Below are 48,470 nucleotides of genomic sequence, written 5' to 3' on the forward strand. Positions count from 1 at the left end.
CGCGACCGCCCGCGATGCCGCCCCCTGGCGTCGAGGGCGGGACGCGCCGGCCACCGTCGGGCCCGCCGCCCGCGGGTCACGAGCCGGCTGGTTATCCGGCGGCAGGCCGACCGGCCGGGCGCCCTCAGCCACCAGGCGCCGGCCGGGTTCAGTCCGGCCAACGCGAGCCGTGGGACCAGTTCGACGCCGCACCGCCGCGCCGCCCCGGCCTGGCGCCGCCGGATGGCCGGGACGGCCGCGACGGCCGTCCGGTCCGGGATGCCCGCGACGCACGGGAAGGCCGGGAGACCAGGGACGACATCGGGGCGCTGTACACGCCGCCCCGACGGCGGAACACGCCGGACGGCTCCGATCAGGCGGGCGGTCTCGCCGATGCCGACCCGTCCGGCCGGACGAACGGCCGGCACGGGACCGGGCACCCGGGGGCGGCGCTCTACAGCGATGCCCTGCTGGGGCCCGCCCAGGAGACGGCGGCCCGAGGCTGGCGCAAGGTCGTCTACCAGATGTCCGGCGGCGCGGTGAACCCCGGGCCGTCGCCCGACGAGGCCCGGCACAACCGGCTGCTCGGACACATCCGGACGCAGCTGGTCGACTGTCACCGGATCGCCGTGATGTCCCTGAAGGGCGGCGTCGGCAAGACGACGACCACGATCGGGCTGGGCTCCACGCTCGCCGACCTGCGCGACGACCGGGTCGTGGCGATCGATGCCAACCCGGACCGCGGCACCCTGGGGACGAAGGTGCAGCGGCCCTCGCCGTACACCGTCCGCGACCTGTTGGAGCGCGCTCCCGGGTTGTTCCGCTACGTCGACGTCCGCCAGTACATGGCCCGGTCGGACTCTCGGCTCGACGTGCTGGCGTCGGCGGACGACCCGGAGATCTCGGAGGCGTTCGCGGACTCCGACTACCGGGCCGTCGACGAGCTGCTGCAGCGCTACTACTCGATCCTGCTGACCGACTGCGGCACCGGCATGCTTCACAGCGCCATGGGCGGCGTACTGGCGCTCGCCGACACGCTGGTGATCGTGACGAGCTCCAGCGCCGACGGCGGGACGTCCGCCAGCGCCACCCTGGACTGGCTGGACGCTCATGGCTACGCGGACCGGGTCCGCGACGCGGTGGCGGTGATCTCGATGTTCCCGCAGAACGGCGATGGTGTGGACGTCGACTCGCTGGAGCAGCACTTCGCCGCGCGCACCCGCCGGGTGGTGCGGGTGCCGTGGGACCCGCACCTGGCCACCGGTGGGCGGATCGACCTGCACGAGCTCAAGCGGGAGACGCGCCGCGCCTACCAGGAGCTCGCCGCCGCCGTCGCCGAGCGCTTCGCCCCGCCGGACCTCGACGACGCCGGCTACCCCATCTCCCAGTCCCGGTACGACGACCGCCTGTTCTCCTGACCCGTCAGCCGTCAGCCGTCAGCCGTCAGCCCATCGGCGCGTTCGGTCGGTCGACGGGGCCTGCCGGCCGCGTAGCGTGCGGACATGGGGAACGCGCGGCCGGCTGGCCAGCCGTATGTGCTGTTGAGCTGCGCCGCGTCGATCGACGGGTACATCGACGACGCGAGCGAGCACCGGCTGCGGCTGTCCAACGAGGCCGACTTCGACCGGGTGGACGAGGTGCGGGCCGGGTGTGACGCGATCCTGGTCGGCGCGGGCACCATCCGGGCGGACAACCCGAGGTTGCTCGTCCGCTCCCAGGCTCGCCGTGACACCCGGGTCCGGCGTGGCCAGCCCGCGAACCCACTCAAGGCGACCCTCACCGGCCGCGGCGACCTGGACGCCGAGGCCCTTTTCTTCACGACCGGCGACGCCCCCAAGGTCGTCTACGCGGCGACGTCCGCGCTGGAGAAGACGCGGGACCGCGTCGGCACCGTCGCCGAGACCGTCGACGTCGGCGAGCCGGCCGACCTGGGCAGGATGCTCGCCGATCTGGCGTCCAGGGGCGTCGGACGGCTGATGGTGGAGGGCGGCGGCGCCATCCACAGCCAGTTCCTGGCGGCCGGCCTCGCCGACGAGCTGCAGCTCGCGATCGCGCCGTTCTTCGTCGGCGACCCGCGTGCCCCGCGCTTCGTTCACGACGGCGCCTACCCCTGGAACTCGGCCAACCCGACCCGCCTCGCCGAGGTCGTCAGGATCGACGACGTCGTCCTGCTGCGGTACGCCCTGTCGGACCGCTACCCCGGCTAGCCGACTAGCCCATGGCGTCGGGGAGGGCGAAGGGATCGGGTACGTCGGCGACGGCGGTGACGCGATGCAGGACGAAGCGGCGAGGGGCGCCGTTGTTCTCGTCCCAGGCGGTCAGCCAGCCACCGTCGAGCGCCGTCGGCCGCACGATCCGGTCGCTCGCCGTGCCCTGCTGGTCGACGTAGCCGAGCACCACCCGGCGCCGGTCGCGGACCGCGGCCTGGAGCCTGACGAGGATCATCGGCGCGGTCCGGACCAGGCCGTCCACCTCGCCGCCCCCGGCCCCCCGCGCGCCGGCGCCGCCCGTGCCGACCTGCCGCAGCGCCCGCGCTGTCTCGTCGCCGCGGCGCACGAGCCGCACGGCGTCGCGCAGCTGGCCGCGGCGCACCGCGGCCGGATCGGCCGAGGCGGACCGGGCCCTGGCCGGCGTCCGGTGCGCCTCCGGCCGGCTGACCACGACCCGGCCGTCCGGACCCTCGGCCGCCGGGGCGAAGCCGGCGGCGCGCAACCCGTCCAGCAGGTCGGAGACCTGCATCCGGGAGATCACGACGGTGGGGGCGATCCGGCGCAGCCCGAGCGCCTGGGTGCGTCGGGACGCCAGCACCTCGGAGAGCAGCACCGGGTCGTCGCAACGCAGGTAGGACTCGGCCGGGCCGGAACGCAGCCGGCCGTGCCGGCGCGCGGTGTCGTCGACCAGGTAGGCGAGCGCCTGCGGCACGCCGCTGCGGCTGAGCCGGGTGAGCAGGTCGTGGATCTCGGCCGGTGAGCGGCCGGCGTCGAACGCGCGGCGCAGCGACGCCTCCGAGAACCGGTAGACGGTCGCCGCGCCGGCCGACTCGATGTCGGCCAGCTGGGCCAGCTCCGCCGCGACCTGGGGCACCAGCGGGCCGGGCGCGACGGCGGTCAGGTCGGCCTGGAGCAGCAGCTCCTCGATCGGTTCGGGCAGCAGCGGCGCCAGCGCGTCCGCGAGGGTGTCGACGAGCGACCCCGACGGGCCCGCGCCGCCCGACGCGACCGAGCCGGCCGCGCCGCCGCCCGGTGCCGGCGGTCCCGCGGGAGTGAGCAGCTCGGCCAGCAGGCGGCCGGTCGTGGCCGGCACGCCGCGGCCGGTCAGGCCGAGCAGCTCCGCCTCCCGGATCGTCGCGTCGACCATTCGGTCCAGCAGCTGGCCGCCGCGCCGCGGCGCGCGCCACGCCAGCAAGGCGCGCACCGGACTCGGGGGCCGGCGCCACGCCGGCCGGCGCGGCCGCCAGCGCCACCAGCACCTCCAGGCGGGTCGTGACGGCGGCGCCCCGGCGCACGTCGACCGACAGCGCCGAGATCTGCCGGCCGCGTTCGTCCCGTTCCCCCACCAGCGAGGCGACCGCCGCCGACCTGACCCAGCCGTCGACCAGCGCCGCCCACCGGTGCGCCGGCAGGTCGACGCTCCACCGGTCGAAGGCGGTCGTCGGCATGATCCGCACGTCGACGCCGGCGGTGGCGTCGACCAGCCCGGCGGCCGACGCGAGCTCGACGACGAAGGCGGCGTCCGGCTCGGACACATCCAGCAGCCTGGCGACGGCTCGCAGGTCGCGCACGCTGAGCCCGCCAGTGCGCAGCGGGACGACCGGCGCGGTTCCCCACGCGTCCAGCAGGGTCGCGATGTGGCGGACCAACGTGTCGGCGGCCAGCGCCGCCGCCGGGTCGACGGAGGCCGGGTCGACGGCGCGCCCGGTCAGGGTGGGCGGACGTGGGTGCAACGTCCCAGTGGGCGGGTCGCCGCGCAGGGCCAGCCCCACCTCGCGGGGCATCTCCACCTCTTCGGCGTCGACACCCACGAGCAGGCCACGGGCGAGCAGCTCCTCGACGGGGGTGCGCGCGGCGGAGACCGTGAGCAGGCGCCCCGCGTCGGCGGTGGCGCCGCGCGCCGGCCCGTCCGCCAGCCGGTCCAGGATCCGGACGGCGGCCGGCGAGCATTCGGCGGCGAGCTGGCGCACCAGGTCGGCATCGGCGAGCCGGGTGCTGATCGCGGCGACGAGCGGCTCACGGGACTCCGACGACCGGCCCGCGCCGCCGTCCCGGCCGTTGCCCGCGCGGGCCGACGCCGGGGACACGCCGAGGGCGGTGGCGAGCCGGGCGAGCTGCGGGGGGCGATAGGCGGCGAGGCAGTCGCGCGCGGATCGGCCGAGCCCCAGGGGCCGGTCACCAAGCACGTCGCCCGCCGTGGCGACCAGGCGCAGCGCGTCCGCGGGGCCCCAGAGCAGGGCGCGGGCACGAAGCGCCGCGACCGACGGCCCGACGTCGAGGCCGCCGCACTGCTCGGCCAGCCGCTGGACCGAGACCGGAGCGGGCAGCAGCGTGAGGACGGCACCGACCTCCAGGGTGAACGCGTCCAGGGCGTCGAGCGCGCGCAGCACGCTGACCCGGATCTCCAGCCGCGCGGCGAGGATGTCGAAGTCGGGTGGCGGCGGCGTGGCCAGGTCGGGCCGCAGCTCGAACAGCCTGGTCAGCTCGTCGTCGGAGCGAGCGCGCAGCCACGCCGCGAGCGTGGCCGGCTCCTCGTTGCCCTGGCTGTCGCCCTGGCTGACCCCCGATGACACCCTCCGACGGTAGCCCAGCATCTCCGTCGGCCCGTCGGCGCGCGGCGGCGTCGGGCTCATGGGCCGCGCTCGCCGGAACCCCTCGCCGGCCTTCCTCGGCCGTCGCGGGGGTCGCGGGTGCGGGTCAAAATCCCGCCTCGACGATGAAACCGAAGTGGTGGTCCCTGGCCCAGTCGGAGATCCGGTTCTGCAGGCTCGCGTCGCCCGGCAGCGCGAGCTCGCGGCCCAGGGACACGCCGACGGACGCGACGCCGACCATCACCAGCGTCTTCACGGTCCTGGCGATCGGCCGATGCTCGGGCGGTGGGCGTCGGGGCCGGCGGGTCGGCGTGTCCCCCGTGCCGGGCTGCCAACCGGTGGCCTCGTCCGCGCCGGACGACGACGGGTTCGACGCCGCGCGCCTGGGGCGGGCCGCGCCCTCGGGAGCGAGGTCGCCGCGGATCGACAGGTTGAGGTTGGTGGCGCTGACCTCGTCCAGCCCGGTGTCCGGGCTGGACCCGCCGCCGCCTCGGGCGGCTCGCCCACCGCGGTCGGCCCTGCCGTGGCGGCCCGAGCCTCTGGTTCCGCCCGCCGCTCCGGCCCGTCCCGCCCTGCCGGAATCGCCCGTCCCGCTGGCCCGCGCGGTCCCGTCCGACCCGGCTCGGCCGGTCCGTTCGGGACGACCAGCGCCGCCCGCGCGGCCGGCGCGGTCCGCCCCGCCGCCCCGGTCGGCGGGGGTGGCTCCGGTGCGGCTGGCCGCGCTGGTTCGTCCGGTCCCGCCGGTCCCGCCGGTCCGGCCGGACCCGCCGGTCCGGCCGGACCCGCCGGCCCGGCCGGAGTCATCCCGGGTGGACCCGTCCGTTGGGCCGGAGCGGCCGGACCGGTCGCGGCGAGCTTCCCGGTTGGACTGGCGCCGGTGGTCGGACCGGTCCGTGCCTTCGGCGGTGACCCGGATCTCATCGTGCTGGGGCTGGTAGACGCGCCCGCCGCCGGGAAGTGAGATCCGGTTGATGAGCTCGGTGTGGTCCTGCTGGTCCTGGTGGTCGACGGGCGTGGGCCGGGCGTGGCGGGCCGCCCGGCCGTTCCGGGACGGCGCGTAGAGCGGCCGGTCGAACCCGCCGGTGGCTCCGTCGCCGGGCGGGTTGCGGTCGGCGGTGCGACGCTGGCCGTCCGCGGCATCCGGCGCCGCGGGTGAGGACCGCGAACGCGGCGGCTCCTCCCACGGTTCCTCGGGTCGACCGTCGGCATGGTGGCCGACGTCCGGCGGCCCGTGGCCGTTCGGCGGCGCGTGACCATTCGGCTGCGCGTGACCGTTCGGCTGTGGGTGGCCGGCGGCCCAGCCGTCGTAGGCCCAGCCGCCGTCGGACCAGCTCTCGTCGGACCAGCCGTCGCCCGACCAGTCGTCCGAGCGGTCGCCCCGAGCTCCCTCGACCTTGATGACCACGGCGGGAACCTCCCCCGTCCACGCGCACCGCCTGCCCGGGTGACGGCGGCTACCTGAAGCGGCGACCTGGCAGCGGTGGCACGTACGCGCGCGCGGGCCTCGACGGCACGCGGCGAGCAGGGCCGTGTCAGTCACGGTCAGTGCTTAGCGTAAGAGGCCGAGTTCTGGCCCGGACGGGGGGGTGCGCGGTGACTAGCGGCGGACCCGGCAGACGCGTTCGAGGAGGAGGGCCGCGGCGATCAGGCTGACCGCGGAGCCAAGACCCAGGCCGGCGGTGACCAGGTCCGCGCCGGCGGTACCGAACTCGTCGGTCCTGGACGCGGTGTAGCCGAGGAGCGCCGCCCATCCGCCGGCCATGACCGCGGCGGTGAGGGAGCTGGCCTTGGCGAGGGCGGCGAGCCGGGCCACGGTGATCGGCATGATGGGCTTGGTCCCGGGCCGGCCGGCGAGCCTGCGGCGGGTGATGCTCGCGGTCTGCACCTCCAGCAGGGCGACGACGAACACCGACAGCGGTCCGGTGCGTGGCAGCTGCGGCAGCGACCGGTAGGTCCAGACCAGCAGCAGGTAGACCAGCACGCCGGCGACCACGGCGGCGCCGGCGAGGTCGCGTGCCCGCGTCGGCCTCATCCGCGCCGTCCCCGAAGGTGCGCCGCGCCGCCGCGGCGGCCGGCGCGGAAACCATGCGCGCGCCTCATCCGAGCGTGAGGCCCTCGCCGAGATCCACGGCCGTGCGGCGCAGGCCCGCGGTCTCTCCGGCCGCGACGAGACCCGTGACCAGGTCGGCGACCAGGCCGTGGCCGGGGATCGCCGCGTCGGGGGCGACGTCCAGCCAGGGCACGCAGACGAACGCGCGCAGGTGGGCCCGCGGATGCGGCACGAGGATCTCCGGGTCGTCGCTGACCATCGGACCGCAGGCGATCACGTCGACGTCCAGGGTGCGCGGCCCCCAGCGCACGGACCTGACTCGCTCGGCCGCCTGCTCGGCCTCCCGCGCCGCCTCGAGCAGTTCCCGCGCGGACGCCGGCCTGGTGAGCAGCACCGCGTTGAGGTAGTCGTCCTGCGGTGGCCCGCCGACCGGCACGGTCTCGTAGACCGGTGAGACGGCAAGTGCGCCGAGCCGTTTGTCCAGCAGGGCGACCGCGGCACGCAGCGTCGCCTCCCGGTCGCCCAGGTTCGAGCCGAGCGCCAGGACCGCCGGGACCGCGGGGCCGCTGGCCGCGGGTGCGTCGGGCTCTCCGTCCGTCCGGCCCGGCCCGGTGCCGGTCACGCGCGGTCCCGGACGATGGTGACGGCGACGTCGCCGAACGGGATGGGGATGGGCGCCGCCGGCTTGTGGACGGTCACCTCGGCGCGCGCGACCCGAGGGTCGGCGAGGCAGACGTCGGCGAGCCGGGCGGCGAGGGTCTCGAGCAGGTCGACGGGCTCACCGGCGACGACGCGGGCCAGCGCCTCGGCCAGCTCGCCGTAGTGCACGGTGAGCGTCACGTCGTCGGCGGCCGCGGCGGGCGCCGTGTCGAGCCAGAGCGTCACGTCGACGACGAACTCCTGCCCGAGCTCGCGCTCGGCCGCGAGGACGCCGTGCCGGCCCCGTACCCGCAACCCGGTCAGCGCGATCCGGTCGGCGGGCAGCGCCCGCGCGAGCCGTTGCCCGTCAGCCCGTTCCGGGCCCGCCTGATCCACCCGCGCCGTCACCACCGTCGCACCACCATCCCGCCTTCTTCCCCATGCCTACCACGCTTCCGTCCCCGCCGACCGGCTAGGCAGGCCCGGCAGCGGGCCCCGGTACGGCCGGCGCCCAGTGGTCATGCGCCGGGCGAACCGGCGCGCTCCGCCGCCCGCCAGGCGCCGACGACCCGGACCGCGTCCACCGCCGGCCGGACGCTGTGCACCCGCACGCCCCACACGCCCTGGTAGGCCAGCAGCGCGGTGGTCGCCTGGGTGGCGTCCTCGCGTTGCTCCACCGGGCGCGCCGCGCCGTCGGGCGTCGCGAGCACGGCACCGAGAAAGGACTTGCGCGACGTGCCGACCAGCAGCGGCCGGCCCAGCGCCGTGACCGCGTCGAGGTGGGCCAGCAACGCCCAGTTGTGCTCGAATCGCTTGGCGAACCCGATGCCCGGGTCGATGATCACCCGTTCCCGGCGTACGCCCGCGTCGAGCACGGTCGCGAGGCGTTCGGCCAGCTCGGCGGCCACGTCGGCGACCACGTCGCCGTAGTGCGCCCGCTTGGCCATGTCGACGCTCGCCCCTCGGGCGTGCATGAGCACGTAGTACGCCTCGCGTTCGGCGACGAGCGCGAGCAGGTCGGGCTCGGCGGCGGCGGACACGTCGTTGACGAGCACCGCGCCGGCGGCCAGCGCCGCCTCGGCGACGGCCGCCCTGGTGGTGTCGACGCTCACCGCGGCGCCGGCGGCGGCCAGCGCGGCGATCACCGGCAGCACCCGGCGGCACTCCTCGGCGGTGTCGACGCGGGCCGCGCCCGGGCGGGTCGACTCCCCGCCCACGTCGACCAGGTCGGCGCCGTCCGCGACCATCCGCAGCCCGGCGCGCACCGCCTCGGTCGGGTCGGCGTAGGTGCCGCCGTCGGAGAACGAGTCGGGCGTGACGTTCACGACGCCCATCACCCGGGTCGGCCCCGGTGCGAGCAGTCGTGCCATCGGGTCCTCGGTGGTGGTCGCGTCGCGCTTCGCGCCGGTCACGTGGACGTCGCCTGCGCGGGCGTCGCCGGCGCGGCCGGGCGCCGACGGTAGGTGTAGCGGTAGACCGGGAGGAAGCCGAGGGCGGCGTAGAGCCGGCGCGCCGCGACGCTGTGCTCCTCCACCTGCAGGTAGGCGCGCCGCGCGCCGAGCCCCGCCGACCACCGCGCGAGCGCCGCGAGCACCGCGGTGGCCGCGCCCCGGCCGCGCGCGGCCGGCAGCGTCGCCATGCTGTAGACGCCGAGCCACTCTCCGTCGAGGACGCCTCGGCCCACCCCGACCGGTCTGCCGTCGAGCGTCGCCGTGACGTAGACGACGGGCAGCGCGACCTTGGACAGGATCGCGACGCTGGCGGACCGGTAAGGGCCGAACATCGACATCCCGCCCGCGGCGCCGACGTCCAGCCAGGTCTGGTCTGGCGCGTCATCCTGCCGGGTCCGGACTGCCGTGCCCTGGGTGATGCCCGCGGCGCTCGTGACGAGGGCGGCCAGGTCCGCGACGCACACGTCGGTCGGGCCGCTGTCGCCGTCGTAGCCGGCCGCGTCCAGCGCGAGGCCGAGTCCGACGGGGCGCGACACGGGCGTGAGCTGGAAGGTCGACGGGCGGCCGGCGCGCGCGTAGAACCGCTCGGCCTCGCCGATGGCCATCGCGACGTCGGCGACCTCGCCGCACGTCCAGACCGAGTTGCCGCGGCGGGTGGCGCCGGCGGAGTCCCGCAGCACCCAGCCGTCGAGCGGCTGCGCACGCAGCGCCGGCCAGCCGCGGAAGGCCAGCGCCTCCAACTGGGCGGCCAGCGCCGCCCGGTCCGCGAACCCGGTGGCGCGGGCGAGCGCCGGCTCGGCCGCCGGCTCCGCGAGATCCGCGAACTGGCGGGGCGCGATCAGTGGGTCCGCGGCTCGAGGCTCCTGGCCGGAGCTCACCGCGCCCCCACGAGCAGACATGCTCCCGAGGCTACCGAGACCATTCGGTCAGACGGCGCTCGTCAGCCGCCAGGCGGCCGCCGCAGACGTGATGCCGGCCACCCAGCTCAGCTGGCGGCCGGGGCAGGCCGGCGGCGACCCGTTCGGCGATCAGTTCACTGAGGTAGCCGGCGCGGGCGACAGCGGCGGGAGTGGGCGGCCGAGATGCCCGCCGCCCGCTCGGCGCACCCAAACGGCTAGGGCCGCCCTACAACCACCGCTGAGAGACCGATCCAATGACTTTCGGTAATCAGGGATCGGTGAGGGACGTCAACGGGTCGCTAACGGGATCCCCTTGAGCACAAGGGGCGTTGTGTGGTCCCAAGTCGGGACCATACCGGACAAGTCTGGCGTCGACAGGTCGGAAGGCTGGCTGCGGGGCGCCCGTACGATCTCCGCGAAGAGGGTGCTGCGACGGCGACCCCCGAGAGTGTCCCTGACTGTCCGTAGGCAAGGGCGCGCGTCGGTAGGGCGATGAGGCCCGCGCCGCTCGACCCGGCCTGGATGCCACCGCGGGGCGGTCGGGCTGATCGGGCCACGCCGGGAGTGGTCCGACCGTGGGCCCTCTCGGGAACAAGGGTGCGCGACGGAAAGAGAGATCTAGTCTTTCCGCCAGGGTCGAAGGTCCCAAAATTAGCCCAATCTTAGTCCATGCGTCCGGTCTGACCGGCGATTCGGCCATTCACAGGAGGGACACCCGATGCCGCAAGCCACGGGTGGACTGCCCCAGGACCCGGGGAACGACGACGCCGACGCGGCCACGCCGCCGGCGCCGGGTGACACCGGTGCCGGCGGCGACGTACGCGACGGGCACGACGATCGCGCCGGGTACGACGGGTACGGCACGCGCGACCGGCACGACGGTGCCATCGTGCCCGCTGCGGCCGCCGGATCCGGCCTCGGCGGCGCGGACCGCCGTCCCGCGCCAGCGGGTCCCGTCGGGCAGAGCCTCATCCCGGTCGCCCGGCGGTCGCCCGACGACCATCCGCAGGACTACCCAGGCCTGATAGGTGGCCCGCGATCCCAGCCGGCCGAGAGCGCGCCGTGGCCGGCGCCGTCGGCCAGCACCGCGGCCGACGCCCACCCGGAGACGGTGCGGGAGGAGACCACACCTCGGACCACGCCGGGCGCCGTCGCGACGCCCCGTGACGAGGACGATGCGGACAAGGGAGCCTCCGACCGCCGTCAGTTCCATCGGTTGGCCGCCGGCGCGGTCATGGGCGCCTTGCTTCTCGAAGGCCAGATCCTGGAGGTGTCCGGCATGCTTGCCGCCAGCCCCGTCCAACTGGCGCTCGAACGGGCCGAGCACCTGCTAGGCCAGGCTCTTGGCGCGCATGAGGTGATCCCGCCGACCCACGTCCTCGCTCAGACCGCGCGGCTGCACCGCGGCCTGGAGCGGCTGGCCCGGCGCCGGATGGCCGACGGCCAGTGGAAGCGGCTGCGGGTGCTGGCGGGCCGGGTCGCGGTGCTGCGCGCGGACGCCGCCTTCAAGCAGGGCAACGTCACCGCTGCCCGAGTGCTCACCACCCAGGGATACGCCGCCGGGCTCGCCGCCGGAGACGGGCAGCTGTGCGGTTCGGCCCGCGAGGTCGGTGCGGTCGCCGAGTTCTACGACGGCCGGCCGGACGAGGCCCTGCGGCTGGCGAGGGATGGGCAGCGCCACGTCGCCGGCGGGCCCGTGCGAGCCCGGCTGGTCTGCCAGGAGGCGAGGGCGCTCGCGGGCCTCGGTGACGTCCAGGGCGCCGCCCGCGCGCTGGACCACGCCTACGACCTCGCCGACGAGATCCCGCCGGACCGGTGGGGACGGCCCGGCCCGAGCTTCGACGAGTTCAACCCGGTGGAGGTCGCGTACAACGCCACGACGGCGCTGTGCCTGCTCGGGCGGCCGCGAGCCGCCGAGGAGCACGCCGAGCTGGCGATGCCGAAGCTGGACGGGATGGACGCCCCGGGCTTCCGCTCGGTGATCCGCCTCGACCTGTCGCTCGCGCTGGCCAGGGCGGGGCGCCTCGAGCTCGAGCGGGCGTGCTCGCTGGCGAGCGAGGCGATCCAGATCTCCTGGGGCCGCACCGTCGCCTCGGTGTCCGGCCGCGCCGACCAGGTGCTGGCGGCGACCCGCGCGCACAGCGAGGTGCCGGAGGTGCGGGACCTGGCGGCCCTGGTCCGCGAGTGGCAGCGCTCGGCGTCCGAGCAGGGGCCGCGCGACGGCCTGCCAGGCGTGGCCACGGCGGCCGCCCTGGCCTCGGTGGCCGATGGGCCAGGCACACCAGGCCGGACACTCCCGGACGTGAACGGCTGACGGGCGGGTCACGGGGGGGAACGCGGGACGGTGGACCGGGACCGGGCGACGAGCGAGGCGACCAGCCCGCTCCCGATCGGGAACCGGACTTACCGGGGACAGGCTTACCGGCGCCAGAGTTACCAAGGACAGATTCACCAGGGACGGCGTCACCAGAGACAGAGCTACCAAGGACAGAGTCACCGGGCGCCGGCGGGCGGTTCACCGCCGAGGCCTCCCACCAGGCTCTTCTCGCGATCTGCGCCATGACCGGCCTGGACGCGACCGGCGCGGTCGCGCTCAAACTCACCGTCAACTCCGTCTACCGGTTGCCGCGGGCCGGCGCCGTGGTGCGCATCGCCACCTCGGCCGCGATGACCCATCGGATACCGAAGGTGATCCAGGTCGCCCGGTGGTTGGAGGACGAGGGCGTGCCCGCGGTCCGGCTGCTGCCGGGCGTGCCCGCGCCGGTGGCCGCGGCCGGTGCGCTGGCGACGGCCTGGGTCGACGCGGGACCGGGCACCCCGCCAGCGCCCACGGCCGGCGAACTCGGCGGCGCGCTTCGCCGCCTGCACGCCCTGGCGCCGCCGATGCCGGCGCTGCCGCGCTGGGACCCGTTCGACGACGTCCGGCGGCGGATGTCCGACGCGGAGGCGCTGCCGGCCGCCGACCGGGAGTTCCTCGACGAGCTGGCCGGCAGGGTCGCGGCCGGCCTGCGAACCGTGCGCTACCAGCTGCCGACCACGGTGATCCACGGTGACGCCCATCTCGGCAACCTCGTCAGGCGGCCGGATGGGCAGGTGGTGCTCTGTGACTTCGACTCGGTGAGCATCGGCCCGGCCGAGTGGGACCTCGTCCCGGTGGCCGTCGGTACGGCGCGGTTCGGCTACCCGTCCAGCTGGCACGCCCAGCTCGCCGCCGCCTACGGCGCCGACGTCACCCGGTGGGACGGCTGGCCGGTGCTGCGGGCCGTCCGCGAGCTGAAACTGGTCACCAGCGTGCTGCCGATCCTCGCCAGCAACCCGACCGCCGCGGCGCAGTTCCGCGTCCGCCTCAACAGCCTGCGTACCGGCGACGAGACCGTTCGCTGGCGTCCTTACAGCTGATCCGCTTACAGCTGATCCGAGTGCTCCACCTGATCCGACCGCCCCGCCGCCCGTCCCGCCGGTCTCGCCGATCCCGCCGGCCCGACGGCGGGGCTGGCGGGGCCGGCGGCCAAGCTCATGACCGGACCGGTGGGGGAGCCGGACGACCGGACGCGTCCGCGTCCGCGCTGGCCGGCTCCTCGGCGGGTGGTGGCCCCGGTTGGGCTGATCAGCCGGGTGAGACCGAGCAGCAGTCCGTCGACGGCGAGGGCGAGCACGGCGACGAGGACGGCGCCTCCAAGCACCTTCGGCTGGTCATGCTGGGCGAGGCCGTCGACGACGAACCGGCCCAGCCCGCCGCCGCCGATGAGCGCGGCGATCGTCGCCGTCGCCACCACCTGCACCGCCGCCAGCCGGACACCCAGCATGATCAGGGGCAGTGCGAGCGGCAGCTCGACGCGGGTGAGTACCTGCCAGCCGGACATGCCCATGCCGCGGGCGGCCTCCCGCGCGCCGGCGTCCACCTCGCGCACGCCGACGTAGCTGTTCGCCACCAGCGGGGCGATGGCGAACAGGACCAGTGCGACGATCGTCGTCCGGTCGCCGATGCCGAGCGGGCCGATGGCCAGCAGTACCAGCACGGCGAACGTCGGCACGGCGCGCAGCGCGCCCGAGATGTTGACCGCGAGCGCCCCGCCCCGCCCACGGTGGCCCAGCCAGATCCCGGCGGGCAACGCGAGGGCCGCGGCGATCCCGACGGACGCCCCGGTGAGTGTCAGGTGCTCGCCGAGGCGCGCCGGGATCCCGCCGCCGCCGGACCAGTTCGCGCCGTCGGTCAGCCAGCGGGTGGCGTCGGCGACCGTGCTCACGAAGCCACCTCGGCTGAGGCCGCGGCGGTCCTGGGGCTGGCGGCCGGACCGGCCGGCCGACGGGGCCTGCGCCTGCGCCACCGCCACGGGGTGACGAGTCGTTCCAGGCCGGCGAGCAGCAGGTCCGTGATCACGGCGAGTGCCAGGCACAGCACCGAGGCGGTGAACACCTCGGCCTTGAACGTGCTGCCCAGCCCGTCGTAGATCAGGTTGCCGAGGCCGCCGTGGCCGATCGTCGCGCCGACCGTCACCAGCGCGATGGTCGAGACGGTCGCGACCCGCAGCGCGGTGACGATCGCCGGCAGCGCCAACGGCAGCTCGACCGTGAGCAGCATCCGGATCGGGCCGTAGCCCATTCCGCGCGCGGATTCCAGGACGTCCGGTGGCACACCGTCAAGTCCCGCGATGAAGCCGCGAAAGAGGATGACGAGCGTGTAGACCACCAGGCCGGTGCGTACCGTCGTCGTGGACAGCCCGGACAGCGGCAGCAACAGCGCGAAGAAGGCCAGCGAGGGGATCGTGTACAGGATGCTGGTGGCACCGCCGATCAGGCCGACCGCGGGCCGCCAGCGGCGCGCGACGAGCACGAGCGGTATCGCCACCGCCACGCCGAGCGCGACCGAGGTGACCGTGAGGTCGATGTGCTCGCGCAGCGCCGCGAGGATCTCGTCGGACCGGGTGCTCAGATACCGGCCGCAGATCCACTCGTTGCGCGTGAGGCAGCTCCCACCCGCCGAGGCCATACCCGCACGCTATCCGACCGACGAGGTGCCAATACCCACTATCCTGCCCGGAATGAGCGGAACGTCGACGTCGCCCCCGCCGGTTCTCCCGACCCGCGTCGAGCCGGCGGCGCGGATTCCGTCGTCGATTCCGTCAATCCCGTCGATCTCGTGGACCTCGTCGATCTCGTCGGCCGAGGGCGGCCCTCATGCCGGCTAGCGAGTCGATGATCGTCCTGGAGGGGGTCGAGAAGACCTACCCGGACGGGACGGTCGCGGTCGCCGATCTGTCCTTCGAGATCGGCGACGGCGAGCTGGTCTGCCTGGTCGGGCCGTCCGGGTGCGGCAAGACCACGACCATGAAGATGATCAATCGGCTGGTGGAGCCGACCGCCGGGCGGATCCTGCTCGCCGGCGAGGATGTGCGTTCGCTCGACCCGGTGAAGCTGCGTCGCCGGCTCGGCTACGTGATCCAGCAGGTGGGCCTGTTCCCGCACCTGACGGTGCGGGCGAACGTGGGCTGCGTGCCCCGGCTGCTGCGCTGGAACCGGGCCAGGACCCGGGCGCGGGCCGACGAGCTGCTGGAACTGGTCGGGCTCGACCCGGCGGTCGTCGGCGACCGGTACCCGCACGAGCTGTCCGGCGGGCAGCAGCAGCGGGTGGGGGTCGCCAGGGCGCTCGCCGCCGACCCGCCGGTGCTGCTGATGGACGAGCCGTTCTCGGCCATCGACCCGATCGCCCGCGCGCGCCTCCAGGACGAGTTCGCCCGGCTGCGCCGGGAGATCAGCAAGACGATCGTCTTCGTCACGCACGACATCGACGAGGCGATCCGGCTCGCCGACCGGGTCGCGGTCTTCCGCGCGGGCCCCGACGGGGGTCGCCTGGAGCAGATCGACACCCCCGCTCGCATCCTGGCCCACCCGGCGACCCCGTTCGTCGCCGACTTCACCGGCGCCGAACGAACCCTGCGCCGACTGGACGTCCTCCCGCTGCGCCGCGACGCCCTCGAACCGGCCGCGGCCGCCGACGGCTCGCCTGACGGCAGCGCGACGCCCTCGATCGTCATCGGTTCCATGCTCTCGGAGGCGCTGACCGCGCTGCTCGCCCGGGACGACGCCCGGCTGCCCGTCTACGAGGCCGGCAACGGCAACGGTGACGGCCCCAGCGACTTCGCCGGCTATCTGACCCCGGCCTCGCTGCACGCCGCGCTGCGCTCGGCCGAGGATGGCTGACCGCCCCAACCCGGCCTGATGGCCCGGCGCGGCGCGCGTCGGGCGGCGCCTGACCTCCGGTCCACCGCGACAGGCCACTGGTCTAACGAGACAAGGCCGCGACGGTGGCCGTGACGGCGGGGCGGCGCAGCTGGCGGGCGATCGTCGAGCGGCCGTCGATGATCCGGGTGAACAGGCCGAACGCGCCGGGGCCGGCCGACATCATCGTGTGCATCAGCTCGGGACGGCGGCTGTACAGCCCGAGCAGCACCCGGCCCGCGGCGAGCTCGGAGCCGAACACGGCCTCGATCCGCGCCGGGTAGGCGTCCAGCGCGGCGGGGTCGCCGCCCGCGGCCGCGGCCGCGGCCTCGCCCGCGAGCCGGCCGGAGCGCAGCGCGAACGAGATGCCCTCCCGCGTCCATGGGTCGAGCAGGCCGGCGGCGTCCCCGGCGACCAGCACCCGGCCGCGGCGCACCGGTGAGTCGTCGGCGCGCACCCGGGTGAGGTGCCCGGAGTCATGCTGACGGGGCAGGTCGGCGATGCCCAGCCAGGCGACGAACTTCTCGTAGTAGGCGCGCAGCGCCGGGCCCTCGTCGCGCGACCCGATCACGCCGACCGTCAGGACGTCGCCTTTCGGGAACACCCAGCCATACGAGCCGCGCACGGGGCCCCAGTCCAGGAGCATCCGCCGCTCCCACTGGGCGGCGAGGTACGACGGCACCCGGAACTCGCCTTCCAGGCCGAGGTCCACCTGGTCACACCGCACCCCGACGTAGCCGGCCGCCCGCGAGGACGTCCCGTCCGCGCCGACGACGACCGAGGCGACCAGGTCGGGCCCGCCGCGCACCGCCACCGCCACCCCGTCCGCGCCGGCGTCGCGCACCTCGGTGACGGTCGTCGCGGTTCGAACCTCGGCACCGGCGGCCTTGGCCGCGTCCACCAGGGCGGCGTCGAGCTCGGGGCGCATCACCATCGCGAGGATCGACTGGCCGTCGCGCCGGCGCCGGGTGACCTTCAGCCGGCCGTCGAGCGTCATGGTGAGCGCGTCGACCTGGGCCCGGGCGAGCTCGGCCCAGTCGAGCCCGGCGGCGGCGATCTGGTCGCGCGACATCCCCACCAGCCCGCCGCCGCAGGTCTTGTATCGCGGCAGCACGGCCCGTTCGAGCAGGCAGACCCGGGCTCCCGCCGTGGCGGCGACCCGCGCGGCCGCGGCCCCGGCCGGCCCCGCCCCGATCACGACGACGTCGAAGTCCGCCATCAGGCACGGTCCGGCATCAGGAGTGGCCTCGTCTCGGTCGCGGCGGCGGGCTGCCTCGTCTCGCCTTCGTCTGCGGTCCCGCCGCCATCATGCCCGCGCCCACCCGACCAGGTTCTGGCCAGGCCCGGGTCTGGCCAGAACCTGAACCGGGCCAGATACCAGCCAGGTCAGGGCGTGTTAACGCAGCGTCAGGGTGCGGCCCACGACGCCGGCGCGGATGCGACGCTCCTCACTCGTCAGCGGGCGGCGGTCGGCCAGCACGTCGTCGAGCGCGGAGCGCAGGGCCGCCGCCGGCTCCTCGCAGCTGTCCGCGTCGGCGTCCGGCGCGAGGTCCCAGACCGGGACGACGAGCCCGTCGGCTCGGAACGAGCCGACGAAACGCGACCCCTCGCCGACGGTCAACGCGCCGGCGGCGGCGAGCCGGGCGAGCGCGTCGAGCAGCTGCTCCTCGGCTCCCGCTCCGGCGTGGCCGGCTGCGCCGTCCTCCTCGGCAGGGAACGGCAGCACCCAGCGCAGGTGGACCTTGTCACCGGGATGGGTCCAGTAGGCGGCTTCGACGGAGCTCAGCCGGGCGGTGGGCACGACCGTGGCGTTCGCCCGTTCGAGGCTGGACTGCACCTCGGCGGACAGGCCGGGAGAGTCGTCCTCGGCCGGCGGCAGCCACCAGCCGAAGCCGGGGTGCACGGTGATCTCCAGCCGGGCCGGGTCCAGCAGGTCGACGAGGCGGGGGAGGCCGGCGAGCCCCTGCGGCAGGCGCTCCACCGTGCCCAGCGCGGAGACCGGACCGTCGGCGACGACCGTGCCGGGCTCCGCGGCGAGCGCCGCCAGCAGCGCGCCAGCGATGTCCGCCGACGCGTCGAGCCCGGGTGTCAGGGTCTGGGTGGCCAGCAGGATCTCACCGGTGTCCCGGACCAGCGCGGGCGCCGCCTGCGGCAGCATCGTGCCGATGGTGATCTTGCGGTCGGCGTGCTCGGGGTGCTTGGCGAGATGGTCGGGGTGCAGCGCCAGCGGCGCGGTGGCGCTGGGTACCAGCTCCCGCAGCGCTACCAGGTCCGGCTCGTCGGCACGGCCGGCGAACGGCCGCAGCACCGGCGCGGGGCGCGTCCTGGCGCCGTGGCAGGCCTTGTAACGGCGGCCCGAGCCGCAGGGGCACGGCTGGCGCGGTCCCACCTCGGGCACGCTGCCGACGGCGCCGCTCGCCGCGGCGGAGGTATGAGGCGGTGGGGCGGTTCGGCGAGCGATGGCGGGCTCCCGATGTCAAGGACGCAGCCGTTCGGCTGGCGTCCACTGGTCTGGATTGGACTGGATCGGTCTGGATCTCGGCCTCCGGCCGCGGGTGGCTTCGCCACGATCGCGCGGTCTTCGGTCGAACGTCGTAAGGCTAGGGCATGACCGCCGCTCTACCGCGGACTCGGGCGCTCCTCGGTGCGTGGTCAACCTCTTGCCCGTCACCGCTACGGTTGGTGGCCGTGCGGTGTCCTTTTCGAGGGCAGGTACCGTCGAGTCATGCTCTTCAGGCCATCCCGGTACGAGGGGTCCCCGGGATCCCTGCTGGATCGGCGAACCCGTGGCTGACGGGCCGCTCATCGTCCAGTCGGACAAGACGCTGCTGCTGGAGGTCGACCACCCGCGCGCGAACGAGGCGCGGGCGGGAATCGCGCCGTTCGCCGAGCTGGAGCGCTCTCCCGAGCACGTCCACACCTACCGGATCACGCCGCTCGCGCTGTGGAACGCCCGCGCCGCCGGCCACGACGCCGAGCAGGTCGTCGACGCGCTGGTCACCTACTCCCGGTACGCCGTGCCGCACGCGCTGCTCGTCGACGTGGCCGACACGATGGACCGCTACGGCCGGCTGCGCCTGGAGAACGACCCGGTGCACGGACTGGTGCTGCGGGCCATCGACCGGGCGGTGCTGGTCGAGGTCACCCGGGCGAAGCGGATCGCGCCGATGCTCGGCGCGAAGGTCGACGACGACACGGTCATCGTCCATCCGTCCGAGCGGGGCCGGCTGAAGCAGGCGCTGCTCAAGCTCGGCTGGCCGGCCGACGACCTGGCTGGCTATGTCGACGGCGAGGCCCACGCGATCGAGCTGCACGAGGAAGGCTGGCAGCTGCGTGACTACCAGAAGGGCGCCGTCGCCGGCTTCTGGGAGGGCGGCTCGGGCGTGATCGTGCTGCCCAGCGGCGCAGGCAAGACGATCGTCGGCGCCGCGGCGATGGCCAGGGCGAGCAGCACCACCCTGATCCTCGTCACCAACACGGTCGCCGGCCGGCAATGGCGTAGCGAGCTGCTGAAGCGAACGTCGCTGACCGAGGACGAGATCGGTGAGTACTCCGGGGAGCGCAAGGAGGTCCGGCCGGTCACGATCGCCACCTACCAGGTCATGACCGCCCGCCGCGGCGGCGAGTACCTGCACCTCGACCTGTTCGGCGCCCGAGACTGGGGCCTCATCGTCTACGACGAGGTTCACCTGCTGCCCGCCCCGGTGTTTCGGATGACCGCCGACATCCAGTCGCGGCGCCGGCTCGGACTGACCGCGACGCTCGTGCGCGAGGACGGCCGCGAGGGTGACGTGTTCTCCCTGATCGGCCCGAAGCGGTACGACGCGCCCTGGCGTGAGATCGAGGCGCAGGGCTGGATCGCGCCGGCCGAATGCACCGAGGTCCGGGTGACTCTCACCGAGGACGAGCGGATGTCCTACGCCGTCGCCGAACCCGACGAGCGTTACAAGATGTGCGCGACCGCGCTGTCCAAGCACGGCGTCGTCGAACGGCTCGTCCGAAAGCACTCCGACGACCGGGTACTCGTCATCGGCGCCTACCTGGACCAGCTGGAGATGCTCGGGCGCAACCTCGACGCGCCTGTGATCCAGGGCAGCACCCGTAACAAGGAACGGGAACGACTGTTCGAGGCGTTCCGGACCGGGGAGATCACCACACTGGTCGTCTCCAAGGTCGCGAACGTCTCGATCGACCTGCCGGAGGCAGGTGTCGCCATTCAGGTCAGCGGCACGTTCGGCTCCCGCCAGGAGGAGGCGCAGCGCCTCGGCCGCGTGCTACGCCCCAAGGCCGACGGCCGTTCGGCGCATTTCTACACGGTCGTCTCCCGCGACACCCTCGACCAGGAGTACGCCGCCCACCGCCAGCGCTTCCTCGCCGAGCAGGGCTACGCCTACACCATCGTCGACGCGGCGGACATCGCCTGACCACCTCGTCGCGACCACCGGCCTGACCGGCAGTTGCGCTGCCCGCGTGGGCCCAGCCCGGCGTGCCGTTCCTGCCCGTTCTTGCTCGGCCGGTCCCGGACGGCGGCAAGACCATGAAATCCCGGTCGGCTGGCTAATTCGCCTCGTTGGCGTTGGCGCGACCCGCTGCTGGCCTACCGGGACGCCCCCACCAGCCAGTCGAGTTGGTGCGACGTTTGTCGCTGATAGCCGGCCAATCGCGTAGGCAGTGTTCCCTCAGTGTCGACTGACGACCTGGCCGAGGCTTGATCGATCTTTTGGGTACTCGCTCGGAGTCTGTCCGCAAGATGCTGGGTCGCACGAGTGACCAGATAAGTGACATCCGGTAGTGTTCGACCGCAATGGGCGTAGTAACGGGGGTGTCCATTGCGTTTGATGCCAATCGTGGCGGGGGGCAGCGCTGCCCTGATGCGCGTCGGGGCGGCGAGTTGCACGCTCATCCTCGCCTTGGGCTTGGCCGCCGGGACGGGCGCCGGTGACCCGGCAGCCGCGGCCACGAATCCGGGCGGCGACGGCGCGCGGCTGACAAATCGGCCGACTACATCGCCCGACAGGCCGGAGCAGATTCCAACAGTTGACACAAATGGTGGACCGAAGGCGCTCGGGCCGCAGCATGATCCCGATCAGCGACCCGTCGACCAGGTGGTTCTGGTGGACGAGTCCGGCTCGCTCGATGACCAGGCGATGGCCTTGGAGAAGCAGGCGATCGGCCTCATCGCCGCGACCGATCTCGGCGAGGATGACCGCCTCGCCGTCATCGGGTTCGGTAGTCCGCGAGGTCAGAACAGTGGGACCGACACGCACTGCGCGCTCGCGGCGATCGAGAACACGAAGAAACTCTCGAGCTGCCTGGGCAAGATCCATCGACGGACCACGGCCGAAGGCAACAACACCGACTACCGGGCCGCGCTCAAGGCGGCGACCTCGGCTCTCACGACCGCCGACCAGTCCGGCGAGCCGCGCCGGCGGATTGTGTACCTGCTGACGGACGGCTTCCTCGACCTCGACAACGATCAGTCGGACAAGTCGAGCCCGGACGACCTCAAGGCGGCCGGCGAAATCGTCGACACGATTTTGCCGGATATCTCCTGGCCAGCTGGCGTCGAGTTCTGGCCGATCGCGGTCGGGAAGCGTCCACATCGGTATTCCGACCCTGCCGGTTCACCCGTCTTCGCGCTTGACAAGCTGGTCGGCCACGGCGCTCCGGCTGGCGCGCGGGTCCCGGCCGCGCCCAACTGCGGGAGCACGCCCGCCGAGCGGCGGGTGATCCCCTGGCTCGCGGACAGCGGCCACCTGACCATGACCGGGCCGGACGGGCTGCTGACGATGCTCGCGGCGGCTCGTTGCACCAACTGGGGCGCCCGGGCGAGTGGACCAGCTGGCGCCCGCGTGACCGTCACCATTCCGGCAGGTACGGCGGAGGCGACGATCACGGTTCTGCCGCAGGCGGGCGGCACGAGCGCCTCGCAACCGCGGTTCCTGATGCCTGACGCCGACGGGAACGGTGGGACGCGGCCCGCGCCGGACGCCGGCGCCCAGAACGGTGGGCTGTCCGCTTACCTCCGTAGGAGCGTCACCGTGGCCGGGACGGGGACGGTGGTCAGCCTCCGGATCACCAATCCGCCGCCAGGGGCCTGGACGGTCACCTCCGAGCAGCCGATCACGGTCGTGCCCTCCTGGTCGGTCTCAGCCAGCCTGGACATCGACGGGCTGTCGCCCACCCCGGGTACCGAGGTGCCCGTCAAGGTGGTGCTGGCCGGCCAGCGGGACTCGTTTGGAAACCGTGGCCTGATGGACAAGGTGATGGTGCGGGTCCGCCTGGCCGGGCAGGGCGACGTCAGCCTTTCCGAGAAGGAATCGCCCTTCGTCCCGCTGGGCGACGACGGTCCCGGAGGAGTCGAGCGGTCCGGCGCTCCGGGGGACGGCGTGTACGGCGGCGCGGTGACGGTTCCTTCAGGAGCGCAGGAACCGTTGGTGTTCGTCGCCGAAGTGAGTGGGAGCAGCCTGGGCGTTCCCCTGTGTCCTGGCCGGAAGGACCCGGCCAGTTGTGCCCAGACCACGTTCGTGACCAGCATCGCGGGCGGCGTACTCGGAGCTGCCCTCTGGGCCACCTTCGATGACGCACTTCCCGCGACCGTCCAGCCTGGCGGAGACATCACGGGTACGGTCACCCTCTCGGGAGTCGACCAGGCGAACCCGCCCAAGATCTTCCTGCAACCGGCCAACGTCGACCCCCGGATGGTCACGGTTGGCAGCGACCCCCAGCCGGCTGGCCCCGGACTGATTCGGATCCAGTACACGCTGCACGTGGCCGAAGACGCCCCGCCAGGGCCGCTACGTGGTCTTCTCGAAGTCGACCAGCTCGCCGACGAACGATTCACCCGCCTCAAGTGGCGTGACCTGGGCGCCGTGACCGTCCAGCCCAGCCGGCAAGGCGAGCCCGCTCAACGAGCCGATGGACAACGACTCTCGACCCTGAGCAAGGCCCTCATTGGTGTCGTCGCCCTGCTGGTTCTGATCATGGTCTGTGTCTTTGCCTGGTTGAGCCGTCGGTCATGGCTGGCGCTCTGGCGAAAGCTGCTCCACCGTCCGACGCCACCAGCCGGCCCGGAGCCGGCGACACCCCCGTCGTGGGCGGATTCCGACCATGGGATCCCGGCGACTGGCCTGACCGTGTACCTGTGGGTCGACGGCGCCAGGGGCGATCGCTTCGTACCACGCGACCCGGCCGCGGTGGAGCTGGCCTTCAGCGTCTCCGACGAGGACGGTGGCCGGCTCATCGAAGTGGAGCCGGACAGGGCGGAGTACCGGATTCGTCGGGCGCCCGGAGGTATCGAGTTCCGGCGGCGATCGAACGTCCGATGGCAGGAATTCGACTGGGATTGGGGCGGGATGCTTCCGGTGTCCGGATCGCGCCGTCGGCTGGAACTCTCCGACGAACGTCGCGGTGACGAGGCGTATCAGCCAGGGCACGCCGACGTGGTGATCGACTGACATGACCGTGAACATCTTCATCAGCTTCCGCTCGGACGACGATGCTCTCCGGAACGTGCAACGGTTCAAGGAGGATCTCGAGCGTCGCATCGAACTCGCCGAGCTGGACGCGAAGGTCTTTCTCTCCGCGACCAGTCTGGGCAGCATCGACCGGTGGCAGGATGACCTTAAGTATCAGCTGGACCATTGCCAGGTATTTCTCCCGCTCGTCTCACCCAACTACTTCACCTCTGACGTCTGTTCCAAGGAGTGGCGACACTTCGAGCGACGGATGGGACGGACCGCGGATCGGCACGGCCTCCTACAGCCGATCCTCTGGTCACCCCAGGACTGCGTCAAACTACCTCCGGAAATTTCCTCGATCGACTACGGGATCGCGGGAAAAACGCCGAGGAGGACATACGCCGAACGCGGCCTCCAGTATTTGATGCAATCTAAGTCGGCAACTTACCAGGATATCCTTCGATCCATCGTCACTCTCATAGGGAACCGTCTCGACCGGGTTACTCTCGACTTGAACTCCCGCCTGGACGAGGAGTTCTCCGCGTGGGAGAGGAAATTCGACCCCCACAAGACTCCCGGCCCGCTGGAAATTCTCGTGCATCACTCGTCGAGGGCGGCGCTGGACCAGATCGAGGAATTTTCCGACGACCTCGCGAAGTACCTGGGGTTCGTCGGCCGCCCCGGCAGCAAGGTGACTTCGGTCGATGCCAGTGCTCTGGAGGCCGCGGGAGAATGGCGACGCGACCACCTCGACGAGCTGCGCCGCAGCCACGTGTTCGTCCCGCTCCTGGCGCGAAACTACAGCCAGTCTGAGGCGGCATCCAGGGCCTGGTGGCTGTTCGAAGAGAGAATAAAAAAAGTAAACCGGGCGAAGAACGGTCACGACGGCAGCCCCAAGTTCGTGTTGCCGGTGCTCTGGTCGGAGCGGAGCCTGGTATTCCCCATGCTGGAACAGGAAAAGGTACTCAAGGAGGTACGCGACACATATCAGATCGGCAACAGTGCGAGCGAGGGGGAGTACGCCAGAGCCGGCCTGCTCGCACTCCAGGAGGACCGGGAGAACTCCTCCTGGTACATCGAGATGATGTGGCTGTTCGCCGAGCGGATCTCGCGGAGCTTCCCGGGTGGTCAGGCGCCGGAGAGGATCATGCCGCCGGCGCCGTTTGATCCGGGCATGGCGTACTCCCGGTGCGGGAGGTTCTTCGAGCTGAGACGGGCCAGGAAGCGGAGCACGGCCCGCCCGGTGAGCCTGGTCCGTATGGTCGCGGCCGTCGACGAGCTAGATCCAAACGACTTCGGCGAGCGTGAGCCGACAGCACGCGCCCGCTACTATGGCGATGATCGGAACGGCTGGAAGCCCTACCGTGGAATCGACCAGAGCCGCACCCCTCTCATTGATCAGGCTCGTGAGGCGCTTCGAGAGGCCCAGAGGCATGAGGACGCCGACCGCGACGTGATGGAGATCGAAAGAGCCGCGGGCATCGAGGACGCGCTCCAAAGAGCCGGCTCCTCGACTCCGATCGTCATTGTGGACGCATTCCTTATCGGCTCTGAGGAGCGCAGGGATGCTCTCGGTGAATTTCTCGCCAAATGCGAGTGTGAAATGCTCGTCCCGAAAAACCCGGAGGATCATCAGGTTGCCGGGATCGTAACCGAAGGCTACGTGGACGAGACGAAAGGAGTGGCCTTCCCAGCGGTACGGGACTGGGTTGGCAACGGTCGGCACCAGCTCCACATGCCCGAGGACCACCGTGCCTTCTACGCCGCGGTCCTCGGCGCCGCGACTGCCGACGGCCCGCTGCCGGCGTTTGGCGGTGGCGTCAGTGCCTAGCGAGATCGGGCATGGGTCGGCGGCCGGCCAGGCGATGCCATTCAGGCTCAACGGAGAGAGACGATGGCTGGCGAGCTGATCACCTTCTACTCGTTCAAGGGAGGTGTCGGCAGGTCGACGGTGCTGGCGACCGTCGCCTGGATACTCGCCAGTTGCGGGAAGAAGGTGCTGGTGATCGACTGGGATCTCGAGGCGCCCGGGCTTCACTGGTTCTTCCCGAAGGCCCTCGAAGCAGAGGTCCTGCTCAGTCCCGGCCTCCTGGACCTGATGGTCGACTACGGTGGGCTCCGCAACGAGTCCGGGCCCGACGGTGACGTGGAAAACGACGTCGACCGGGCTCTGGCCGACTTACTCGAGACCTACGTCGTCCGGGACATCGGCGCCTCGTTCGGCAGGGGGCACGTCCACCTCATGCCGGCAGGCTACCGCGACGAGCGTTATTCGCGGAAATTGGTGGACTTTGACTGGCAACTGTTGTATGCCGAGCGGACCAGCAACAGGGAGGATCCTCCCTCGCTTTTTCTCGAGCGGTTCAAGGCGGCGCTTGTCGACCAGTACGAATATGTACTCGTCGACAGCAGGACCGGGGTCGGCGAGCTGGTCTCGATCAGTATGCTCACTCTCGCCGACCGGGTGGTCAACTGCTTCGGGATGAGCCGGCAGAGCATCGATGGAGCTGTGGCCGTCTCAGCGGAGCTCCGAAACCGAGGGAAGACCGTCTTCCCGGTTCCTGCCCGCCTCGACGTCACCGAGGGGGTGCGGCTGGATGCCGCGCGGCAGGAGTACCGGAGACTCCTCAACGAACTGCTGGTCGAGCAGTCCGCGGATAGTGACAGCGGGTTCCGGGTGACCGATCTCGGCAGGTACTGGCGGGATGTCGAGGTCCCGTACAAGCCATCCTGGGCGCTCGAGGAGATGCCTGCTCCCGTGGCGGGCCTGCGCGACGACGTGATTCGCGCCTGCGAGAACCTGGCTCACTACCTGACGGCTGGCGACCCGGACACCGACCGATCGTTGGCGCAGCTTCGGCTGCCGAGCAGAGCTCGAGTCGACGAGTTGCGCGAGCGAGCAATGCGTCGCCGCGAGTCCGCATTTTCTCACGTCATCGTCACCTATGGACCGGCGGAAGTGGGATGGGCCTTGTGGCTGGCGGAGGAGCTGCGGTTCCTCGGTTTCCAGGTGGCCCTGTACCCTCCGAAGGAGATGGACCACGGGCCTGCTTCCAGCAAGGCATTCCGGCGCGGCGGACGAACCAGGAGCAAGGTCACCGGATCTTTCGGCGCCGAAATTCTGGAGGAGGTTGAGCAAGAATCCGGGGGAGCCTTCTGCGTGGTTCCGATAATTCCCCGGAAATTTTCGGACAGAATAGCGACAGATCTCCTGATCACGGGCGCACAACAACGACTCACTCCAGGAAGAGACCTGATCCTGCATCCGGTCCTGGTGCACGACGAAGATGGCCTGGAACAGTCAGGCACGCTGCCGGGAGAGCCGCTGTATGGTCTGGCGCCTGATGTCGCGCATCTGGTCGTGAGGGAACTCCTTGGCGCGCCGCTGGACGGTGGGCAGGCGGCCGGGCCGCCGGCAGACAACCGGATCCGCTACCCGGGGCACTCGCCGGAAGATCCCGAGAAACTGGCGGAGCAGCGCCTCAAGTACGCCCGGCGGCGGCAGGACCGCGAGGAGATCATCGAGCAGCTTCTCCGCGGCGGTGTGCTCGCGCTGGAGAGCCGTCGATTCGCCGGCGCGTTGCGTGACTTCGAGGAGGCGCTGGAACGGGTCGCCCGAGAGGAACATCGCCTGGATGCCGCGCCGGTGGTGTCGGCCGGGGTGGCCGGGGCGGAGGTGCCCGGGGGGAGCACTGGCGAGGCGCTGAACGACCCGAAGCGGGGCCGGCTGCGGCTGTTCCGGATCCGTGCCCTGCTGGGTCTCGGCAGGATCAAGATGCTCGACGGCGAGGAGTCGCGGGCCCGCAGTCTTCTGACGGAGATTCTCGAACTGGCCGATCCGGCGTCGGCCGCCGGCGCGAACGTGGTCGAGACATGGCGGGTCCGCGTCCATGCCCTGCTCTTCTGGGCGGAGCTCGCGCGGGGGGCGCCGGCTTCGACCGGTGAGTCCCGCGCTGTTGGTGACCGGATCGACGAATCCGTCCAGCGGATGCCTTCCACGGGTCTCCTGCCGGAAAAGGCTGAGGCGTTGCTCACCTTGGCGCAACTGCGGTGGTCGGCGGATCCCGGCACAACGGAGAGTTCCGGACGCGCGCCGGACTGGCAGGACCGTGCCTTGGCGGCAAGGCAGCTGTTCGAGCGTCTGCACAATGCCGCCGGGCTGGCCCGAACCGAGCTGGAGCTCGGGCTGATCAGGCAGGAACGCATGGACGGCTCCAGCGTGGCAAGGGGCCGGGTTCTCGATAGCTACAAGCTGGCCGAGCGCTTCATGAACGAGGCTGGCTCGGAGCGTTTCGACGTTGTCACAGGGCACGAGATCCTGACCCGCCGAGGACAGTTCGAGATCCACCAGGACGACGCCCTCGATGCCCACACGCGAGCCCTGGACCTGGTGAGACGAAAGCAGGGAGCTGATCATCTTCCGGGTTTGATGGTGCGCAGCCACTACTATCTTGGCGAACTGTACGACGGTGACGAGAACGGGAACGCGGACAAGGCGGTCGAGCACTTCGCCGAAGCGATAGGCCTGTGGCGTGAAAATCGGATAGGTGTCGTCCGGGAATATGCCGAGGCTTTTGCCAGGATTCGCGACCGGATCTACGACAGGAACTTCGGCGAGACGTTGCTGGCGCGGATGGAGTTCGATCCGGGCCCCGAGGCGGCGGCCACGGCGGCGGTACGGGCGGCCTGGACGAGACTCAGACTCGAGGATCTTGACGACGTGCGGGACATCGGCCGGTGGCTGGTGGACGAACGCGGGTTCGACAAGGAGGAGGCTCGTGTCCTGGTTCGGCGCGAGCTCGTCCAGGTGGGCGAGGTCGGTGACGTGGACCGGCTCCTGTCGCTGATGGGACTGGCGGAGCCCCGGCGCCCGTCGGCGCGGCGCCTGCCGGCCGCTCGGCGTCGGTCCACGCCTCGACCCGATCCTCGAGAGGGGCCGACTACCGACAAAGACGAGCGGCCCCAAGGAGAATGAGCGCGAAGGCCAGGCTGCTTCCTGTGACTACTTTCCTCCGAGAACTCGCCTGGTCGCGGTGGTTGGGAAAGCTGAGCTGCCTTATTGGGCTCGCTAGTCCGGCGGGTCGATCAGGTCGGCCGGAACGAGCGTGACCGGGAAGGGGCGCGTCACGGTCAGCGGGTCGGTGCCGCGGGCCTCGGCGGTGCGGACGTAGGCGCCGTCGACGAGGTCGTAGACCTCGATGGTGGCGGTCGCCGCGGCCGGGTCCGGATCGATCAACCAGCAGGAGGGGACGCCGCGTTCCCGGTAGATATCCAGCTTGAGGGTTCGGTCGTAGCGGCGGGTGCTCTCGTCGGCGACCTCGACGACGAGGAACGGCAGCTCGGCGATCCGGCTCCTCGCCGCGGCGCTCGTGGGTACCTGCCCGCCGGCGCCCGGGGGCGGCGTGGCGCCCGCCTGGCCGGCTCCTGGCGCGGGCGGCGTGGGAGCCGGCGCCGGTAGCAGGGTGGGCGCTGGGCCGACGACGATGTCCGGGGCGAGCAGTGTGCGCGCGGATACCTCGATGCTGACGCCGTGTGGGTAGACGTAGGCGCCCGACGGGGCGGCGTCCGCGAGCCGCTCGGCGAGCCGCTGGGTGACCCGGGTGCGCAGCGGCGTCGGCCACGGGCGCAGCACGCACAGCCCGTCGAGGAGCTCGACCCGTCCGTCGTCGGCCTCGGCCGCATCCAGCACGGCCACCGTGACCGGCGGGGCGGGCAGGACCACCGAAGGAAGGCGCCTGCGCGCCTGTGTGACTGCCTGCTGCATCACGCGGCCATCCTGTCGCCCGCCCGCCCGTCTGTCTAAGAGGTTGTTGACCGAAGCCGGCCTTCGACCTGCCGTAGGCCGCCGGCCGCGCGGGTTTCACCTATTGTCGCGCGACCTTCGGCCAATCGGCCGGTTGTGGGCCTCTTGCCGCGCGAGTTTCCCCGTAGTCCCGCGTCCGCCGGTCGGCCGGATCTACGTCCATGATCGCCGCGGGTGTGTCGTCGTGGTCGCGATTGGTCGAATCCGCGACCACGGCGACACGTCGCTGGCGCTCAACCGGTCAGGTGTCGCTGCCGCGCAGAGGCAGGACGTCCGTGGTGGGTGTGGTGGGTGTAGCGGGGTGCTAGTTCCAGCCGCGGGAGTCCTGCTTGAGGGCGGTGTCGACGGTCAGGGCGGAGGCGACGACCAGGCTCATCAGCGGGTCGGCCAGTCGGTGGTGGATCTGCACGACGTAGTTGTCGGCCGTCGTGAACATCGTGCGCAGCACCCCCTCCCAGGTCTTGGTGATCCGGGCGACCTCGACGTCGTTGTGGTCGACGATGGCGAAGTTCCAGGCGCGCCAGTTCTCCGCCTTGATCATGCCGACCTGGTGCTCGCCGACCATCAGCCCGAAACGGATCTTCCCGATCGCGTTCTGCTGGACGATCTGGCCGATCTCGGCGCCGTCCGGCCGAGTGACGACGACCCGCGACTTGACCAGCTTCCTCGGCCTGGTGAGCACCAGCTGGACCATGCCGGCCGGGTCGCGCACCTCCAGGGTGTGGGTCATGTACTGGTCGAGCGACGTGAGCACCCGCGCGACCTTCTTCACCGTGCTCTGCCCGACCTCGACCACCGAGGCGATCTGGCGACCCTGCTGGTCGAAGACGGCGTACTGGTTGGTGACCTCGATGAGCTGGGTCTTCTGGTTCACCACGAGCACCGGTTCGGAGAAGATCGAGCCTCCGCCCGGGCCAACCGGGCCGACTCCGGCCTGCTGCTGGACCTGGTGCTGGATCTTGTCCGGCGTGGCGGACGTGAACACCGGCGCCGGCGCGTACCCGCCCGGCGCTCCCGGGCCGCCCTGGGCAGCCCCCCACTGCATCGGCTGCCCAGGCCCCTGCGGGTAGCCGGGTCCGGGCTGCCCAGGCCCCTGCTGCCATCCGGGCCCTGGTTGTCCTGGCCCCTGCGGGTAGCCGCCTGGCTGCTGCGGCTGAGCCTGGGGCGCGTAGGGACCGGCCGGCTGCGCGACCGGGGCCTGCTGCGCCGGCTGTGGCTGCGCCTGGGGCGGTGGCGTCGGCTGTCCCTGTGGTGCTTGCTGCGTGTGCGTCGTCCACTGGGTGCCGTCCCACCACCGGAGACCCGGCGCCCCGGACGGGTCCTGGTACCAGCCCGGCGTGGGGGAATTCTGCGACATGCGCCAAGCCTTTCACTGGCCACGCGCAAAGGCCATGCCACCCACGCGACATCCCCCACCCGGTCACTTCTCGTAGTCGACCGGTGTTCGGGCCGCGCCGGCACCGCTGCCCGGTGGCGCAGACGCGGCCGGGACCGCCGCCCGGCGGCGCAGACACGAAGGGGCGGCCCCTTCCGGGACCGCCCCTCCTACGTGCTGTGAACTCGTGAGTTCAGGAACTCAGAAGTCCATCTCGCCGCCGCCACCCGGCATGGCCGGGGCGGGGTTCTTCTCGGGCTTCTCGGCGATGACGGCCTCGGTGGTGAGGAAGAGGCCGGCGATCGACGCGGCGTTCTGCAGCGCCGAGCGGGTCACCTTGGCGGGGTCGATGATGCCGGTGGCCAGCATGTCGACGTACTCGCCGGTGGCCGCGTTGAGGCCGTGGCCGATCGGCAGGTTGCGCACCTTGTCGACCACGACGCCGCCCTCGAGACCGCTGTTGAAGGCGATCTGCTTGATCGGCGCCTCGAGCGCGAGCTTGACGATGTTCGCGCCGGTGAGCTCGTCGCCGCTCAGGTCGAGCTTGTCGAACGCGGTGACGGAAGCCTGGAGCAGGGCGACGCCACCGCCGGCGACGATGCCCTCCTCGACGGCCGCCTTCGCGTTCGAGACGGCGTCCTCGATGCGGTGCTTCTTCTCCTTGAGCTCGACCTCGGTCGCCGCGCCCACCTTGACGACGGCGACGCCGCCGGCGAGCTTGGCCAGCCGCTCCTGCAGCTTCTCGCGGTCGTAGTCGGAGTCCGACTTCTCGATCTCGTTGCGGATCTGGCTGACCCGGCCCGAGATCTGGTCGGGGTCGCCAGCGCCCTCGACGATGGTGGTCTCGTCCTTGGTGACGACGACCTTGCGGGCCTTGCCCAGCAGGTCGACGGTGGTGCCCTCGAGCTTGAGGCCGACGTCCTCGGAGATGACCTGGCCGCCGGTCAGGATCGCGATGTCGCCGAGCATGGCCTTGCGGCGGTCACCGAACCCGGGGGCCTTCACCGCGACGCTCTTGAAGGTGCCGCGGATCTTGTTGACCACCAGGGTCGCGAGGGCCTCGCCCTCGACGTCCTCGGCGATGATGGCCAGCGGCTTGCTCGCCTGCATGACCTTCTCCAGCAGCGGGAGCAGGTCCTTGACCGCCGAGATCTTGCTGTTGACGATCAGGATGTACGGGTCGTCGAGGACGGCCTCCTGACGGTCGGCGTCCGTGACGAAGTACGGCGAGATGTAGCCCTTGTCGAAGCGCATGCCCTCGGTGAGCTCGAGCTCGAGGCCGAAGGTGTTGCTCTCCTCGACGGTGACGACGCCTTCCTTGCCGACCTTGTCGAGGGCCTCGGCGATCAGGGCGCCGATGGCCGGGTCGCCCGCGGAGATCGACGCGGTCGAGGCGATCTGCTCCTTGGTCTCGACCTCCTTGGCCTGCTTCGAGAGCTCCTCGGAGACGCTCTCGACGGCGACCTCGATGCCCTTCTTCAGGCTCAGGGGGTTCGCGCCGGCGGCCACGTTGCGCAGGCCCTCGCGGACCAGCGCCTGGGCCAGGATCGTCGCGGTGGTGGTGCCGTCACCCGCGACGTCGTTGGTCTTCTTGGCGACTTCCTTGACGAGCTCGGCGCCGATCTTCTCGTACGGGTCCTCGAGCTCGATCTCCTTGGCGATGGAGACACCGTCGTTGGTGATCGTGGGTACGCCCCACTTCTTCTCCAGAACGACGTTGCGGCCCTTCGGACCAAGCGTGACCTTCACGGCGTCGGCCAGCTGGTTCATGCCGCGCTCCAGGCCGCGCCGCGCCTCCTCATCGAAGGCAATGATCTTCGGCATGGTGTCGGAGTCCTCCCACAGGGATATGGCAATGTGATGGCCTGGCCACAACGACGCCCGCGACGGACGGCTTCGCCACGACACCAGCCCGCCAGCGCCCGTGGGGCGAACGGACCAGTTGCCAGCGCCCGCAAGCGGGCGCACCGGGGGTTCCAGGGGGTCGCCCCCCTGGGCCGGCATTACGCGGGAGCCCGGCGAGTTGCCCGAAGGGCAACGAACAGGGCGATCCCGATCGTGACGACAAGCCTCGTCGTTTCAGCCTGCTGGCACTCAGACTACCCGAGTGCCAGCTCCCTGTTTAGCACTCGGCCCTGGTGAGTGCAAGCTCGCTCCCAGTGGCGGGGCCCCAGTGGCGGGGCGCCCGTCGGTGCTGACCCCCGTCCCCGCGTGATCGCTGGTCAGCCTCCCCGCGTGGTTCCGGGTCGAGGCGGTTGCGCGGATGGGGTGGCGTCATCGCCTACGGCTTCACGCCGAGCGGAGGCGGGGCGCGGTGGCGCCCGGCAACGGAAGCGCGAGCGGGTACTCGGCGGGGAGGCGCGAGCGGGCGCTCGGCGGGAGCCTCACCGGGCGGCGGCCCGGCGACCGGGCGTGCCGGGGCGCCGGCACGCCGCCGCGTCCAGGTCGGTGGCTGGCCTGTTCGGGCGTCAGGATCCCGACCGCCCCGACCTGCGGCGATTCACACGGATGTTATAGCCGCAGGAAATGTGGTGGCGGAGCTTTCCGTCCCAGCGGCCGTCGTTGATAGCGGGTTGGCCTGTTCGGACAGGAAGGTACCGAAGGTTCCGGATCGGGGTGTATGTTGCGGGGCGCACGGCTTAACTGTGTCCATGGCGGTCGGCGGACGACGTCGTTGGTCCGTCAGCTCATGGTGAGGCCGCGCAAGGCGCCCAGGGTCCCGGGGGCCGTCGTCGCGCGAGCCATGGGGGAGGCAGCGAGCGATGCAGGGGCGAGACATTCTCGCGGCTCAAGTAGTTCAGCCGCGCCTAGTTCAGCGGTGCCCAGTTCAGCCGCGCCCAGTTCAGTCACGCCGTGTTCGGATAGGCCGCGACGGCCGGCGCGCTGATTGTTTCGACAACAGTTATCGACGCTGGTCAGCGGCTCGGTCCCGGTTGTCCGCGGTCGTCGCCCTGGGTGTTTTTCTCGCCGTCCTCGGAGCTGTCCCGGCAGCGGCGCAAACAACCGCGACAACCGCGTCCAACGGTCGGCCGAGTCCTTCCGCGACCGGCACGTCGCCGGCCAGCGCCGCGCCGACGACACCCGCGACGACTTCTCCCGGCGGCTCGGGCTCCGAGACCGTCGGGAGCGTAGGCAAGAGCGGCAGCCCACTGATCCATGCCGTAGTCCTCGTCGACGAGTCGAACAGCCTGAAGCCGGCGGAGGTCGACCAGGAGGCACAGGCCGCCGGCCTGATCGCGGCCGAGGGCCAGCTCGACCCGGAGTCGGAGATCGCGGTCGTCGGCTTCGGCACCGACGACGGGAAGGCGGGCCAGGTCGCGGCGGACGACACCTGCCCGATGGCCCCGGTCGGCAGTACCGACTTCCGTTCCTGCCTCGCCAAGCTGAAGCTGCGCACCGAGGCCGAGGGCAGCGGGACCGACCATGCCGCCGCGCTGGATCTCGCCCTCAACATTCTCGAGGACAACAAGACAGACGGCGTGTTCAACGTGGTGTTCCTGCTGACCGACGGCGGCCTGCGCGTGGACAACAGCCCCCGCTATGGCTCGGGGAACGGCAGCGACCCGGCGGTCGCGAACCAGCGGATCGGCGCGGCGAAGACCCTGATCGACGGCCCGATCAAGGCCAAGGCGCAGCGGCTGGGCGTGCAGATCTGGCCGGTCGGATTCGGCTCCTCGCTCGATGTCTCCTGGATGAACCACCTTGCGACGATCGGCGTGGGTGCCACGACCGACTGCAAGGTGCCTCCCGCGGCGCCGGCCTACCGGTTCGCCGGTAACGCGGAGGAGGTCATATTCACGCTGCACCAGGCGCTCGCGAATGCGACCTGCCTGCACATCGACCCGGACAAGCACGACGACGGCGGCCCCGGCAGCCCGGTGACGCTGACCCAGACGATCCCCGTCATCGCGTCCCGCGCCACGATCACCGCCGTCAAGCGCAACAAGGACATCAAGGTCACCTTCACGGACCCGAACGGCAAGGCGGTCGGCGGCACCGGCTCGGTCGACGGTTCCGAGTACACGCTGAACACCAGCTCGCCCGGCTCCGAGTCGCTGTCGATCACGAATCCGATCCCGGGCACGTGGAAGGTCACGTTCACCTGGCCGGACAGCGCCGATCCGCAGACCGTCGCCTCCGACCTCACCTGGTTGGGCCAGCTCAGCGGCGTGATCCGGCTCGACCCGCCGTCGCCGAAGCCCGGCGAGACGGCCGTCGCCACCGTGCGCCTGATCACCAGCCGCAATATCGCGGTCACCGATCCCGGAATTCTCGAGGGCCTGAGTTTCGACGCGAGGCTCTCCGGCGAGGGGTTCGACCCGCAGGCGGTCACGTTGACCGACGACGGGCAGGGCGGGGACAAGACGGCGCACGACGCCACCTTCTCGGGCACGGTGACCGTGCCGGGCTCCGCGACCGGTGGGCTGTCGCTCATCGGCCGGATCCAGGTCACCGACGAGTCCGCCATCGGCCTGCGCGGCACGGTGCAGTCGGCCAGCTACGCGATCCCGGGGGAGCGTTCCGGCGGCGTCGTGCTGCAGGTGCCGGCGATCACCTCGGCACACCGGGGCGACCGCATCACGGCGACCCTGACGGCCGACAACACCACCGGTTCCGACCGTGAGATCAAGATCGCGCTCGACGGCGTCGCCGGCGCGACGGTCGAGCCGACGACGGTGACGGTGCGGGCCGGCCAGAACAGGTTCACCAAGGACCTGACGATCCGGATCGCGCCCGACGCGGCCTACGGCGAGCGGGCCGGCGTGCTGCGCGCCCTCGACGCCACGGGCGGCGGGCAGGGCGTGGTACTCGACGAGGAATCGCTCGCCTTCGACGTGAAGGCGCCACCGGGCTTCTTCGCGAAGTACTGGTACTGGTTCCTGATCGGGCTCGCGGTACTGATCCTCGCGGTGCTGGTCGCGCTCCTGCTGCGGGCCCGCTGGCGGCGCGCGGCGGACGTGTCCTACCTGCAGGCCTGGGCGTCGCGCGCCCAGGGCGGGCCGGTGGCTGACCTGCCGGCGCCGAACCGGTGGGCGCCCCAGTTCCGCTTCGTGCTGCGCGACACCGGCCAGGCGATCATCCTCACGCTGGCGAACCCGGATGAGGCCGCGGACGTGTACACCGTCCGGCGGGCCAAGCACGGCCAGCTCACCGTGATCCAGCCGAGCGGCGAGCGGCGGACGGACCCGGCGAACACGCCGATCCCGCTCGCGTCCGGGCTGCTGCTGCGGATCGAGGACCGGCGGGTCGGCGCGGGTGGCGGCGGTGTCGTGCCGCCGGCGCCGGGCGACCCCTGGGGCGGCGGCGGCCAGACTCCGGCCGACCCGTTCTCCTACGGTGGCGCGGACCCGTTCGGATCCCCCTACCCGGGCGTGCCGGCCCAGGCTGCCGCGGGCGGCGGCGTTCCGGGCGCCGCCGGCGCCCCCGGCGGCCAGACCCCCCCGGCGCACGACCCGTTCGGCGCGGCTCCCGGCGGCCAGGACCCCTTCGGCGCCAACCCGACCTACTCGGAGGGCGCGGACCCGTACGGCGGCGCGCCGACCTACACGGGCGGCGCCCCCACCTACACCGGAGGAGCGCCCACCTACACGGGAGGAGCGCCCACCTACACCGGTGGCGCGCCCAGCTACCCCGGTGCCGACCCGTACGGCGGCAATCCCACGTACACCGGCGGGTCGACGTACGGCGGTGCGCAGCCGCCGCCCGGCCAGCAGGAGCCGAAGCCGGGCCAGGCACCGCCGACGGCGCCGCAACCGGGCCCGACCTGGGGCGACGAGTGGGGGAACGACCCATTCGGCAACTGACCACTCGCCTCCGGCCCCGGCCCCGGCACCCACACCTGCCAGCCGTCGACGGACATGCCGCGGAACCACGAGCACACAGAGCAGGATCGGGATACGCATGACGATGCCAGCGCCAACTAACCCTTTCCCGCTGAACATCTACCAGCCGCTCGTCTTCGTCGGGCTGGGCGGAACCGGTTGCGCGATCGGCACCGAGCTGGAGCGGCGGCTGCGGCAGGCGTTGTGTGGGCCGGATGGCACGGCGTTCGCCGAGCGGATGGGAGTGCACGGCAACTCCAGCTACCTGCCCTATCAACTGCCAGGTTGTCTGCAGTTCGTCTACGCGGACCTCAACGAGGCGGAGCTGGACCGCATCCACGGCGCCACCGTGCCGGGGCCGGCCTACCATCAGGCCGCCGCGCGCAACGCGCACCTGGTGCGTGGGCTCGTCCCCCGGTTTCGTACCTACTCCGAGGTGGCCGCGAACCTGCGGATGGCGGCGGGCGAGTATGTCCAGTCCTGGCTGCCGCCGCGGCTCGACGAGCCGCTGGTCGCCCCGATCAGCAGAGGCGCCGGCCAGCTGCCGACCGTCGGGCGCGCGGCACTGTTCGAGACCGTGCGCGAGGACGTCGGTCCCGCCCAGCAGCCGCTGCGGGCCGCGATCGACGCGGTGAGCAGGTCCGGCGCGGAGCTCGGCGTCCTCGGCGGCAGGAGCGGCCAGAGCTGTGACGTGTTCGTGGCCTTCTCGGTCGCGGGCGGCACCGGCACCGGCATCTTCTACGACTACCTCCACCTGATCGCCGATGCCTTCGACCGGGCCAGCATCGCCGTGCAGATCTACCCGCTGGTGCTGATGCCCAGCGCGTTCGACGACGGTAGGGGCGGCGGGCGCTCCGCCCAGCTCAACGGCGGCCGGGCTCTGCTCGACCTGTTCCGGCTGGTCGACGACCAGAACGCCCGCAAGGCGCAGATGGTGCTCGGCCACTCGGACAACATCGGTCGCGCGGTCGACGTGGCCTACCCTGGTCGTAAGATCCAGATCGCGCCGGGCACGGTGCAGACCGGGTTCCTGTTCAGCCGCACGCCGGGCATGGACCGCGACGACATCCACCGGTCGATCGCGTCGCTCGTGCTCTCGCTGATCACGGCCGAGCAGCCGCCGGAGCGGGCGGCCCACGTCGGCGAGACGTTCCTGTCGTTCGCGGACTCGTTCATCAACGCGGCCGCGTCCCGCAACACGCCGGCGGACTCCGGCATCGGCTACCGCGGCGTCTCCACCAGCCTGGTCGCCTCGCTCACGGTGCCGGGCGACGACCTCGCCGAGCTGGTCGCCGGCCGGCTGCTGGCCCGCGCCGTCCCGCTGCTCGACGTCCCGGCGGCCGGTGGTACCGAGCAGAACATCCCGCTGATCGGGCGGACGGCGCGGGCGGCGAACCTGGCCGACATCCTCGACCGTCCCGAGCTTCCGGTGGGCGCGCCACGGATGGTCGACGGTGCCGCGGAGATCAGGCGGTCGCTCACGGACTACTCCGACAGCATCAGCGCCGTGCTGCGCGCGCAGCGCCAGCAGCTCGAGCAGCGGGTGCCGGAGATCGCCGGCCAGCGGTTCCAGCCGGTCGAGGCGGTGAAGGTGATGCTGGCGGAGACGGACGTCTTCCGGCTGCAGCGCGTCATCCACGGCCACCAGGCGCTGATGGACCCGAACGACAAGGTGGGGCTGCTGGGCCTCCTGGAGGGGCGCAAGAACCTTCCGCCGCAGCCGCCGAACCGGCCGCCGGTCTCGGCCGCGGCCCCGCTGCTGCCGGACATCCGCAACCGGACCGTGTCGCGGGCCAAGTGGGGTGACCCGCCGGTGCAGCTCTCGCTGGCCACCCTGCGGGACTGGCACAGGTGGAACACCTGGGCGCTGTGGCACGAAGCCTGGGGCCGCCAGACCCGGGTGTGGCAGCCGAAGCTGAGCACCGCGGTCGCCATGGTGGACGACTTCGCCGAGGCGCTGCGGGTGTTCGCCCGGGCCGAGCCGGCCGAGTTCGACCGGCGGACCGTGGCCCTCAGCCGCGACCGCACGGGCATCCGCCAGCTGCTGCCGTCGGGTGGCAACCTCGACGTCTTCTACCGCGGTGTGCTGCGCCGCTTCATCCAGCGTGACAACCACCCGGAGGGCGCGAGCGAGGCCGACGTCCTGCGGGTGCTGCTACGCGGGCAGGACTGGCAGAAGGCCTTCGAGGAGATCACCGAGCGCGGCTCGTCGCAGCGCGCGGTCGCGGGCCTGCGCGACCGGCTCAAGCAGGAGATCAAGGCCCTGTTCGACGAGGCGGAAGGCAAGGGCGTGCCCCTGCTGCCGTCGATGGGGCGGCTGCTGGCCAGGGCGGCGAGCAGTGCGGCGCCCGACGTCGAGCCGGTGGACCTGCGCAGTTTCGTCGACCAGCTGCGCGCCCTGCTGCCGGGCGGGTTCACCCCCCAGGGCAGCGGCCAGCTCAAGATCCTGATCGCGCACCCGGAGGTGAAACAGGTTCCCGGCGCCGAGGTCGAGGGCTACCTCAAGCGGGAGCTGGCGCTGCCGGCCGACTCGGGCGCCGTCACCGAGTTCCGGCCGGCGCAGGCCGACTCGATCGTCATCGTGCTGTTCCGCACCTCGATGGCGATCAACGAGGTCCGCGAGGTCCGCGAGCTGCTGCGGTTCTGGGCCGGGTCGGCGCAGGTCAACGACCAGGCCGACTACCTGCGGTGGCGGCAGCGGCTCGGCTACCACCTCGGCTGGCTCGCGATGACCGAGGACAACCGCGAGCTGATCCTGCACCGGCTGATGTGCGCGATGTGGAACGGCCAGGTGAAGGTCGAGGGGCCGCTCGAGTCGCCGCGGGCGGTGCTGGTCCAGGCGGTCGAGTACGCCGAGGCGCAGCCGATGCGGCTGCCGCTGCAGCGGGTCGGGCAGACGTCGTCCTGGGGCTCGCTGCTGCGTGCCTACGAGCTCTGGACGGTCGAGGACGACGACTCGGCCCGCCGCCAGTTCGCGGCCAGCCTGCGGGTCATGCGCCCGCGAGGCCTGACCGACGACGTGAGCGCGCCCTCGGAGGTCTACCAGGCGTTCGTCGAGGTGGCCAGGGAGGAGTCCGCGCGGGTCGAGAAGTTCCGCGAAGGCCTGCCGCCGGGGAGCCGGGGCCGAGCCGACCAGCTGCTCGAATTCTGGACGAAGACATTCCCCGCCGCCGAGACCCGGCCCTTCGCCGAGTTCGAGGCCGTACGGGGCAACCTCCGCGAACTGTACGAGTACATGACCGGCTTGGAGTGACGGACGGCGGATGATGACGAACCGAACGTTTACGGGGGCGTTCGGCGTTGACCCGGGCCGCGGTGTTGACGACGACGCGGTCGTGGTGGTGCTCGACCTGCGCAGGGATCTCGAGCGCGCGCTGCGTACGCCCATCGACCAGATCCAGCGGGAGTACCGCCGGAGACTGAACCGCAGGGACGTCGACGTCGGTCGGGTGCTCGTCATCGACGAGACGGCCCGGCTGGTGTCGCATGTCGCGCTGCTGACCGATCTCCTCGCGGCCTCCACGGTCTCCGAGCTGCTCCTGCTCGCCGTCGGAGGGCGGCCGCCCGGCGACGGCAGGCTGCTGCTGCCGCCCGGCGACATGGAGCTGCCGGTGCTGTGGGCCGGCGACCCGCGCGGCCTGGGCTGGAGTCCCGGGCTCGGAGGCCGGGTGCTCGGCGACGAGGAGGACGCCGAACGCAACGTCGACGGCCTGGTGCACGCGCTCGGGATTCCCAGCGTCTTCACCCGGGTCCGCGACCACATCCGCGAGTTCCCGCATGCCGCGGGGACGCCCGCCATCCATCTCGTGCTCGGCACGGTGGACAAGGACATCCTCGACCAGGCCGCGGGCCACGCGTTCACCCACTTCACCGAGGCGGTGCCGGCGGGGCCGATCGGCCAGCCGGCGCCGACCGGGCACCCCGGCCACGGCGGACCGCCAGCGGCCGCCGGCCCCGGTGGGCCCGCCGGCCTGCCGGGCGACTTCGTCGCGATCGACCGCCTGCTCACCGCGGCCGCCACCCCGGACCTGGCCAGCATCGGCAACGTCACCGACCCGCGCGGCCTCCTGCCACACCATGCCGCCGAGGCCAGACGTCATCTGAGCGCCGCGGGTGACCTGATCTCCACGCTGCGGACGGAGCCGTTCGCCCCCAAGCGCCCCGTGCCCGGTGGTGGCGTCGTGCCGGCGGGCGAGCTGATCTGGACCGAGCTGGTCCAGGCCGGCACGCACCTGGAGAGCCTGACCACCGGCCTCGAGGGAGCGCTGCGCGCCGTCGACGGCTCCCAGGGCATCGGCCAGCCGCAGTCCTTCGAGCTGGCGCGCCTCGGCGTGCGGATCGTGCCGGTGCCGGCGGCCGAGCCCGCCCGGGTGCGCGAGGCGCTGCGGCAGATGACCGACGCCGCGCTCGTCGCCCGCGAGCCGCTCGCGGGCATCGCGGCCCGGCTGCGTGACCTCGCCGGGCGCGCGAGTCCGGCCGGCAGCGGCCGTTTCGCGCACCTGGTCGCCGAGCGCTGCCCGCCGGCGCTCGCCATGACGCTGGGGAGCCCGCCACGTTTCCCGATGCGGTTCAACGTCGGCACGCTGTCCACGGCGTTCGTCAGCACTTTCCTCGCCGCGATCGGCTTCCCGTGGCCATTTGGCTTCCTCGGCGCCCTTGGCGCCATCGCGATCACCGTCGGCCTGTCTGTCGGGCTGTACCGGCGCCGGCCGATCCCGCAGCCGCGTCACCGCCCGGACCCGCGGGACATGTCCCGGATGAACCTGGTCTGGTTCGGTCTGGACGCGTTCGCGGGCGGCCTGATCGGCACCGCCGTCGGACTGGCCGCGGGGTGGACACTCGCGCTGGCCATCGGGATTCCCTGCCTGCTCGTCGGCCTGCTGCTGGCGTTCGCGCCCCTGCTGTGGTGGCGCCACGCCGTCAACGCGTGGCTCGGGCAGCTGCGACTGGATGCCGCCGCGAACTCCATCGCGGCGCTGGGCCAGCTGCTGAACCAGGTGGCCCTCAACGAATGGGTGCTAGCGAACTACCGGATCGGCGGGGCTCGGCTGGCGAGCGCGCTCGCCGAGGCGCTCGACGGCGTTCGGGACACGCTCGAGGAACTGCGGCCTACGCCTGTGGGACCGGGCGGTTTCGGGCCGCCGGGGGGGTTCGGCCCGCCGGGCGGTTTCGGGCCGCCTGGTGGCTTTGGAACGCCCAGCGTGGGTCCAGTACCGGGCGGTTTCCCCGCACCTGGCGCGCCCGGTGCACCCGGTGTATCTGGTGGTCAGGACCGGCGCTGGGAGCGACGCGACGGCCGGGTGCGCGGCATCGACCTGGTGATCTCGGACCGGCTGCGTGACCGAGGCGGCGAGCTCGGGGAGATCGTCACCGACGACGTGGCCGCGGCCATCCGCATCGTCATCAACGAGCGTGGCGAGGAGATCGCGCAGGAAAGGCCGGAGGACATCCGCAACGTGGTGCGTACGGGGCTGACCGGCGTGCTCGCCGCGTACGACGAGCATCTCGGTCGGCGCGGCCCACTGGCCGACCCACCGTTCACCGCCGACCCGCGGCGCCGGACGGCGCTCGCGCGGGCGGTGTGGCTGAGCTCCGACGCGTTGCGGCACCTGCGCCAGGCCGACGTGGACGACTCCGGTCTCATGCAGCTCACCGGCGCGGGCGACCTGCCACTGCTGACGCAGGTCTCGCGCGAGGCGCGGCTCGTCCGGTTCATCCCCGCCATCGCGGACCCCGGCGTCGGGGAGGGGACCGGCTCCCCGGACATCGCCGGACTCATCCGGCTGGTCCCGCTGGACGCCAGCGGCGCCCGGCGTGTCCGGGGGCAGGGCGCGCCGAGCGCCTCGCCGGCCGGCCAGCCCAGCGCCGACGGGCCGGACGAGACCAGCCAGGCGGAGGCGTCCTCCGCGCCGGATCCCTGGGATGACGAAGACGGCGAGACCACCTTCGATCGTCCCGCCGACGGCTGGGCAGCCCGGGGGACACCGCCCGGGCCGCCCGCGGCGGCCGCGACCCCGCCGCCGGCCACGGCGTACGGGCCGCCACCCGTGCCCGCGGCCGGGCCGGCCGAGGCTGCGCCCCCACCACCCCCACCGCGGCGACCGGTCGTCTCCCGGGATCCGGAGGAGTCGGGCGACTCGGAGGAGTCCGGAGACTCGGCGAAGGCGGCGATACCGCTTGGCAAACCGGCCGTGACGTCCGGAGCCCCCGCGGCCGGACGATCCACTCCGGCGGCACCCGCCGCCGCGGCCGGTGACGAGACGGTCGTGCGGCCGGCCGGCCCGCGGCCACGGCCGTCACCATCACCGCCACCCGCCGCTCCCACGACCTCCGCCGGGCGGGGCGACGAGGAGGACCTCTGGTGATCCTTCAGGTCCTGATCCTGATGGCCGGGGTCGCCGGCCTGTGCCTGCTGCCCACCGGCGCGCGCGCCAAGCTGCCCGACCTGGTCGCCGGGCTGCAGCAGGCCGTCCGCGGGCGAGGGGGGCGTGGCGGTGGGTGACGTCGAGCGCCTGACGTTCCATGGGCCGGACGGCTCCGAGGTGATCTGGGACGCCGAGATGGACCCGGGCGAGCCCGAGCAGACCACCAACTTCCAGACCCGGCGAGGCCGCTACCAGAGCCTTCCGTTCGCGATCCGCTACGCCGTCGGCGGCGAGAAGTCCGAGGCGGCGATCGAGAACGCGATCGCGGTCGGCATGCGGATGCTGCGCCGCTACGGCGCCGAGCACCGCTATCCATGGGAGCAGCCGGACCAGCGTTATCCGTGGGAGCTGTCGCGGCTGCTCGGCTACGACGTCGACGTCGAGCGCCCGTTCGTGGTCACCCTCGAGTACGGCACGCCGCTCAACCGGCTGCCAGGTCCGCTCTCGCCCGATGACACCAGAAGGTTCGCCGCCGGCCTCGCCCGTGGGCTCTACCTGCTGGACCGTCTCGGAATCGTGCACAGGCAGCTCCTGAGCAACACGGTGCACTGGGACTCGCGCAGCCAGCTGGTGCAGATCAACCGGTTCGAGTACGCCCGCCGCCCCGGCGAGCCGCGCTACCGGACGGCGTCCGAATGGGCGCCCCCGGAGCAAATGGGCGGTCGCGGGTTCGTCGAGCCGCGCGACGACGTGTACAGCGCCGGCTGCGCCATCCTGAGCGTCACCCCGCCCGGCCTGCGCCGACGCCTGGACGGTTACCCGGACCCGGCGGCCACCGGCATGCAGTGGCTGCCGGACCTGCTCGCCGGTGTGTTCGGCCCCGTCGAGGGCCGGCCGAACGCGGCGGCGCTGCTCCACCGGCTGGGCCGCGCCGACTTCCCCGCCGACCCGCCGCGGCCGGATCCCGACACCCTGCTGGAGGCGGGCCGGGCCGCGTACGACCGTCTGATGGCCGGTAGGCGCCCCCAGCCGGCCTATCTGGATCCCCCGACCTACCCGGATCCGCCGACCTACCCGTCGTCCTCGTCGACCTACCCGTCGCCGGCAACCCCACCGCCTCCGCCTTCGCCTCCGTCGGCGCCGGAACCCAGGCGCGGGCGGTTCGGCCGGCGTGGCTCGCCCTCGTTCGCCGCCGGTTCCCCGCCCGCCTGGGCCGGGCCGGCGGGATGGCCGCTCGGGGTGGTGGCGCCGTGACGACGGTGGACGGAGGGCGCGCGTCGCTCACCCTGACCTGCGTGAACTGCCTGGAGCCATTCGAGTGGGACGGTAAGCAGGCCTACCGGCGCAGGTCGGTGGGCGCGCCTGCCCAGCCGGTCGACCTGCCCGCCCAGACGGACCCGCGGTGGGGCTTCGCCATCCAGGACACCTTCATCCGCTGCCCGAACGAGGAGGACGGCGACCCGCATTTCTTTCCGGTCGAGTTCGCCCTCTACGGCAGGCCGGTGGTGATCGGGTTCGTCGGCAACTCGAGCGCCGGCAAGACCTGCCTGCTGGCCGCGATGACGGGCGAGATCGACCGGAACCGGCTGGAGCCCTACGGCCTGCAGACCGAGCCGATCAACATGGGTGAGCACCTCGACTACGTGGAGAAGATCGTCGACCCGTTGTTCGAGCGGGGCAAGGCGCCGCCGCACACCGAGGTGGTCGACCTGGTCACGTACAAGGACGCGGTGTTGCTGCGGACGGCCGCCGGCCGCACGTTCCCGCTGGTCTTCTTCGACGCGAACGGCGAGTCGCTCAAGGGTCTGCAGGGCTCACACGCGGCCGTCCGCTTCCTGCACCGTGTCGACGGGCTGGTCTTCGTGGCGGACCCGACGCTGGTCGCCGACGCGCACATGCGCGGCGATCCGACCTACACGGCGACGCTGGCGAGCCTGCGCTGGGCGCGGGCGACCGGCCAGGCCCGCTTCACGATTCCCACCGCGATCGCGATCACCAAGTCGGACCTGATGAGGTTCGACCCACCGGTGGACCAGTGGCTCAACCGCCCACCGCGGCCCGGAGGCGTGGACCTCGGGCTGCTGGAGCAGGAGAGCCGGGACGCATACGCGTTCCTCCACCAACGGGGAGCCACGGCCTGGCTGGCGCCGGTGAACCAGTTCGAGCAGTGCACGCTGCATTTTGTCTCGGCCAGCGGCGCCGCCTACGACGACGCGACCGACTATTTCGTCCGGCCCGCCCGGCCGCGGCGGGTACTGGAGCCGCTGGTGGCATTGCTGGCGGCTCTTGACGTTCTTGACGGTGAGTTTGTGCGGGGGGCTAGCGGATTCTGATGGAAACCGTCGATCAGGTGATCTTCCGATATGACCTGGCCGCGCGAGGGTTCCGGCCCGTCGCCGCGACACTCGCGCCCGCCGATCTCGGATTCGTCGGCACCCGGTTCACCGCGCTCGTCGACGCGGCCTACCGGGCGGAGGACGTCCGAGCCGCGCCGACGCTGAGTTTCGCCCAGGTGCCGGACGACCCGCACGGCCGAGGCATGATCATTTGTAGGGCGCCGGACAGCTCAGGCCGGCTGGCCGCGGCCGCGCACGTCCTGATCAGCCCGAAGCTGGCCGCGGGTCACGCGCTCGGGCTGTCGTCCACCTGGTCAGGCTGGCAGCTGGTCGGTGCGCCAGCGCAGCCGGCGCCGATCGACCTGCGGATCCTCGTCGCCACCGCCTCGGAGGGGCTACGGCACGCGCAGGCCGCGGCGCGCGCGCCCGAGTGCGAGCGGGAGCTGGTCGTGCTGGTCGACGCCCTGCTACGCGCGGGGCCGGGCAGGCTGGCCGTGACCGGCAACGGCAGCGACGCCAGGGTCCTGCTCACCGGTGCCCGGGCGATCCTGCGTGAGTGCCTCTCACCTGACTGGACCTTCTCCAGCGGTGAGCCGGCGCAGAAGCCCGGAATTCGGGTCACCTTCCTGCTGCCCGGCGGGCGGGCGACGTCCGAGGCGCGCGCTGACCTGAGCGTCTTCGATCAGACGTCGGAATACCTCGTCGCCGCGGCGGTACTCGTCACCGCGTTCCGTAACTCGGCGAATCCGAAGGCCTGGGAAGAGGACCTGAAATCGGCGGGCGTCAGCGATCGGGACAGCCTGCTTGCCTGGGCGGGGAAGGGCGCTCCATCGGCCGAGGCGTCGCGCATCGAGGCGAGGGAACAGGCGCGGGCCGCTGCCGAATGGGAAGCCAGGCGGCGGGAGTGGGAAGTCGCGGTCGCCGGGCTGAAATCCGACGTGGGTGAACTGCGGAACGAGTCGACCAGACTGAGTGGGGAGCTGGAGTCGACTCAGGGCGAGTTGACGAAGCAGCTGGCGGCCAGGGAGCAGGTGACCGGCGACTATCGTTCGCTGGCCGCCGAGCACGAGAACCTCAGATCGACGTACATGTCGATCCAGGGACTCCTGAACGCCAGGGAACAGGACGTCGCGAACCTGCGCGAGCTTCTCGCGAGCGCCACGGCGGCCGGTTGGGTCGGCGAGCCCGCGGCCGCGAGGTTGGATGGCCACGCGTTCCTCGTCTCGCTGCGACTGCAGCCGGCGGCGGACGCGTACTACGACGCGGGCGCGGTCGCGCCCGGCGACCAGCGGCGGGTCGCGCTGGCCAAACAGCTGCGCGTCGAGCTCGTCTCGAGCCTCGGCGGGGCCGCCTGGGAGGCCGTCGACGGGGCCGACTGCGCGGCCGCGATCAGGCAGGTGGTCCAGCAGGCATTCCTGCGCGAGATGCCGTGGGACGCGGAGCTCGAGCTCCAGGCCATGCTCCACCAGCTGCTGGCGCCGGTCGCGATGGGTTCCAGGGCGGCCGACCAGCTCTTCAACGCGCTGTGGGCGGTCTCCTCCCAGCTGGGCTGGTCGGAGACCGCCCGTGAGGCCACGTGGTGGCGTTCATACCTGCACTACCTGCGCGCGGCCGGCAGGCAACCGGCCACGCTTCCCGTGGCCTGGTCGCCCGCGCCCTGGCCGTCGACACCCGCGCAGGCCGAGAGCGAGTCCGATCTCGCCGGGCGGCTGCTGGCCGTGGTCGTCTCGGCCGTCTTCATCCTGATCGTCCTCGGTGCGGCCTTCAGCGAGCTGTGGTGACGACGTACACGCAGCCGCGCCCTTCCGGTGGCCGGCACACCGCCCGCGGCGGCGAGACCGGCGGCGGACCCCGCCGCGGCGCCCGGCTCGTGCCAGGTGGTGCCCGGTCGGTCGCCATGACCGGGGCGCTGGCACTGTGCCCGGCGTTCCTCACGTGGTGGCTCGTGTTCGGGCTGGGATATCACCGCGCGGACCTGACGGCGAACCTCCCGCCCACGCCCCTGGTCGTGCTGCTGGTCGGCGTGGCCGCCTGGGCCACGATGCTCGCCGTGACCGCGCTCGCGGAGTCCTGGCGCACGGCGTCGGACCGTCGGCGTGACCGGGGCGATCTCGCGCGGTTCGGTGTGCCGCTGGTCGCCGCCGCGTACCTGCTGGTCGCGTTCGGCGTGTTGGCGCGGCTGCGGCTGGCGGGGCTGACGAGCGCGAGTCCCGGCTTCTCACTCACCGGCCTGATGCTGTCGCTCGGGGTCGGTGCCGTCGGGCTCGTCCTGCTGGCCGACCTGGTGCGGTCGGGCGGGTCGGACAGCCTGGTCAGGCTGCCGGCGGAAGACGCCGAGCGCGCGCAGTCGACGACCGGGCTCGCCGGTCGTGCCGTGCTCGGCGTGGCGCTCGCCGTCGTCGTGTTCGCGGCGGTCGACAGGTTCGACGACGCGCTGCTGGCGCCCGGTGGGCTGGCGGTGCGGCCGGTCGCGCTGGTGCCGTTCCTGCTGGTGGCGGCGTTCGCCGTCTTCGCGATGTGGTACGGCCTGTGGGGGGAGGACGACGACCCGGACGCGGGGCCGGCTCCCCGGCTCGGCCCGGCGGTAGCCGCCATCGCACTCGTGCTGGCGGCCGTTCTCGGCCCGGCGCATCCCACCGGGGTGGTCGCGTCGGTGGTGGGCGTCGCGGTCGCCGCCGCCGTGCTGACGCGTGACCGCCTGCTCGCCGCCGTCGGGACTGCCGTGGCCGTGGGTGGCTATCTCGGGGTCGCGGCCCTGTTCGACGTCACCCACACCCAGGACGTGTTCCAGAACGGCTACGCCGCCGGGCCGGCGCGGCACGCGGCATCGGCGCTGGCCCGGGGCGGATGGGGTGGCAGCGGACCGGGCCTGGGCCTGGTGGAGGGGTACACGCTCTCCAAGGGCTCGGGGTCGAACGGCTACCAGCTCGACGGGGTGGTGCCGGACACCGACGCGCTGCGTGTCGTCGGCGAGGAGCTGGGGCTCGCCGGCCTGCTCGTCCTGTTGGTGGCCGCGGTGGCCGTCGGGCTGCTGGCCGTGCTGCTGGCACGGCGGTGCGGGCGGGGTGTCGTCGGCGCGTGGGCCAGGGGCCTGGCCGCCGTGACGGTGGTGACGCTCGCGGTGCCGGTGCTGCCGCTGCTGTGGCCGGGGTTCCACGTCGACGTCGCGATGCCCGGCGTCTCCGCGGACGGGGTCAGCCTGGTCGTGCTGCTCTGGACGGTGGGCGCCCTGCTCGGCGCCGCCGGCCGGACCGCGCGCCAGGGCGCGCCG

30 protein-coding genes and 1 pseudogene are annotated in these 48,470 nt (G+C 72.5%); 17 read left to right on the forward strand and 14 right to left on the reverse strand.

What is annotated here, in order from left to right; all coding sequences use genetic code 11:
• Positions 1–1,397 (forward strand): MinD/ParA family ATP-binding protein (locus tag FRCN3DRAFT_RS51105; protein ID WP_157845304.1); only part of this gene is annotated, 1,397 nt, incomplete at its 5' end.
• Between the two features lie 84 nt (positions 1,398–1,481).
• Positions 1,482–2,186 carry a RibD family protein gene (locus FRCN3DRAFT_RS0206790; RefSeq protein WP_007516627.1) on the forward strand — a complete coding sequence of 235 codons (705 nt, stop codon included), beginning with the start codon at positions 1,482–1,484 and terminating at the stop codon, positions 2,184–2,186.
• Between the two features lie 4 nt (positions 2,187–2,190).
• On the opposite strand, the pseudogene FRCN3DRAFT_RS57590 reads toward FRCN3DRAFT_RS0206790, so the two are convergent.
• The 7 genes and pseudogenes from FRCN3DRAFT_RS57590 to FRCN3DRAFT_RS0206825 form a co-directional block, all read right to left on the reverse strand.
• Positions 2,191–4,783 (reverse strand): annotated as a pseudogene (locus tag FRCN3DRAFT_RS57590) (helicase-associated domain-containing protein).
• Positions 4,784–4,886: 103 nt separating this feature from the next.
• Complete coding sequence (locus FRCN3DRAFT_RS52770; RefSeq protein WP_007516621.1) at positions 4,887–6,185, reverse strand: hypothetical protein; 1,299 nt, start codon at positions 6,183–6,185, stop codon at positions 4,887–4,889.
• Between the two features lie 192 nt (positions 6,186–6,377).
• Entirely contained in the window at positions 6,378–6,812 is a 435-nt protein-coding gene (locus FRCN3DRAFT_RS0206805) for a DUF3180 domain-containing protein (protein WP_007516619.1), read from the reverse strand.
• A gap of 64 nt (positions 6,813–6,876) precedes the next feature.
• On the reverse strand, positions 6,877–7,452 hold the full coding sequence (folK, locus tag FRCN3DRAFT_RS0206810; RefSeq protein ID WP_007516617.1) for a 2-amino-4-hydroxy-6-hydroxymethyldihydropteridine diphosphokinase: 576 nt from the start codon (positions 7,450–7,452) through the stop codon (positions 6,877–6,879).
• Positions 7,449–7,880 carry a dihydroneopterin aldolase gene (gene folB, locus FRCN3DRAFT_RS0206815; RefSeq protein ID WP_007516615.1) on the reverse strand — a complete coding sequence of 144 codons (432 nt, stop codon included), beginning with the start codon at positions 7,878–7,880 and terminating at the stop codon, positions 7,449–7,451. The genes folK and folB overlap by 4 nt, the downstream gene beginning before the upstream one ends.
• A 107-nt stretch (positions 7,881–7,987) precedes the next feature.
• The gene (folP, locus tag FRCN3DRAFT_RS0206820) at positions 7,988–8,881 is read right to left on the reverse strand and encodes a dihydropteroate synthase (RefSeq protein WP_007516614.1); all 894 of its coding nucleotides are present in this window, start codon (positions 8,879–8,881) and stop codon (positions 7,988–7,990) included.
• Positions 8,878–9,819, reverse strand: a complete 942-nt coding sequence (locus tag FRCN3DRAFT_RS0206825) for a GNAT family N-acetyltransferase (RefSeq protein ID WP_035924426.1) — start codon at positions 9,817–9,819, stop codon at positions 8,878–8,880. The genes folP and FRCN3DRAFT_RS0206825 overlap by 4 nt, the downstream gene beginning before the upstream one ends.
• Before the next feature lie 718 nt (positions 9,820–10,537).
• Between FRCN3DRAFT_RS0206825 and FRCN3DRAFT_RS51115 the strand changes: the two genes are divergently transcribed.
• Positions 10,538–12,133 (forward strand): NsdA family TPR-like regulatory protein, encoded by a 1,596-nt coding sequence (locus FRCN3DRAFT_RS51115; protein WP_007516611.1) that lies wholly within the window; start codon positions 10,538–10,540, stop codon positions 12,131–12,133.
• Positions 12,134–12,378: 245 nt separating this feature from the next.
• Complete coding sequence (locus FRCN3DRAFT_RS0206835) at positions 12,379–13,218, forward strand: phosphotransferase family protein (protein WP_007516610.1); 840 nt, start codon at positions 12,379–12,381, stop codon at positions 13,216–13,218.
• A 5-nt stretch (positions 13,219–13,223) separates the two neighbouring features.
• Here the strand turns inward: FRCN3DRAFT_RS0206835 and FRCN3DRAFT_RS0206840 are convergent, their stop codons facing one another.
• Entirely contained in the window at positions 13,224–14,066 is an 843-nt protein-coding gene (locus FRCN3DRAFT_RS0206840) for an ABC transporter permease (protein WP_007516609.1), read from the reverse strand.
• Positions 14,063–14,809: an ABC transporter permease gene (locus tag FRCN3DRAFT_RS0206845; RefSeq protein WP_007516607.1), complete on the reverse strand. Its 747-nt coding sequence runs from the start codon at positions 14,807–14,809 to the stop codon at positions 14,063–14,065. Before FRCN3DRAFT_RS0206845 ends, FRCN3DRAFT_RS0206840 begins: the two co-directional genes overlap by 4 nt.
• Positions 14,810–14,997: 188 nt before the next feature.
• Here FRCN3DRAFT_RS0206845 and FRCN3DRAFT_RS57050 point away from each other — a divergent pair, with 188 nt between their 5' ends.
• Positions 14,998–16,020, forward strand: coding sequence for an ABC transporter ATP-binding protein (locus tag FRCN3DRAFT_RS57050; RefSeq protein WP_007516606.1), 1,023 nt, complete (start codon positions 14,998–15,000; stop codon positions 16,018–16,020).
• Between the two features lie 82 nt (positions 16,021–16,102).
• Here FRCN3DRAFT_RS57050 and FRCN3DRAFT_RS0206855 read toward each other — a convergent pair whose 3' ends face one another.
• Positions 16,103–17,257 (reverse strand): geranylgeranyl reductase family protein, encoded by a 1,155-nt coding sequence (locus tag FRCN3DRAFT_RS0206855; RefSeq protein ID WP_007516604.1) that lies wholly within the window; start codon positions 17,255–17,257, stop codon positions 16,103–16,105.
• 177 nt (positions 17,258–17,434) lie between these two features.
• The gene (locus FRCN3DRAFT_RS0206860; RefSeq protein WP_241832273.1) at positions 17,435–18,436 is read right to left on the reverse strand and encodes a DUF5926 family protein; all 1,002 of its coding nucleotides are present in this window, start codon (positions 18,434–18,436) and stop codon (positions 17,435–17,437) included.
• Between the two features lie 388 nt (positions 18,437–18,824).
• Between FRCN3DRAFT_RS0206860 and FRCN3DRAFT_RS0206865 the strand changes: the two genes are divergently transcribed.
• From FRCN3DRAFT_RS0206865 to FRCN3DRAFT_RS0206880, 4 genes are all read left to right on the forward strand, one after another.
• A complete protein-coding gene (locus FRCN3DRAFT_RS0206865; protein ID WP_007516601.1) occupies positions 18,825–20,462 on the forward strand; it encodes a DNA repair helicase XPB in 1,638 nt (545 codons plus the stop codon).
• A 690-nt stretch (positions 20,463–21,152) separates the two neighbouring features.
• Positions 21,153–23,495, forward strand: coding sequence for a vWA domain-containing protein (locus FRCN3DRAFT_RS0206870; RefSeq protein WP_007516599.1), 2,343 nt, complete (start codon positions 21,153–21,155; stop codon positions 23,493–23,495).
• Between the two features lies 1 nt (position 23,496).
• A complete protein-coding gene (locus FRCN3DRAFT_RS0206875) occupies positions 23,497–25,329 on the forward strand; it encodes a TIR domain-containing protein (protein WP_007516598.1) in 1,833 nt (610 codons plus the stop codon).
• A gap of 63 nt (positions 25,330–25,392) precedes the next feature.
• Positions 25,393–28,473, forward strand: coding sequence for a KGGVGR-motif variant AAA ATPase (locus tag FRCN3DRAFT_RS0206880; protein WP_007516596.1), 3,081 nt, complete (start codon positions 25,393–25,395; stop codon positions 28,471–28,473).
• A gap of 93 nt (positions 28,474–28,566) precedes the next feature.
• Here the strand turns inward: FRCN3DRAFT_RS0206880 and FRCN3DRAFT_RS0206885 are convergent, their stop codons facing one another.
• The 3 genes from FRCN3DRAFT_RS0206885 to groL form a co-directional block, all read right to left on the reverse strand.
• Entirely contained in the window at positions 28,567–29,262 is a 696-nt protein-coding gene (locus FRCN3DRAFT_RS0206885) for a Uma2 family endonuclease (protein ID WP_007516594.1), read from the reverse strand.
• 343 nt (positions 29,263–29,605) lie between these two features.
• On the reverse strand, positions 29,606–30,658 hold the full coding sequence (locus tag FRCN3DRAFT_RS0206890) for an LURP-one-related family protein (protein WP_027140330.1): 1,053 nt from the start codon (positions 30,656–30,658) through the stop codon (positions 29,606–29,608).
• Between the two features lie 219 nt (positions 30,659–30,877).
• Positions 30,878–32,500 carry a chaperonin GroEL gene (groL, locus tag FRCN3DRAFT_RS0206895; RefSeq protein ID WP_007516590.1) on the reverse strand — a complete coding sequence of 541 codons (1,623 nt, stop codon included), beginning with the start codon at positions 32,498–32,500 and terminating at the stop codon, positions 30,878–30,880.
• 1,109 nt (positions 32,501–33,609) lie between these two features.
• Between groL and FRCN3DRAFT_RS0206900 the strand changes: the two genes are divergently transcribed.
• From FRCN3DRAFT_RS0206900 to FRCN3DRAFT_RS0206935, 8 genes are all read left to right on the forward strand, one after another.
• A complete protein-coding gene (locus FRCN3DRAFT_RS0206900; protein WP_027140331.1) occupies positions 33,610–36,480 on the forward strand; it encodes a vWA domain-containing protein in 2,871 nt (956 codons plus the stop codon).
• 97 nt (positions 36,481–36,577) lie between these two features.
• Complete coding sequence (locus tag FRCN3DRAFT_RS0206905; RefSeq protein ID WP_007516588.1) at positions 36,578–39,751, forward strand: tubulin-like doman-containing protein; 3,174 nt, start codon at positions 36,578–36,580, stop codon at positions 39,749–39,751.
• A 10-nt stretch (positions 39,752–39,761) separates the two neighbouring features.
• The gene (locus tag FRCN3DRAFT_RS0206910) at positions 39,762–42,863 is read left to right on the forward strand and encodes an MFS transporter (protein WP_007516587.1); all 3,102 of its coding nucleotides are present in this window, start codon (positions 39,762–39,764) and stop codon (positions 42,861–42,863) included.
• Positions 42,860–43,000: a hypothetical protein gene (locus FRCN3DRAFT_RS53895; RefSeq protein ID WP_007516586.1), complete on the forward strand. Its 141-nt coding sequence runs from the start codon at positions 42,860–42,862 to the stop codon at positions 42,998–43,000. Before FRCN3DRAFT_RS0206910 ends, FRCN3DRAFT_RS53895 begins: the two co-directional genes overlap by 4 nt.
• Positions 42,993–44,117 (forward strand): serine/threonine-protein kinase, encoded by a 1,125-nt coding sequence (locus tag FRCN3DRAFT_RS0206920; RefSeq protein WP_131803400.1) that lies wholly within the window; start codon positions 42,993–42,995, stop codon positions 44,115–44,117. The genes FRCN3DRAFT_RS53895 and FRCN3DRAFT_RS0206920 overlap by 8 nt, the downstream gene beginning before the upstream one ends.
• Entirely contained in the window at positions 44,114–45,196 is a 1,083-nt protein-coding gene (locus tag FRCN3DRAFT_RS0206925; RefSeq protein WP_007516583.1) for a TRAFAC clade GTPase domain-containing protein, read from the forward strand. Before FRCN3DRAFT_RS0206920 ends, FRCN3DRAFT_RS0206925 begins: the two co-directional genes overlap by 4 nt.
• On the forward strand, positions 45,196–46,980 hold the full coding sequence (locus FRCN3DRAFT_RS43040) for a hypothetical protein (protein ID WP_007516582.1): 1,785 nt from the start codon (positions 45,196–45,198) through the stop codon (positions 46,978–46,980). The genes FRCN3DRAFT_RS0206925 and FRCN3DRAFT_RS43040 overlap by 1 nt, the downstream gene beginning before the upstream one ends.
• Positions 46,977–48,470: hypothetical protein (locus FRCN3DRAFT_RS0206935; protein WP_007516581.1), on the forward strand; the 1,494-nt coding region annotated here is incomplete at its 3' end. The genes FRCN3DRAFT_RS43040 and FRCN3DRAFT_RS0206935, both read left to right, overlap by 4 nt.

The organism is Pseudofrankia saprophytica, assembly GCF_000235425.2.
Lineage (GTDB): Bacteria > Actinomycetota > Actinomycetes > Frankiales > Frankiaceae > Pseudofrankia > Pseudofrankia saprophytica.

Coding starts and splice junctions, on each gene's coding strand:
- FRCN3DRAFT_RS0206855 (WP_007516604.1), bottom strand. CDS start 17,257: ATGGCGGACTTCGACGTCGTCGTGATCGGGGCGGGGCCGGCCGGGGCC.
- FRCN3DRAFT_RS57050 (WP_007516606.1), top strand. CDS start 14,998: ATGCCGGCTAGCGAGTCGATGATCGTCCTGGAGGGGGTCGAGAAGACC.
- FRCN3DRAFT_RS51115 (WP_007516611.1), top strand. CDS start 10,538: ATGCCGCAAGCCACGGGTGGACTGCCCCAGGACCCGGGGAACGACGAC.
- FRCN3DRAFT_RS43040 (WP_007516582.1), top strand. CDS start 45,196: ATGGAAACCGTCGATCAGGTGATCTTCCGATATGACCTGGCCGCGCGA.
- FRCN3DRAFT_RS0206875 (WP_007516598.1), top strand. CDS start 23,497: ATGACCGTGAACATCTTCATCAGCTTCCGCTCGGACGACGATGCTCTC.
- groL (WP_007516590.1), bottom strand. CDS start 32,500: ATGCCGAAGATCATTGCCTTCGATGAGGAGGCGCGGCGCGGCCTGGAG.
- FRCN3DRAFT_RS0206885 (WP_007516594.1), bottom strand. CDS start 29,262: ATGCAGCAGGCAGTCACACAGGCGCGCAGGCGCCTTCCTTCGGTGGTC.
- FRCN3DRAFT_RS0206805 (WP_007516619.1), bottom strand. CDS start 6,812: ATGAGGCCGACGCGGGCACGCGACCTCGCCGGCGCCGCCGTGGTCGCC.
- FRCN3DRAFT_RS0206845 (WP_007516607.1), bottom strand. CDS start 14,809: ATGGCCTCGGCGGGTGGGAGCTGCCTCACGCGCAACGAGTGGATCTGC.
- FRCN3DRAFT_RS0206825 (WP_035924426.1), bottom strand. CDS start 9,819: ATGTCTGCTCGTGGGGGCGCGGTGAGCTCCGGCCAGGAGCCTCGAGCC.
- FRCN3DRAFT_RS0206910 (WP_007516587.1), top strand. CDS start 39,762: ATGATGACGAACCGAACGTTTACGGGGGCGTTCGGCGTTGACCCGGGC.
- FRCN3DRAFT_RS0206790 (WP_007516627.1), top strand. CDS start 1,482: ATGGGGAACGCGCGGCCGGCTGGCCAGCCGTATGTGCTGTTGAGCTGC.
- FRCN3DRAFT_RS0206905 (WP_007516588.1), top strand. CDS start 36,578: ATGACGATGCCAGCGCCAACTAACCCTTTCCCGCTGAACATCTACCAG.
- FRCN3DRAFT_RS0206890 (WP_027140330.1), bottom strand. CDS start 30,658: ATGTCGCAGAATTCCCCCACGCCGGGCTGGTACCAGGACCCGTCCGGG.
- FRCN3DRAFT_RS0206835 (WP_007516610.1), top strand. CDS start 12,379: ATGACCGGCCTGGACGCGACCGGCGCGGTCGCGCTCAAACTCACCGTC.
- FRCN3DRAFT_RS0206880 (WP_007516596.1), top strand. CDS start 25,393: ATGGCTGGCGAGCTGATCACCTTCTACTCGTTCAAGGGAGGTGTCGGC.